The 57258-nt window shown below is 57.0% G+C and carries 50 protein-coding genes and 7 pseudogenes (2 of these 57 cut by a window edge); 34 read left to right on the forward strand and 23 right to left on the reverse strand.

From position 1 onward, the window contains the following. Window positions 1-2017, reverse strand: the 5' portion of a protein-coding gene (locus tag AB4N82_RS25570; protein ID WP_205898241.1) for a PAS domain S-box protein. 518 nt of this gene lie to the left of the window's left edge; the window shows 2017 of its 2535 coding nt (coding positions 1-2017); the start codon lies at window positions 2015-2017; its stop codon lies beyond the left edge, outside the window. Window positions 2018-3562: 1545 nt separating this feature from the next. On the opposite strand from AB4N82_RS25570, the pseudogene AB4N82_RS25575 reads away from it, so the two are divergent. Next, window positions 3563-3685 (forward strand): annotated as a pseudogene (locus AB4N82_RS25575) (HAMP domain-containing protein); the annotation flags it as partial. Window positions 3686-3844: 159 nt separating this feature from the next. Further along, a complete protein-coding gene (locus AB4N82_RS25580; RefSeq protein ID WP_425417127.1) occupies window positions 3845-4549 on the forward strand; it encodes a methyl-accepting chemotaxis protein in 705 nt (234 codons plus the stop codon). 276 nt (window positions 4550-4825) lie between these two features. Here AB4N82_RS25580 and AB4N82_RS25585 read toward each other — a convergent pair whose 3' ends face one another. The 3 genes and pseudogenes from AB4N82_RS25585 to AB4N82_RS25595 form a co-directional block, all read right to left on the reverse strand. Then, on the reverse strand, window positions 4826-5074 hold the full coding sequence (locus AB4N82_RS25585; protein WP_068932058.1) for a CsbD family protein: 249 nt from the start codon (window positions 5072-5074) through the stop codon (window positions 4826-4828). Between the two features lie 265 nt (window positions 5075-5339). Continuing rightward, window positions 5340-6380, reverse strand: a pseudogene (locus AB4N82_RS25590) (diguanylate cyclase). A gap of 556 nt (window positions 6381-6936) precedes the next feature. Beyond that, a pseudogene (locus AB4N82_RS25595) lies at window positions 6937-7511 on the reverse strand (transposase); the annotation flags it as partial. A gap of 399 nt (window positions 7512-7910) precedes the next feature. On the opposite strand from AB4N82_RS25595, the gene AB4N82_RS25600 reads away from it, so the two are divergent. The 5 genes from AB4N82_RS25600 (at window position 7911) to kefC (ending at window position 12097) form a co-directional block, all read left to right on the forward strand. Next, entirely contained in the window at window positions 7911-8243 is a 333-nt protein-coding gene (locus tag AB4N82_RS25600; protein WP_053481123.1) for a carboxymuconolactone decarboxylase family protein, read from the forward strand. Window positions 8244-8284: 41 nt separating this feature from the next. Next, on the forward strand, window positions 8285-9391 hold the full coding sequence (locus AB4N82_RS25605) for an alkene reductase (RefSeq protein ID WP_099584282.1): 1107 nt from the start codon (window positions 8285-8287) through the stop codon (window positions 9389-9391). 30 nt (window positions 9392-9421) lie between these two features. Next, window positions 9422-9640 (forward strand): tautomerase family protein, encoded by a 219-nt coding sequence (locus AB4N82_RS25610; RefSeq protein WP_029290791.1) that lies wholly within the window; start codon window positions 9422-9424, stop codon window positions 9638-9640. Between the two features lie 108 nt (window positions 9641-9748). Beyond that, on the forward strand, window positions 9749-10270 hold the full coding sequence (gene kefF, locus AB4N82_RS25615) for a glutathione-regulated potassium-efflux system oxidoreductase KefF (protein ID WP_029290789.1): 522 nt from the start codon (window positions 9749-9751) through the stop codon (window positions 10268-10270). Further along, entirely contained in the window at window positions 10271-12097 is a 1827-nt protein-coding gene (kefC, locus tag AB4N82_RS25620; protein WP_460103712.1) for a glutathione-regulated potassium-efflux system protein KefC, read from the forward strand. A gap of 29 nt (window positions 12098-12126) precedes the next feature. On the opposite strand, the gene AB4N82_RS25625 is transcribed toward kefC, so the two are convergent. The 6 genes from AB4N82_RS25625 to AB4N82_RS25650 form a co-directional block, all read right to left on the reverse strand. Next, a complete protein-coding gene (locus tag AB4N82_RS25625; protein ID WP_029290787.1) occupies window positions 12127-12456 on the reverse strand; it encodes a thioredoxin family protein in 330 nt (109 codons plus the stop codon). 64 nt (window positions 12457-12520) lie between these two features. Continuing rightward, a complete protein-coding gene (locus AB4N82_RS25630; RefSeq protein WP_029290786.1) occupies window positions 12521-13219 on the reverse strand; it encodes a DsbA family oxidoreductase in 699 nt (232 codons plus the stop codon). Between the two features lie 3 nt (window positions 13220-13222). Then, window positions 13223-13813, reverse strand: coding sequence for a TetR/AcrR family transcriptional regulator (locus tag AB4N82_RS25635; protein WP_029290784.1), 591 nt, complete (start codon window positions 13811-13813; stop codon window positions 13223-13225). A gap of 92 nt (window positions 13814-13905) precedes the next feature. Beyond that, window positions 13906-14679 carry an SDR family NAD(P)-dependent oxidoreductase gene (locus AB4N82_RS25640; protein WP_460103716.1) on the reverse strand — a complete coding sequence of 258 codons (774 nt, stop codon included), beginning with the start codon at window positions 14677-14679 and terminating at the stop codon, window positions 13906-13908. A 72-nt stretch (window positions 14680-14751) separates the two neighbouring features. Next, on the reverse strand, window positions 14752-15306 hold the full coding sequence (locus AB4N82_RS25645; RefSeq protein ID WP_029290780.1) for an OsmC family protein: 555 nt from the start codon (window positions 15304-15306) through the stop codon (window positions 14752-14754). A 702-nt stretch (window positions 15307-16008) separates the two neighbouring features. After that, complete coding sequence (locus AB4N82_RS25650) at window positions 16009-16569, reverse strand: TetR/AcrR family transcriptional regulator (RefSeq protein ID WP_029290777.1); 561 nt, start codon at window positions 16567-16569, stop codon at window positions 16009-16011. Between the two features lie 449 nt (window positions 16570-17018). On the opposite strand from AB4N82_RS25650, the gene AB4N82_RS25655 reads away from it, so the two are divergent. Both AB4N82_RS25655 and AB4N82_RS25660 read left to right on the forward strand, forming a co-directional pair. After that, the gene (locus tag AB4N82_RS25655) at window positions 17019-17309 is read left to right on the forward strand and encodes a type II toxin-antitoxin system ParD family antitoxin (RefSeq protein ID WP_029290775.1); all 291 of its coding nucleotides are present in this window, start codon (window positions 17019-17021) and stop codon (window positions 17307-17309) included. Between the two features lie 2 nt (window positions 17310-17311). Then, window positions 17312-17668, forward strand: coding sequence for a type II toxin-antitoxin system RelE/ParE family toxin (locus tag AB4N82_RS25660; RefSeq protein ID WP_029290773.1), 357 nt, complete (start codon window positions 17312-17314; stop codon window positions 17666-17668). 750 nt (window positions 17669-18418) lie between these two features. On the opposite strand, the gene AB4N82_RS25665 is transcribed toward AB4N82_RS25660, so the two are convergent. The 7 genes from AB4N82_RS25665 to AB4N82_RS25695 all read right to left on the reverse strand — a co-directional run bounded on the left by AB4N82_RS25665 (window position 18419) and on the right by AB4N82_RS25695 (window position 26546). Beyond that, the gene (locus AB4N82_RS25665) at window positions 18419-19753 is read right to left on the reverse strand and encodes an MFS transporter (RefSeq protein WP_122765119.1); all 1335 of its coding nucleotides are present in this window, start codon (window positions 19751-19753) and stop codon (window positions 18419-18421) included. A 54-nt stretch (window positions 19754-19807) separates the two neighbouring features. Beyond that, complete coding sequence (locus AB4N82_RS25670) at window positions 19808-20569, reverse strand: 1,6-dihydroxycyclohexa-2,4-diene-1-carboxylate dehydrogenase (protein ID WP_122765118.1); 762 nt, start codon at window positions 20567-20569, stop codon at window positions 19808-19810. Window positions 20570-20579: 10 nt separating this feature from the next. Continuing rightward, on the reverse strand, window positions 20580-21602 hold the full coding sequence (gene benC, locus AB4N82_RS25675) for a benzoate 1,2-dioxygenase electron transfer component BenC (protein WP_032891463.1): 1023 nt from the start codon (window positions 21600-21602) through the stop codon (window positions 20580-20582). Between the two features lie 10 nt (window positions 21603-21612). Beyond that, a complete protein-coding gene (gene benB, locus AB4N82_RS25680) occupies window positions 21613-22101 on the reverse strand; it encodes a benzoate 1,2-dioxygenase small subunit (protein WP_122765117.1) in 489 nt (162 codons plus the stop codon). Continuing rightward, complete coding sequence (locus AB4N82_RS25685) at window positions 22098-23474, reverse strand: Rieske 2Fe-2S domain-containing protein (protein ID WP_122765116.1); 1377 nt, start codon at window positions 23472-23474, stop codon at window positions 22098-22100. Before AB4N82_RS25685 ends, benB begins: the two co-directional genes overlap by 4 nt. A gap of 107 nt (window positions 23475-23581) precedes the next feature. After that, window positions 23582-24529 (reverse strand): AraC family transcriptional regulator, encoded by a 948-nt coding sequence (locus tag AB4N82_RS25690; protein ID WP_122765115.1) that lies wholly within the window; start codon window positions 24527-24529, stop codon window positions 23582-23584. 208 nt (window positions 24530-24737) lie between these two features. Next, complete coding sequence (locus tag AB4N82_RS25695) at window positions 24738-26546, reverse strand: ABC transporter ATP-binding protein (RefSeq protein WP_122765245.1); 1809 nt, start codon at window positions 26544-26546, stop codon at window positions 24738-24740. Window positions 26547-26794: 248 nt separating this feature from the next. On the opposite strand from AB4N82_RS25695, the gene AB4N82_RS25700 reads away from it, so the two are divergent. Beyond that, a complete protein-coding gene (locus AB4N82_RS25700) occupies window positions 26795-27004 on the forward strand; it encodes an ATP-binding cassette domain-containing protein (RefSeq protein WP_241089566.1) in 210 nt (69 codons plus the stop codon). Between the two features lie 37 nt (window positions 27005-27041). Here the strand turns inward: AB4N82_RS25700 and AB4N82_RS25705 are convergent, their stop codons facing one another. Beyond that, window positions 27042-27977, reverse strand: coding sequence for an AraC-like ligand-binding domain-containing protein (locus AB4N82_RS25705; protein WP_122753278.1), 936 nt, complete (start codon window positions 27975-27977; stop codon window positions 27042-27044). A 568-nt stretch (window positions 27978-28545) separates the two neighbouring features. Here AB4N82_RS25705 and oxdA point away from each other — a divergent pair. From oxdA to AB4N82_RS25755, 10 genes and pseudogenes are all read left to right on the forward strand, one after another. Next, window positions 28546-29604 carry an aliphatic aldoxime dehydratase gene (gene oxdA / locus AB4N82_RS25710; protein ID WP_032891457.1) on the forward strand — a complete coding sequence of 353 codons (1059 nt, stop codon included), beginning with the start codon at window positions 28546-28548 and terminating at the stop codon, window positions 29602-29604. 83 nt (window positions 29605-29687) lie between these two features. Then, the gene (locus AB4N82_RS25715) at window positions 29688-30554 is read left to right on the forward strand and encodes a transporter (protein WP_032891456.1); all 867 of its coding nucleotides are present in this window, start codon (window positions 29688-29690) and stop codon (window positions 30552-30554) included. Between the two features lie 180 nt (window positions 30555-30734). After that, complete coding sequence (locus tag AB4N82_RS25720; RefSeq protein WP_122765114.1) at window positions 30735-32252, forward strand: amidase; 1518 nt, start codon at window positions 30735-30737, stop codon at window positions 32250-32252. A 75-nt stretch (window positions 32253-32327) separates the two neighbouring features. Then, on the forward strand, window positions 32328-32921 hold the full coding sequence (gene nthA / locus AB4N82_RS25725) for a nitrile hydratase subunit alpha (protein ID WP_032891454.1): 594 nt from the start codon (window positions 32328-32330) through the stop codon (window positions 32919-32921). Window positions 32922-32984: 63 nt separating this feature from the next. After that, window positions 32985-33647: a nitrile hydratase subunit beta gene (gene nthB / locus AB4N82_RS25730; RefSeq protein ID WP_122765113.1), complete on the forward strand. Its 663-nt coding sequence runs from the start codon at window positions 32985-32987 to the stop codon at window positions 33645-33647. Beyond that, complete coding sequence (locus AB4N82_RS25735) at window positions 33644-34900, forward strand: GTP-binding protein (protein WP_099602443.1); 1257 nt, start codon at window positions 33644-33646, stop codon at window positions 34898-34900. The genes nthB and AB4N82_RS25735 overlap by 4 nt, the downstream gene beginning before the upstream one ends. Window positions 34901-35293: 393 nt before the next feature. Next, window positions 35294-35917: pseudogene (locus AB4N82_RS25740) on the forward strand (PAS domain-containing protein); the annotation flags it as partial. A 30-nt stretch (window positions 35918-35947) separates the two neighbouring features. Beyond that, window positions 35948-36202: pseudogene (locus tag AB4N82_RS25745) on the forward strand (methyl-accepting chemotaxis protein); the annotation flags it as partial. A 78-nt stretch (window positions 36203-36280) separates the two neighbouring features. Beyond that, window positions 36281-37921 (forward strand): AMP-binding protein, encoded by a 1641-nt coding sequence (locus AB4N82_RS25750; RefSeq protein ID WP_122765111.1) that lies wholly within the window; start codon window positions 36281-36283, stop codon window positions 37919-37921. Between the two features lie 11 nt (window positions 37922-37932). Further along, window positions 37933-38508 (forward strand): TetR/AcrR family transcriptional regulator, encoded by a 576-nt coding sequence (locus tag AB4N82_RS25755; RefSeq protein WP_099602630.1) that lies wholly within the window; start codon window positions 37933-37935, stop codon window positions 38506-38508. A gap of 57 nt (window positions 38509-38565) precedes the next feature. Here AB4N82_RS25755 and AB4N82_RS25760 read toward each other — a convergent pair. Beyond that, a pseudogene (locus AB4N82_RS25760) lies at window positions 38566-38733 on the reverse strand (DDE-type integrase/transposase/recombinase); the annotation flags it as partial. A 23-nt stretch (window positions 38734-38756) separates the two neighbouring features. Here AB4N82_RS25760 and AB4N82_RS25765 point away from each other — a divergent pair. Further along, a pseudogene (locus AB4N82_RS25765) lies at window positions 38757-39146 on the forward strand (LLM class flavin-dependent oxidoreductase); the annotation flags it as partial. A gap of 112 nt (window positions 39147-39258) precedes the next feature. Here AB4N82_RS25765 and AB4N82_RS25770 read toward each other — a convergent pair. Both AB4N82_RS25770 and AB4N82_RS25775 read right to left on the reverse strand, forming a co-directional pair. Further along, on the reverse strand, window positions 39259-41499 hold the full coding sequence (locus AB4N82_RS25770; RefSeq protein WP_460103731.1) for a putative bifunctional diguanylate cyclase/phosphodiesterase: 2241 nt from the start codon (window positions 41497-41499) through the stop codon (window positions 39259-39261). Window positions 41500-41791: 292 nt separating this feature from the next. After that, the gene (locus AB4N82_RS25775) at window positions 41792-42685 is read right to left on the reverse strand and encodes a LysR family transcriptional regulator (protein WP_032891444.1); all 894 of its coding nucleotides are present in this window, start codon (window positions 42683-42685) and stop codon (window positions 41792-41794) included. Between the two features lie 275 nt (window positions 42686-42960). On the opposite strand from AB4N82_RS25775, the gene AB4N82_RS25780 reads away from it, so the two are divergent. From AB4N82_RS25780 to AB4N82_RS25800, 5 genes are all read left to right on the forward strand, one after another. Beyond that, on the forward strand, window positions 42961-44397 hold the full coding sequence (locus tag AB4N82_RS25780; RefSeq protein ID WP_122765109.1) for a purine-cytosine permease family protein: 1437 nt from the start codon (window positions 42961-42963) through the stop codon (window positions 44395-44397). A gap of 39 nt (window positions 44398-44436) precedes the next feature. Then, window positions 44437-45414, forward strand: a complete 978-nt coding sequence (locus AB4N82_RS25785; protein WP_032891439.1) for a carbon-nitrogen hydrolase family protein — start codon at window positions 44437-44439, stop codon at window positions 45412-45414. A gap of 68 nt (window positions 45415-45482) precedes the next feature. After that, entirely contained in the window at window positions 45483-45635 is a 153-nt protein-coding gene (locus tag AB4N82_RS25790; RefSeq protein WP_177326467.1) for a hypothetical protein, read from the forward strand. Window positions 45636-45641: 6 nt separating this feature from the next. After that, window positions 45642-45935, forward strand: coding sequence for a hypothetical protein (locus AB4N82_RS25795; RefSeq protein WP_241089567.1), 294 nt, complete (start codon window positions 45642-45644; stop codon window positions 45933-45935). Window positions 45936-46240: 305 nt separating this feature from the next. Beyond that, entirely contained in the window at window positions 46241-46624 is a 384-nt protein-coding gene (locus tag AB4N82_RS25800; protein WP_122765107.1) for a VOC family protein, read from the forward strand. Between the two features lie 43 nt (window positions 46625-46667). Here AB4N82_RS25800 and AB4N82_RS25805 read toward each other — a convergent pair whose 3' ends face one another. Beyond that, the gene (locus AB4N82_RS25805; RefSeq protein WP_122765106.1) at window positions 46668-47891 is read right to left on the reverse strand and encodes a LysR family transcriptional regulator; all 1224 of its coding nucleotides are present in this window, start codon (window positions 47889-47891) and stop codon (window positions 46668-46670) included. Between the two features lie 155 nt (window positions 47892-48046). Here AB4N82_RS25805 and galB point away from each other — a divergent pair, with 155 nt between their 5' ends. The 8 genes from galB (at window position 48047) to AB4N82_RS25845 (ending at window position 56088) form a co-directional block, all read left to right on the forward strand. Further along, the gene (gene galB / locus AB4N82_RS25810) at window positions 48047-48781 is read left to right on the forward strand and encodes a 4-oxalmesaconate hydratase (RefSeq protein ID WP_032891429.1); all 735 of its coding nucleotides are present in this window, start codon (window positions 48047-48049) and stop codon (window positions 48779-48781) included. Then, window positions 48778-49494 (forward strand): 4-carboxy-4-hydroxy-2-oxoadipate aldolase/oxaloacetate decarboxylase, encoded by a 717-nt coding sequence (locus AB4N82_RS25815; protein ID WP_032891427.1) that lies wholly within the window; start codon window positions 48778-48780, stop codon window positions 49492-49494. Before galB ends, AB4N82_RS25815 begins: the two co-directional genes overlap by 4 nt. A 5-nt stretch (window positions 49495-49499) precedes the next feature. Further along, a complete protein-coding gene (locus AB4N82_RS25820) occupies window positions 49500-50588 on the forward strand; it encodes a 4-oxalomesaconate tautomerase (RefSeq protein WP_122765105.1) in 1089 nt (362 codons plus the stop codon). Continuing rightward, a complete protein-coding gene (locus AB4N82_RS25825) occupies window positions 50588-51511 on the forward strand; it encodes an NAD(P)-dependent oxidoreductase (protein ID WP_122765104.1) in 924 nt (307 codons plus the stop codon). The genes AB4N82_RS25820 and AB4N82_RS25825 overlap by 1 nt, the downstream gene beginning before the upstream one ends. 27 nt (window positions 51512-51538) lie before the next feature. After that, window positions 51539-52423 (forward strand): LysR family transcriptional regulator, encoded by an 885-nt coding sequence (locus tag AB4N82_RS25830; RefSeq protein ID WP_032891421.1) that lies wholly within the window; start codon window positions 51539-51541, stop codon window positions 52421-52423. 112 nt (window positions 52424-52535) lie between these two features. After that, window positions 52536-53399 (forward strand): amidohydrolase family protein, encoded by an 864-nt coding sequence (locus AB4N82_RS25835; protein ID WP_095184829.1) that lies wholly within the window; start codon window positions 52536-52538, stop codon window positions 53397-53399. A gap of 54 nt (window positions 53400-53453) precedes the next feature. After that, a complete protein-coding gene (locus AB4N82_RS25840) occupies window positions 53454-54767 on the forward strand; it encodes a dicarboxylate/amino acid:cation symporter (RefSeq protein WP_050442880.1) in 1314 nt (437 codons plus the stop codon). 91 nt (window positions 54768-54858) lie between these two features. Then, entirely contained in the window at window positions 54859-56088 is a 1230-nt protein-coding gene (locus AB4N82_RS25845) for an OprD family porin (RefSeq protein ID WP_032891418.1), read from the forward strand. 386 nt (window positions 56089-56474) lie between these two features. On the opposite strand, the gene AB4N82_RS25850 is transcribed toward AB4N82_RS25845, so the two are convergent. Next, window positions 56475-57258, reverse strand: the 3' portion of a protein-coding gene (locus tag AB4N82_RS25850; RefSeq protein WP_122765102.1) for an amino acid ABC transporter permease/ATP-binding protein. The gene runs 761 nt beyond the window's last position; the window shows 784 of its 1545 coding nt (coding positions 762-1545); the start codon falls outside the window, past its right edge; its stop codon occupies window positions 56475-56477.

A 57258-nucleotide genomic window follows, 5' to 3' on the forward strand; every position in this document is an offset into this window, starting at 1 on the left:
AGATCATCGAAAGGCCCAATCCGGTGCCTTCGCCAAGGGGTTTGGTCGTGAAGAAAGGTTCGAATACCCGCTCAAGCACGTCGCGTGACATTCCGGTGCCGGTATCGGTTACGCAAACCGATAGATACTGACCTTCCACCATATCGAGTTGGCGTGCGGCCTGCGCACTCAACCATCGATTCGCGGTCTCGATAGTAATACGCCCGCCGTCCGGCATCGCATCGCGTGCATTGATCGAAAGATTCAGCAGTGCATTTTCAAGCTGCGGTGGATCAACCAACGCCATCCAGAGGTCCAGGACGGCGACGAGCTCAAGTTGGATGGATGGCCCTACAGTGCGGCGAATCAAGTCCTCCATCCCTGAGACTAATCGATTCACATTGGTTGGCTTGGGATCGAGTGTCTGTCGGCGCGAGAATGCCAGAAGCCTGTGGGTTAAAGCGGCGGCTCGTTTTGCCGAGCTCTGCGCAGCATCAATATAGCGATCCACCTCGTTGAACCGCCCTTGACGTATACGAGACTGCAGCAACTCAAGGCTACCGGAGATGCCAGCCAACAAGTTGTTGAAGTCGTGAGCAAGACCGCCGGTCAACTGGCCTACAGCCTCCATCTTCTGCGCTTGGCGAAGGGCTTCCTGCGTTAGGAACAGGTCCGCGGTACGCTCTTGAACTCTGGCCTCAAGCGTGTCGTTCAACTCCTGCAAGCGCACTTGCGCAAGCTTGGTTGCGGTCACGTCACGTGAGGTAGACAGCAGTTTTTCCGGGAACCCATCGGGTCCCATCACGGGGGTGACGATCACGTCCCACCACCGCGGAGTGCCCTTCATGGTCTTAGCAAAACCTTGGAAGCGGCCGATACGGCCTTCTTTAGCCTCGGCCACGGCGTGCAAAACTTTTCCATGTTCCTCGCCTTGCCATAAGTCAGGCCAGCAAGCGCCTTGGATGGCACCGAAGTCATCGACTTCCATGACACACATGCCGCCCTCAGTCATGAACTCCAGACGGGCATCCAGGTCGAGCACTTTGATACAGTCAGCGGAGCTTGCAAGGACACGACGGTTGAATTCCTCACTGGCTCGCAGGGCCTCCTCCGCGTCTTTGCGCTGAGTCAAATCCACCGTGACCACCAAAAGATTTCCAAGCAAACCCTGGGCGTCAACAATGCGCTGGATGCTGCTGTTGGCCCAGACCAACGAGCCATCAAGGCGGCTATAACGCTTATCAAGGGCAGTAATGCTGCCCGTACGAAGCGCTTGCTCTACTGCTGCCAGGGTGGGAGGCAAATCCTCGACATAGGTGACGTCTGCGACGCCTAGTTGGAGTACCTCTGCCTCAGAACGCCCAAGAATACGGCATAGTTCGCTGTTCACTCGAATGAAGCGGCCTGCGGCATCCACCTCAGACATGCCCACCGTAGCGCTTGTAAATATGACTCGTAGCCGCTCCTCGCTTTCGCGCAATCTTGCTTCGGCGCTCGTACTTTCGAGCACCGACCACTGGCGCTCGGCCGTACGTAACCTGTCGCATCGGGCAGCCTCCAGATGCAACGCAATGAGATCCGCGAAGCCTTTGCCCATGCCAAGAATTCGTGGGTTATCCAGTGAGACCGGGTGTTGATGCATCGCGCACAGACCGCCCCATAGGCGGCCATCTTTCAAGACGATCGGTATGAACAGATAGCTCTGAAATCCATGCACCTGATGAATTGGATAACAAGGGTGTGAAGGGTGCGCTGCAAGATTGCCAATGACTACCGCTTGGTGAAATGTGCCAGCCTGATGGTTAAGGGCAGACAGACATTTCAGCTCATCGCCCGGATGCAAATTCAAACCGATGTCATCGCGTACCGCGCAGATCAGTGAAAGATCGTGGGTAACACGAGCAACGGCTGCAAAGCCCATCCCGGTCATAGCGCACGTGGTTTCCAGCAACGCAGAAATTGCGCACATGCACGCGATGTCCGCTTGGTCGATTGCGAATTCAGACGGACCCACAAAAACGACCGACATATCTGGCATGGCAGGTTTACTCGAAAAGTGAATGTTCAGCGTTCATAAGATTTTTCGCCAGAATGCACCTGACCTTTCCCACCGCACGATTGGGTGCGGGGGCTGAGCCGTGATTTGTTCTGGCTCAAGCCAAGCCTAACCGACGACCTCAACCCTCAGACATCCGGATGGAGTAAACGTCCACCTGAGAAATGAGAAGTTCATACCTTTTAGCGACGTGGATAAGGGTTCTGTACAAATCGTTACCACAGCCCCATCCCTTAAAAAACGTGACAGAAAAAGTGATGGCCAAGCGACATCAATGATCTCAAAGCGCTCCAAAATTGTACAAAAATAAATATCTGTACAACTTTCAATAAAGTTCTCAATCTCGGCGCCGACACCATGAGTGAAATGTTTAATTACATAAAGACGTGATTAGCCGACTGAGCCGAATAGAGCCAGGCACTCGAGAAAATGGAACGTTCTCAACTACACCTATCCACAAACTGTCCCATTCCGGGCTGTGAGAACTCCATGAATATCCTTGCTCCTGCCGTACACCTGGCTAACCAATTACGCTTTCGCACGAAATTCGCTGTGCTTGCAGCAATCGTTCTGATCCCTCTGGTTCTGCTGGGTACGAGCGTCATCCATCAGATCAATGAAAGCATTGAGGTCATTCGCTCGGAACAATTGTGCCAGCGCTATCTGTTGGACGTAACGCCTGTACTGCGCTTATCAATGTTGCAACGCGCGCTCACCAACCGCTTTCTCAGCGGTGATAGAGCCGCTCAGTCCGATCTATCTGCCAACCAGGAGAAGCTGGAGGCCGCGTTTTCGAAACTGGCCGCCACCGACAGGCAATTCAACACGCAACTGGAAACCGGTGATCGCGTGCAGCGCCTGCACACGGGAGCGCAGAGGTTGATCGAGCAAGCAAAAGCCGATGCCAACCAAAACGAGATGTTCGACAACTGGAACGATCAACTGACCGAGACACTGAACTTCGTTTACTACGTATCGGCCACGTCGGGCATGGTGTTGGATGAAGATTACGCATCGCTGTTCATGATCGACCAGAGCACCTTGAGGCTGCCACGGCAAATCAACATCGTCGGGCAATTGCGCGGGCTTGCCAGCGGACTGCATGACGGGCAAACGTTGAGTGCGGGTTCGCGCGGCGTGATCAAGTCGATGCTTAAAAATGAGTTACTCATCCACAAAGAACTTCAGCAAAGCCTGGCCCTATTGCGCCGCAGGGAACCTGCCCTCGCCGATAGTATCCAGGCACCGATCACCAGTGCTTTTGCGAGCCTGGACAGCTTCCGCGCCGACCTCGAAGTCTTGATTGGCGCACCGAGCGACACCATCACCGGCGTTCAGAATCTGCCAGCCAAAGGCAATGCTGTGGTGGCTGAGTTGTACAAGGCGCAAGACACGCTGCAAGACGCACTGCTGAATACGCTTGAACGCCGAGCTCAGGAGAAAACCTCGGAACGTCTGTTCATCCTGGGCATGTTTGCAGTTCTTGGGCTGTTGCTGGTGTATGTGTTCAGCGGCATCTACAGCGCTATGCGCCGCACCCTCAACGATGCTTTGGTAGCTACCCAACTCATTGCGCAGGGTGACCTGAGCGTGCGCATTCAAGTACGGGGCAAAGATGAAATGGCCGACGTGGGCAACGGCCTTAACCATATGGTGCAAGCCTTTAGCTCGTCGCTTGCTCAGGTCGAGCGCAGTTCACAATCGGTCTCCGACGCGGCTGAGCGAATAGGTGTGTCGATTGACCGGGCTAAGCGGTCCATGAGCGCCCAGCAAAGCGAAACCGAACAAGTCGCCACGGCCATCAATGAGATGACCACCAGCGTTGCGGACGTGGCGCAAAACACCGAGGGTGCCGCCCACGCCGCCGAGCACGCCAGCCAATCCTCCAACGCCGGCCTGGCAAAGATGCAGGAAACCCGCGTGACCATTGAAGCCCTGGCGGATGAGGTGGAGCGCAGCGCGCAAAAGGTCTCGGCGCTTGCGCAACACAGCCAGCAGATCGGTGGCGTGATAGAGGTGATCCGTAACATCGCTGATCAAACGAATCTGCTGGCGTTGAACGCCGCCATTGAGGCCGCCCGCGCCGGCGAGCAAGGCAGGGGCTTTGCGGTGGTCGCGGACGAGGTCCGAACTCTCGCCTCGCGCACGCAAAACTCAACAGAAGAGATCCGCCGGATTATCCAAGAGCTGCAACTGGCGACGGACGCTGCCGTCGAGCAAATGAAAGCGGGCAAACTGCGCGCCAAGGAATGTATTGATTCCGCCGACCAAGCCTCCACCAGCCTGGACGCAATCAACGATGGCGTTGAGCAAATCGTCGGCATGAACACCCAGATAGCCAGCGCGGCGGTTCAGCAGCACGCCGTCTCGGAAGATATCAATCGCAACGTGACCGAGATTCGCAACGGCAGTGTTGCGCTGATGGAGGGCATAGAAGACAACGCTGTGACGGCCGAAGAGCTTTCGCTGCTGGCAGGGGAACTGCGTACTGTGGTTTCGCGCTTCAAACTTTAAAGCGACACACGGGGAACTCCAATTTATGGAGATCCCCGGACTTTGTTTGCGAGCCTACCCAACCCCACTGGCGGTTTCTGGATCGCCGTTGACTAGAGCGCCCGCCGTCACTCCAAAACCTTGGGGTGCAGCCACTCAATTTAAACGCGGTGCTTGAATGGAAGTGAGTCGTGCATACCGCCCAGGCCCCCGAAGCCCACTGATGGAAAGTTCTAGGGACGCAGGGCGATAAACGCAAAAGGGAGCGCCTCTGTCGAAACGTCCTTTTTTCTCAACTCAGCGGCGAAAGAGACGGTCTAGAACCAGCAGAGCAACTGCACCAATCGCGATTGCAGCAACTGGTTTTTCTTTAACAAACGTAGATACGCTATCCAGTGCATCACCATAGGTCTGGGTCAACTGACCAGCAGCTTGGCGACCAGTACCTTCAGCCTCCAACTTCGAATCACCAAACAGTTTCCCGACTGCGCTCTGCGCTTTGCCGGCAACCTTTTCTACGACGCCTTCTACCTGTTCGCTCTTCATGATTCACCAAACCTTCGTGTGTGATTGAGTAACCCAGGATAAACCTGGGCTTGAGGCAACCTTCACGGAATTAGGGCGGCTCTGGTAATGATTAGTTCAAAGTTGATGAGGCTCAAAGGCAACCCACTGTCATTAACCCGAAAACGTCAAGAAACGGCCCCCGCTGACGATATGCAGACGCCCCCAGCCATACCCCATGTACTTGCTGATGAAACCGTTGAATCGCCATGAACCGCACAACGCTCGCTGTTAGTGAAATTGCTACTCAACTCGCAAAAATTACCTGGTTACGCTCCTGATGTTTGCCTCGATACAACGCCTGATCCGCGCGATTGAGGGCGCTTCCAAAGCTTTCTCCATAGTGAATTTCGCTCACGGCCAGGGTGGCGGTGACGATAAGTGGAGAGTCATTCAATTCCCCAACCCATTCGCGGATCCGCAGCAGGATTCGATCCGCCACGGCCTTTGCCGCATGTGCAGATGTGGAAGGCATCAGCACCAGAAATTCTTCGCCACCCCAGCGTGAAGCCACATCTGTGGCTCGCAAATTACTGCTGATGGCTTCAGCCACTCGCTGGAGGATCAAGTCGCCCCGCTCATGGCCCAGACGGTCATTGATCTGTTTGAAATGATCGATATCCAGCAGGATGATCGTTGACGATCCCGAATCGGTTAACTGCAGCACCTCATGCATTACCAGGCGCCGCGTATAGAGATTGGTCAGGCTATCGCGATTGGCGGTCTAAAACAGTTTTGCTTGCATTGAACGCGTGAAGCGTACTGACAAGGCTGTGCAATCCAGCAGCACGCCAAGTGCAGCCAACACATTTACGACGCCAAATATCTCAAGCCACTGTGTCGCCACGCCGGAGTTGATACCAAGGTGTTTACGCAAGGCGAAACCACCCACCGACACGGCCAGGATAGCCAGGTAGAGCAACAATCGTGGTAAGAGCGCATCTTGAAAACTGAACGCGATGATGGGGATTAAGCAGTAAAGGTAAAAATAAAAATTGCTGTCCCAACCCAGCACCCAAGTTGCCAATAAAGCGTGCAGAATAATTTCTACACTCATCAATACGCCGGTGAGGCTGTAGCGTCCTGCGCGAATAGCCTTCACGCAAGCTGCATAACCGAGGACGCTCAATACATTACTCACCGCAAGGGAAGGTAAGTGCATCACGCTAAAGATGAAAATGAATATGAAGTGAATGCAGAAGCCGAGCTTCACAATGGGCACGATATGCTTCCAGAACTGCGCGGTGGTTTCACGGAACAGTTGCGCATGGTCACTCGGCGATAAAATCCGTCCAAAATCTGGTTCATTGAGGAGCCTCTTATGTGCCTTGGCGAGCAGACACGGCAAGACCTCAGCGGGGTTTAACGAGGGCGCCCCAATTCGAACCAACTGATCTGCAATCTCGTACCGGTTCAAGTCACTCATGAGTGAAAGCTCTATCAGCTCGTAGGCGAGTGAATCGCTCTTGGTTTCGTAGACACCTCCAAGCCCAGCAAACCAATCACGCGGATGCAAATATTAGGTCGAACACAGCCGATCGAATTTGCTGTTCTCGACCAAGAGCGGATTAGCTGGTCCTTGATGAGCCCTGCCCCCTCCCGCCAGATCCGATGAGGAGTCACCCTGAAAGCCATCGACGACCACCCTGCTCCGCCTCAGAGATCGCCAATCTCGATCGCCCGCATATCCCGCGCTACTGGGGGCAAAACTGGGGGCATATTTTAGTTTTTCCGACCTGAAAATACTGCGCTAGAGCCCAGTAAAAATGTTTTTTGGCTTGCCTGAGAGTCTCTAACCCTCTCTGGACGGTCGAATTGGTTGTTTGATCACTTCGAAGCAATAAACGGGCGCAGCGATTCGACGTGCATCGCGGTTTCATTGCGCAGCCCCTGCATTTCGAACTCCAGTAATGGTGCAGCGTCAGGCCTTTTTCAACGTTGGTATAACGCCAAATCAGTGCTTCTGCGTCCGGGTAAATATATTCTTTTTTTGCCGCGTCATAGATGAAGGCATCGTTATTGAAACACCCATCCGCTTTGGCTCCAGAGGTCATCTGGATTGGGCACATAGGCATTGATGCCTGCATCGTGACAAGCAAGAATCTCCTCGCTTTTCAAGTAACCTCGATCAGCCACTACCGACAGAAATTTTTCTGAAGCTACAACCTCGCGGGCCTGCATGGCCATCGAGCTGAGTAGATCGCAGTCGGGACCGACGTTAGTGACCTCATGTGCAACGATCAAATGGTGTTGGGTATCGACGGCTGTCTGGATCGGTCAGTGAAACCTGTGTGACCGGAGAGTCGTTGAGCTGGACTTCGTGCGCCCGAAGCTCCTTAATTTGAGTTTCGAGCTTGCCGATTTTCTCTTCCAGCCGCACGGCACTTGGCTCAGGGGCTGTCGATTCTTGCAGATCAGCATACCTTCATCTGTTGCGCCTCAAGTGCTCGCGTAGCTAGCAGGTGGGCTGCTGCCGGATGGGATGTTTTCTAAAAGCAAAGACTTAGAGTCTTAGCTCCCTTGGAAGCTGGGAGCGCGGTAGCAAATTAATAAGCAGTCGCACCGCGAATCAACCAGACGCCTCAGCTACATTCATGTAGGCCTGTACTTCAGAAAACATACATGAGCATGAGAGTTGATACAGCCGCTCTTCCAACGTGCCGCTCGCAACCTCTTTCATAAAACAAACAATAAACCGTTTATTCGATTGCGTTGATAGTGAAAATCACCACAGAACCGTTGAAAACCTACCAACTGGATGGTAGCTTTGTTTAGTGTTTTAAATCACTACAAACAACGCCATCCCTGTGAGAATCCCATGCAAGATTGGAAGCAAACCCGCAAAGACATCAATACTCGTTTGGTAGAGCTCAACGGCCTGTCGCCGGAAACGATGAAAGGCATGGCCGCACTCGGCGCCGCCGGTGGGAAAACCAACCATCTAGACGCCAAGACTCGCGAGCTCATCTCCCTTGCAGTGGCCGTGACGACCCGCTGCGATGGTTGTATTGCCTTCCATGCTGCTGAAGCCAAGAAGCTCGGTATAACCAGCGAAGAGGTAGCTGAAGCTTTGGGTGTGGCCATCAACATGAACGCCGGGGCTGCAATGGTCTATAGCACCCACGTACTCGACGCGTTCGACAAGTCCTAATCAAACGCCGAATCCCCCCTTCAACGACGTCGAGATAAATCATGAATAAGCTGTTCACTCCTTACGATCTAGCCGGTACTCCTTTGAAAAACCGCGTTGTCATGGCCCCTATGACTCGCACCCGAACCTTGAACAACATTCCGAATGAATCCAACGCGCTTTACTACGCACAACGAGCTTCTGCCGGCTTGCTGATCACCGAAGGCCTGCCTATTTCCGATGAGGCTCGCGGCTATCTGTACACCCCTGGCATTTACGAAGATGTGCACTTACCAGGCTGGCGCAAAGTGACTGACGCGGTGCACGCCAAGGGCGGGAAGATTTTTGCGCAGCTCTGGCACGTAGGCCGTATGTCCCACACCTCGGTACACGGCATGGCGCCAGTCTCCTCGGGCACGGTGCCTGCGGTAGATACCACGGTGTATGCCTGGATCGAGCCCGGCAAATCTGGCCCTGTACAGCCAAGCTCTCCACGTGCACTGGAAACTGAAGAAGTGAAACGCGTCATCGCTGACTTCGTGAAGTCTGCACGAATGGCCATGGACGCCGGCTTTGACGGTATCGAAATCATGGCAGCCAACGGCTTTCTGTTCGACCAATTCCTGAGCAGCGCCCTGAACACTCGTACTGATCAGTACGGTGGCTCCATTGCCAACCGTCAGCGCTTCCTTCTGGAAACCATTGATGCGATTGCTGCTGAAATCGGCGGATCGAAGATCGGTGTGCGCTTCTCTCCTTTTGGTCGCCTCTACGACTTCGGTGTGTACGAAGGCGAAGAAGAAACCTGGATGAGCATGGCAGCTGCCCTCAACGAAAGAGAGCTGGCATTTGTTCACCTGAACTACCAACCGACCATCCTCGCCGCGCAAACGCCACCAGGTTTCGGCGCTGCATTCCGTGAAGCGTACAAGGGCACCTTGATGGCTGCGGGCGGCTTCACTAAAGAGATCGCAGAGTCTGAGCTGGTTAAAGGCGAGCTAGATCTGATTGCTTTTGGCACAGCCTACATTGCCAACCCTGATCTGGTAGAGCGTATGCAGAACGATTGGCCATTGGCCGAAGGTGATCGCGCGACCTACTACGGCGTAAGCGGTTCGATTGATAAGGGCTACACCGACTATCCGGAATACGCAGCCGCCAAAGCCTGATATTCCTTCACAAACATTTAGGAGAACACCATGCCACTCGTAACTATCAAAGGGATTGAAGGCGTTTTTTCCGACGAACAAAAGGCTGAAGTGATTCGCAAAGTGACTGACGCTATGGTGTCGGTTGAAGGCGAAAACATGCGCGCCCTCACGTGGGTCATCTTCGAAGAGGTGAAAAGTGGAGACTGGGGTATTGGTGGCAAACCTGTGACCGCGCAGGAAGTATTGAAGCTGCAAGCCGGTCAGTAAGGCTTCTCCTTCAGGTCATTAGCTCCCTGTTCGTTGAGTGCGGTTATGCTCAACGAACAGGGAGCTTTTTCCGTTCTTAAAGAACGCCAGGTTTGTGGGAACTACTCCGTGATTCTGATCATCTACGCCCATCCTTACCCTGATAAATCTAACGTCAACATGTTGATGCTCAAGCTGGCAGCCAACAATCCCGATGTCGCAATCCGTTCGCTGTACGACATGTACCCCGATTTCAATATCGACGTTGAAGCTGAGCAGAGGGCGGTGGAACAGGCAGATCTCCTCGTTCTGCAACACCCTCTGTACTGGTATAGCTACCCACCTCTCTTGAAGCTGTGGATCGATAAGGTTTTCACACAGGGCTGGGCCTACGGCGCGGGCGCTACTGCCTTGAAAAACAAAAAAATGCTGTGGGCCGTGACTACTGGCGGTGAGCATGATCATTTTGAAGGGGGCGACCACCCAGGTTTTGCGGTGCTGTCCCAGCCCATTCAGGCGACGGCGAATTACTGCGGGATGCGTTGGTTGAGTCCAGTCGCAGTCCATGGTGCTTACAGAGCAGATCAAACCGCATTGCTTAAACAGATCCGGAATTATGGCGAGCGCCTGACGTCATGGAGGGAAGATTGAATGGACACTCACAGTCTGATTGAAATGCTTATCTACCTGGGCTCGGCTGCCTTGATAGTCCCAATTGCCGTCCGGTTAGGGCTCGGCCCGGTTTTAGGCTACCTGATAGCCGGCTGCCTGATCGGCCCATGGGGTTTAAAGCTTGTGACCGATGTCGAGTCCATCCTGCACTTTGCTGAAATTGGCGTGGTGTTGATGCTGTTCATCATTGGTCTCGAGCTCGACCCCAAGCGTCTTTGGGCTATGCGCCGCATGGTTTTCGGCGGCGGCGCTTTACAGATGCTGGCATGCGGTGCGGCCATCGCAGTTTTCTGCGCTGCACTTGGGTTGAATTGGACGGCTGCGCTGTTGGTCGGGCTGACGTTGAGCCTGTCTTCGACTGCTATCGCCATGCAGGCCATGAACGAACGAAATATGACCTCGACCGCTGTGGGTCGCAGCAGCTTTGCCGTGTTGCTTTTCCAGGACATCGCAGCCATTCCCTTAGTAGCAATGATCCCACTGCTGGCCGCAAATGGTGGTACGCCTTCCGGTGCAGAGTTGGCCCTGTCCATTGCCAAAATCGTAGGTGCAATTGTCGCAGTGGTTCTCTTGGGTCAGTACGTCTCTCGGCCCGTCCTTCGCTTTGTAGCGCGCTCAGGCCTGAGAGAAATCTTTAGTGCCGTCGCACTGTTCTTGGTGTTCGGGTTCGGCCTCTTGTTGGAAGAGGCCGGCTTATCCATGGCCATGGGCGCTTTCTTAGCCGGCGTTCTCTTGGCCAGCTCGGAGTATCGCCATGCTCTGGAAAGCGATATAGAACCCTTCAAAGGCCTGTTGTTGGGTCTGTTCTTTATCGGTGTAGGGATGTCGATTGACTTCGGCACGCTGATCGATTCGCCGCTGAAAGTCATCACACTGACCTTGGGCTTCATCCTGATCAAGCTGCTCGTGATCAAGCTCTTGGGGCGCTTCCTGAATGTCCCAAGTGACCAGCGTTCATGGCAGGCGGTATTCCTTGGACAAGGCAGTGAGTTTGCCTTCGTAGTATTTGGCGCAGCGACCGTCGCCGGCATCCTGGTCGACCCTTGGGGTAAGAGCCTGACGCTAGCGGTGGCGTTGTCCATGTGCGTGACGCCTTTGTTGATCCTTTTACTCAATCACCTGGAGTCGTCGAGCAAACAGGGCAGTAATGAAGCTGACACCATTGATCAGAGCAATCCTCGGGTCATCATTGCTGGCTTCGGTCGATTCGGTCAGATCGCTGGGCGTCTGTTGATGTCCTGTGGTTTTGAGGTAGTGGTCTTGGATCATGATCCAGACCATATCGAGACGCTGCGTAAGTTCGGGGTCAAGGTGTTCTATGGGGATGCCACCCGCCTCGATTTACTGCACGCTGCGGGTGCTGCCCAAGCCGTGGTGCTGATCAACGCCATCGATAATCAAGACGATAACCTGGCACTGACCAAGTTGGCCCAGGAGCATTTTCCATCCCTAAAACTGGTGGTGCGCGCTCGAGATATGGGGCACATCATTACCCTACGTCAGATGGGTGTGGAAGAAGTCGAGCGAGAGACATTTGAAAGCGCATTGTCCCTGGGGCGCAGGGCTTTGGAGCAACTCGGGATAGGACGCTACGAAGCTCGTGAGCGTGCGGATCGATTCCGTCGCCTTAACTTGGAAATGCTAGAAGAGATGGCCGCTCAGCCCGAGGACGATACCGAATTCAAGTACGACGCTTACAAACGAGCCAACGCTTTACTAACGGAAATATTCAATGAAGATCGCGCTCATACAATTGACGCAGGCCCAGGAAAGGTGAGCCTTCCACGCAGCGAGTCAGATAGCTGACTGACTTACCGGTCGAGGAGGATGCTTGTTTAGCTAGCGTCCTCCAGCTCAGTGACGATTGCTTTTTTCAAGGCTGAAACTGATTTAGACCCGGCGAAGACTTTCAACAATCGGCCTTCGTGGAACACTGCCAAGGACGGCACAGTACGAATGCCATACATCTGCGCAATCGTCGGTGATACCGCAATATCAATTTTTCCAAACACTGCCAGAGCATGGAGCTTTGCTTCCAAGTCCACGAAGACTGGCTTCATTTCTTTACAAGGTTTGCACCAAGATGCTGAGAACAGTACGACACTGCTGCCTTTGGCAACAAAGCGGGCAAATTGGGGAGCGCTCAACTCAACGATACGGCTCATTTGGGTCTCACGTGTTGTGTTAAGGAAAAGGGGGCACCTTGTGAGTGCCACGTTCCGTTGCCGATCAAACTTTGCAGCCATCGACGCCGCAGACTTGGCCTATCAATGAGCTATCGTCGACTTTCGCGCTTTCTACCATTTGATTGAGCGCGTCAAGAAAAGCAGCTTCAGGTTGTGCACCGGAAACAGAGAATTCTTCGTTGAAGACAAAGAGAGGCACGCCAGAACCCAACTGGGCGGCGAAATGCTCATCCGCTTCCATCTCTACGCGCAGTTCTACAGATGACCACGCCAATTGAATTGCCGCATCCGACACACCTGCATCTTTCGCAATCACCGCCAAGCTGGCGCGATCAAAAAGTGACTTACCGTGGCTGGTGCTTTTTTCGTACAGCGCTTCCACAAGGCGCTTTTTCACTGCCCCGTCTTCAACCGCTTTCACCAAGACATGAGCATCAGCAGTATCGCCGAACATCATAGTGTCGAAGCGGTAATCCAGCCCGTCGGCCTGGCCATATTTACTCACAGTGTTCATCATCGCTGCTGCGGAATCTGGGTTGCCGAGCTTACGTTTCAGTGCTGCGACCATCGGTTCAGGGGCGTGATTTGCAGCCAGTCGATAGGCCCGAACGTTGACCTGTACATCGTCTTTCTGCGGGAAGTTTTCGAGCGCTTTTTCAAAACGACGCTTGGCAATCCAGCACCAAGGACACACATAATCAGACCAGATATCGACTACATATTTTTTCGAAGGGGTTTGCATAATTTATCCTGCACGGAGAAGTGAAGATTGCATTGCGGCTATTTCAAGCAGATGGTTAAAGCCAGCCAACGGGTCGGCTGAGCGACCCAGTGTCCAATCAATGAGGCTTGCTCCCTCCAGCATGCTCAGCAGCATGAAAGCGAAGTGCTCAACAGATGTTCCCAGCAACCAGCTGTGCTGCCGGACTGCGTCATTGAGGGTGCTTTGGAGCCAGGTGAGCTGCGAATTGAAGAAGTCCCTTGTGAGGCCTTGGAGCGACAAAGGCAACGCAGCCATTTCTGCCGCCAAGGCGCCGCATAACGGCAGCAGCCCCTCATTCGCGCTTATCACGAAAAGTCGGGAAAAAGCCTGTAAGCGCTGCTGTGGCTCGGGATGCATGATCTCGATTGACACCAACGTCTCGTTGAACCGAGCGATGTAGTCGTTGATAAGCTCCGCGCCTAAGCACTCCTTGGTAGGAAAGTGATGGTGAATACTGGCTTTTCTAATACCGACTTTCGCTGCGAGATCCGCGTAACTGAACGCTGAGTAACCCTTTGAGCGCATCTGGGTTTCCGCGTAGCTCAGCAGCGCGGCTTTTGTCGTGATAGACATTTGAAACTCCTACAGCCAGCACCCTTGTCACCGAAGCAACTGCTGGAACGCGCCCCAATGAGAGGCGCTTCACGCAGCGCTTGCCTCGGTGTTTAGGCACGTACCGCCATCACCCCTGCATCAACATCCCAGATAGCACCGGTCACCCAGGAGGTTTTATCGGATAGTAAGAAGAGGATGGTATTGGCGACGTCTTCAGGAACACCGACTCGACCCAGTGGGTGGAAATCGTTTAGCGACTTCATCGCATCCGGGATCGCTTCCTTGTCCATGAAGCCTTCATAGATCGAGGTGTGAACGATGCCAGGCGAAACGGCATTGACTCGGATACCTGAGTGAGCCAATTCAATTGCCAGGTTTCGAGTGACTGCGTGCAGGCCCGCCTTGGCCATCGAATAAGCAGTTGCTGGAGAGCCGGCCAGCGCAGCTTGCGCGCCAATCGAACCGACGTTGACAATGGAGCCTTCGCGCTTGGCAGCAAGCATATTTTTGACCACTGCCTGCGTGATAAAGAATGTGGCGCGGCTCAGATCCAGGTACATGTCGTAGTCAGCCTCATCGTGCTCGATGAAAGGCTTCGGAATGAATATGCCTGCAGAGTTCACCATAAAGCCGATGTCACTGTGGTTGGCATTGATTTCGCTGCGTACATGATTCATCCCTTCCTCGGTCATGAGGTTGGCAACGATCACTGATACGTTCCCCAGCGGGCTCAGCTCGGCGCGCACAGCATCGGCTTTATCCTGTTTACTGCCGGTGAGAACCACGCTGCCACCCGCCTTTAAAAACTGGCGCGCTGTTTCCAGACCCATGCCGCTCGTGCCGCCGACGACCAACAGTTTTTTGCCTTTAAAAAAATCGTCCATTACAGACTCCGGTATCAGATAAGTGAGAGGTGGTCAGCGGCCAGGTGCCGTGCTGACCTGTGACCAGGACAGTTAGCCTTCGATGACTTCGAGCTTAGGGAGCATGCGGATGGCTTTAGAGAAGTTGGCGTAGTTGACCGAAGTCTTGAGCACCACGTTGTGCAGCTCCTCAACACGCTCACGCGAAGCATCTGTGTGCAGGCGAATCACGACACTCACCTCGTCGTAGCCTGGGTTAACGCTTTCGTCGATCCCCAGGAAGCCACGCAGGTCGAGAGTGCCGTCGGTCTCAATTTCCAGGCTGTGAATCTTGATGCCCATCATTGCGGCATTGGCGGCATAGCCGACCGACATGCAGGCGTTTAGAGCAGCCATCAGCAGCTCCTGAGGGTTGGGCGCGGTGTTCTCGCCCAGCAATTCATTCGGCTCATCGGCTGCAATTTCAAAATCGCGGGAATAGGTCTCACCGGCCAAGCTGTAACGGCTGACTTTGGCTACAGAACGGGTCTGACCCTTCCAAGCGGTTTTAACGTTGAAGCTTGCGTGGCGCTTGGTCGCATCACCAGCAACGCCTTCGGCGAAATTCTGGAGTGCGGCGACATCGATACCATTCAGGTTGCTGCTCATGTGGACGTTCCTCTTCAGATAAGCCGGACGATTAGACCGGAAGAGAAACAAGACTACCAAGTAGTAGGTTGGTTTACAAGAGAGGTGACGATACCAATAGTTTTGAAAAGCTAGGCTGCATAGAGGAATTGGGAGTATTGATGACAACACAGTGAGTGTCGTGACCAACAGAGTCACTTCGAAAGCGACGCCATGAAACGATCTTTCACACCTCTATGCATCGGGTGAAATTTGTGTGATCGTACGAATTGATGGCATAAGGCCGTCACCACATGGATAAAAATCAGGGAGGTTTTATGGCTGCTTATGCACCAGGGCACGTGTTGGGGCGAGATGGAGGTTCGTTTCAAGAAGTCACTTTGAACGCAGCCAAGAGCGCGGTCGTCGCTAAGCATGGACGGTACTGTACAATTCGCGATCACGAAAAAGCGCCGCCTACAAGCAAGCCTTCGCGTCATTGGCTGCAAATCTACCGCACACCAGATAATACCGAGTGATCTATTCGGTGGATTTTAGTCTGCACTAATTGATACAAGCGTAGATCGGCACGCGGCCCTGAATCAAATAACTCAAGGCCGCCTGCTCTTGGCAGGCGACCAAATCGAGAAGCTTTTGAAAGATGTACTAAAGATACAGCGATGAAAGATGCCCCCTGGAAAGGGAATGCAGCGATAGAGTCGATAAGTGTGCTTGCTAGAGTTTTCAGTGACGAAGGGTAGATAAAATCAAATCAAATCCCGAAGATTTCTCGTAATCATCGCTCATCGCCCAAGAAACAAAGCTCGCACCTTCCAAAGTATTCAATATGAACCTTGAAACTCTGATTACATCCAGGTCGGCTTTAAGCTCTCCTCGATCTTGACCCTGCTTAATGTTTGCTTGGAGCCAAGTGAGATGGATCTCAAAGAAATCCTTTGTCATTTCTTTGAGGCTTTCAGGCAGGGCCAGAAGCTCTGCGGCGAGGGCTCCACAGAGTGGGAGCATCCCGTTTAGACTGCTGTGTGCGAACATCAAGGCGAACGCATTCAGCCGGTCGACAACACTGACGTGTTCATCATTGATAGCGTCCAGCTGCTTTTTAAACCGGAACAGGTAGCTCTCGACGATGGCAATTGCCAAGCCTTCCTTGGTCGGGAAGTGATGGTGAATACTCGCTTTTTTAATGCCGATGTCGTCCGCAAGGTCGGCATAGCTGAAGGCCGCATAGCCTTTCGTGCGCAGCAGAACCTCGGCGCTGGTCAAAAGGTCTGAACGTGTACTCATGATCGTGTATCCAAATTTATCATCTAGACATCATAAATTAGTCACACCTCATAAGACAGCGTTCGCCTTGCAAAGTACTGAGCTGCCTATACTTTGTGCCTCCTGCGGAATGCTTCTTCCATCTTGAGGCCTGTACGGAAACGCGGCATAGGACAAACGTCCGCGGCGCGTTCAAACGATCGGTGAGTACGCCGGACACATCAAGCAGGGCTTGTCCAGGCTGAGGCCTCAAGGCCCACACGAATCAAACGGCCCTCAACGCCCCGCCTGCTACATCCTTTGAACTCTGTGCGCATGCAGTCCGGAGCCAGCACGCGCTGTTCGGCGCGAAGGATGACCCCGCACGACACAGTTCGTCAGATACAAGTCCCAAACTATGTGCTGGCAGGTAAAATGGCATAATATGCCAATAGTCGAAAGGACCTGTATGTCCAGAGCTGGAGCTAATCATGGCGACGCGAAACGTTGTACTCACCCCTCACCAGGAACAGGTTATCCATGACCTGGTGCAGTCCGGCCGTTATCAGAATGCCAGCGAAGTGATGCGAGAAGGTTTGCGGCTATTGGAACAGCGCGTCGCCGAAGACACCGCCAAAATTGAGGCCCTGCGTCAGGCGACCTCTATCGGCATCATGGACCTTGAGCAAGGGCGCTTTACTAAGTTGAACGAAGGGGATCTGGAGCACTACCTCGAGGGCTTGAGCCTGGAGGCAACCCTACCCGCGCGCGAGAAACACTGAGCATGTCGCAGTATCGGATTTCCAACGCGGCGCGCGCCGACATTGTCGACATCCTCAGGCTCTCCCAGACGCAGTTCGGCGATCAAGCACGCCAGCGGTATCAGGCGCTAATCCTCGCCGCGCTGCAAGCGATTGCCGACACGCCTTATCGCATTGGCAGCTACGAACGCGGTGAGCTGGCACCGGGCCTTCGCAGCTATCACCTCATCTATTCACGCCAGCAGGCCAAACAGCCCCATGGGGCGGTCAAAAGCCCACGCCATATCGTGTTTTATCGTGTAGCAAGCGACGACGTGATCGAGGTCGTCCGACTCCTTCATGACGCCATGGAAGTGCAATTGCACTTGCCTAATGACTGATCCTGGCCCAAAGGCTTAGCTGTCCATGAACAGCGAAGGTAAGGCGCCCGCCTCAACATGCAACCTGAGCGCCTTCGCTGCCCGCCGACTCAGTGGCCAATTGAAGCGGGAAGTTATGGGCCCGACCGGATTATCGAGACCCACCACCAGAAGCACGATGCGCAACGTTGCCTGCCACTTTCAATACCGAACAACCGCTTCTTAAGCGCTTTCCGTGGCCAGGCGCCTGGCATTACGCTCCGGTTGTCGATGGACACGCGGATCGATCTCTCTGGCGACCGGCGCCATTGCAACATCTCGCAGAGCATGAGCATTTCACGCTGCCAATTTCAGGACAGGTGCTGAAAGGCGGCCCGGACAACTCCGATTAAGGATATCGACTCATCTAACGACCAAGAATTTTCCAGATTCGGGTTGGTCATCCAGTACACAAAGGCGCACTGAATGCCAGTCACGGCCACCCCGCTCCGGGTCAGAAATAGCCATTCGCGATCGCTCGCCCACCCTGTGCAATTGGGGGCAAAACTGGGGGCAAAATTTGTTTTTTTCAGGCTGTAAATACCGATCTAGAGCCTAGTCAAAATGTTTTTTGGCGACCCTGAGAGTCTTTAGGGTTCGCCTGACAGGCTGTCCGGCCGATCAACCCCACCTCCATGCTCACGTCCTTTCAGTGCATGTGGCCAAAGTACGACACCACACTCCACCGAGTTCGCGCTGCGCACTGGACCATTGCCCATGAGCATTTGGCAGTCACAGCGCCACGGCGTCGGGCATGGCGATACGGGTGCGCCGCTCATTCAGGGCAAATACCGTCATTGCCAGCGCCGCAATCGCGCCGGGGATGGCGAAGGCCATGAAATTCAGTTGCAGAGGCAGTTCGATCGCCATCAGCGCGCCGCCTAACAGCGGGCCGACAATCGCGCCATTGCGACCGATGCCGGACGCCCAGCCCAGGCCTGTGGCGCGAATCGACAAGCCGTAGAGCTGCGCAGCCCCCGCGTACAGCAGGATCTGCGTACCAATGGTGGTGGCACCCGCGACGAAGATCAGCAGGTACAGGACCGGCATCGGGCTGTTGATGCCCAGCAGGCTGATCGAGACCATGGCGGCGGCGAAGAAGCAGATCATAACTTTCACCAGGTTCAGGCGGTCGCCCAAACGGCCGCCGAGCAGCGCCCCGGCCATGCCGCCCAGGTTCAGCGCGACCAGGAACGACAGGCTCGACCCCAGGCTGTAACCGGCGCCGGCCATCAGCTTGGGCAGCCACGAACTCAATGCATAGACCATCAGCAGGCAACAGAAAAACGCGACCCAGATCATCGCCGTACGCACCGCCAGGCCATGGCGGAACAGCTCCACCACCGTGGCGCCTTTACCTTTGCTGTCGGCGATCACCAGCGCATCTTCGACCTCGATCCTGGTGCCTGGCGACAACCGATTAAGCAGCGCGCGAGCCTTGTCTTGTTGGCCCTGGCGGATCAGGAAGCCGATGGATTCAGGCAGCCAGTAAACAATCAGTGGCAACAGCAGCAGCGGAATCACCGCCACAAAAAACATCGACTGCCAACCATAGGCCGGCAGCATGAAAATCCCAACGCTGGCGGCGAGCATGCCGCCCAGGGAATAGCCGCTGAACATGAAGGCCATCAGGGTGCTGCGGAATTTCTTCGGCGCGTATTCGTTGATCAGCGCCGCCGCGTTGGGCATCAACCCGCCGCAGCCGAGCCCGGCGATAAAACGGCAAATACCGAACTCGGTTGGGCTGCTGGCAAAGCCATTGGTCACGGTGGCCAGACTGAACAGGGTGAAACAGAACACGATGCCTTTCTTGCGCCCGAAACGGTCCGCCAGGGTGCCGAAAATCAGCGCACCGAACATCATGCCGAACAGCGCATAGCTGCCCAGGGCGCCAGCCTGTAACGGCGTCAGCCCCCACTCGCGCATGATTGACGGCAGGACCACGCCGTAAATAAACAAGTCATAGCCGTCAAAGATCAACAGCAAGGCACACAGGCTCACGATCAACCAGTGGAAGCGGTTGAACGGGGCATTATCGATAATCGAATGGACATCATGGCTACGCATGGCAGTGCTCTCTTTATTGTTGTTGTGAGTCAGTGTCAGCAGATGGAAATAGCCTTAGCCGAGGTCGCCGCCGCCCACCGGCAAGGTCACTCCGGTGATGTAGGAAGCCTCGTCGCAGGCCAGGAACAGAATCGCGCCAGCTTGTTCGTCGATGCTGCCGTAGCGTTTCATCGGGCTGCTGTCGAGGGTCTGGTCGACGATCTGCTGGTACCACACGCGCTCCTGCTCGCTCTGCGGCTGGCTGTTGCGCGGGATGCGCCGTGGCGGTGCCTCGGTCCCGCCGGGCGCGGTGGCGTTGACCCGAATCCCGCTGCCGGCAGTCTCCAGGGCCAGGCAGGCCGTCAAGGCATTCACGCCGCCCTTGGCCGCGCCGTACGGCACGCGATTGACCCCACGCGTAGCCACGGAAGACACGTTGACGATGGCGCCTTCGCCCTGCTCCAGCATGTAGGGCAGCACGCAATGGCAGCACCACAACGTAGGGAACAGCGAGCGGCGCACTTCGGCCTCGATTTCGGCCTCGGCGTAATGCTCGAAAGGCTTGGCCCAGATGGTCCCGCCGACGTTATTGACCAGCACGTCGATTCGCCCGAAACGGGCCGTGGCGGCGGCCATCACCCGCGCGCACTCGCTGTATTGTTCCAGGTCGGCGGTCAGCAGCAGCGCTCGCTCATGCTGCAATTCATGCACAAGCTCGGAGCGATCCACCGCGACCAGCCAGGCGCCCTCCTCCAGCAAGCGCTCGGCGACACGCCGACCGATCCCTTGGGCAGCGCCGGTGACCAGCGCGACCTTGTTGTTAAACCATTGAGTCATGGGGCAGTCCTCAGGCGGCATCGCACGTGGCGACGGCGTTAGGGGTGAATTTCTCGTAATGGAAGCTGGCCGGGGTCACGCCCTGCTGCTTGAAGTGCTCGCGCACCGCATCGACCATCGGCGGCGGGCCGCACAGGTACACGTCGACATCGCCGCCATTGAGGGCTTCGTCAGCCATGTGCTGAGTCACATAGCCCTGGCGCGGGTGAGTGGTGTGCGGATCAGCCACGCAGGTCACCAGGTTGAAGTCAGGCAAACGCGCGGTAAAAGCCTGCAACGCCTCGACCATCACCAAGTCCTGATCCCGCGTTACGCCGTAGATCAACCGGATCGGGCGGGTTTCCTGGCGCTGCGCGAGCACTTCAAGCATCGACAGGAACGGCGCCAGGCCGGTACCACCGGCCAGTAACAGCAGCGGCCGCACCACCTCACGCAGGTAGAAACTCCCCAGCGGGCCGGTGATCGCCACGCTGTCGCCCGGCTGGGCGCGCTCGAGCCAGCTGCTCATCAACCCGCCGGGCACGTGCTTGATCAGGAAGCTGGCGCGCGTGTCGCCCGGGCGACTGCTGAAGGAGTAAGCGCGTGTCTGCCCACTGTCGGGCACGCTGATATTCACGTACTGGCCGGGCAGGAATACCGGCGCCTGGTCCAGCTCGAAACTCGCCTCGAGCGCGGCATCGGCATGTCGGGTGATGCCGGCCAGCGTCGCGGTAAAGTGCGTAGTGCCGGTCTTGCAGGCGCTGGACGGCACCGGCACGGCGATCACGCAGTCGGACTGCGGCACCATCTGGCAGGTCAGTACCTGCCGCGCCTGCGCTTCGTCGGCGCTCAGGGCGTCGTCGATATAGTCGTCGCCCAAGTCGTAGGCGCCGGTTTCACAGCGGCATTTGCAAGTGCCGCACACACCGTCCGAGCAGTCCATGGGCAGATTGATACGTTGGCGGAAGGCGGCATCGAGCACCTTTTCCCCCACCTTGCAGTCGATGAAGCGGGTCACCCCATCCTCGAAGTTCAGGGCGATGGCATACGTCATGGCGGTGTCCTCAGATGTGGTAGATGTCGATGACCTGGTGGATGTAGTCGTTTTTCAGCACTACCTTCTTGCGCGTGATCAGCGGCTGCTCGGCACGGATGTCGAGGCGATAGAAGGAGGTACCGAAATAACTGTCGGTGGTTTTGTAGCGGTGGCTGAGGGTGTGCCAGTTGAAACGCAGGTCCACCTGCACGCCGTCGTCGGTCAGCACTTCGAGGTTGCACAGCATGTGCACGGTGCGCGGCTCGGGCGTGCTGGCGCTGGAGCGCTCGGTCTTGATGCGGAAGATACGGTCTTCCAGGCCGTCACGGTTGGGGTAGTAGATCAGCGAGATTTCGCGCTGCGGGTCTTCGGTGAGGGTGTCGTGATCGTCCCAGGCGGGCATCCAGAACTCGGCCTTGGGCGAATAGCAGGCCAGCCAGTCATCCCATTGTCGGTCGTCGAGCAGGCGCGCTTCACGGTAGAGAAAATCCAGCAGGTGGTCACGGGCAAGGCTCATGGCTGCACCTCGCGGTCGCTGGCAATCAGCCCTTGCTGTTCGCGCTCGATCGCACGTTGCAGGCTTTGGGCCCAGTGCGCATGCTGGCGCACAAACAAGCCCTCGTCCTCGGTCTTGACCCCGCTGAGCTGCGGTTGCATGCCCATGGCCAAGGCATTTTCGTCCGCGCCTTCGACCCACTGCCTGGCGCCACGGCTCAAGTCATTCCACAGGGTGCTCGCGCCCTGGTAACCGGTCTGGCAGGCGCGGAATTCTTCGAGGTCATCCGGGGTGCCCATGCCGCTGACGTTGAAGAAGTCTTCGTACTGGCGAATCCGCGTGGCGCGCTCCTGGGCGTTTTCGCCGATGGGCGCCATGCAATAGATTGTCACTTCGGTTTTATCCACGGCGAGGGGGCGCACCACGCGGATCTGGGTCGAGAACTGGTCCATCAGGTACACATTGGGGTAGAGACAGAGGTTGCGGGTCTGGTCGACGATAAAGTCGGCGCGCGCCTGGCCCAGGCGTTCGGCCAAGGCCTCGCGGTGAGCGTGCACCGGGCGCACTTCGGGGTTGAGCAGGCGCGTCCACAGCAGGATATGCCCGTGGTCGAAGGCGTAGACGCCGCCCAGGCTTTTCGACCAGCCATTGGCGTCGACGGTGCGCGTGCCTTCGGCTTCGTAGTTGCGCCGGCCCATGGTCGCCGAGTAGTTCCAGTGCACGGAGCTGACGTGGTAACCGTCGGCGCCATTTTCGATTTGCAGCTTCCAGTTGCCGTCATAGACATATGATGAGCTGCCGCGCAGCACCTCCAGGCCCAAAGGAGCCTGGTCGACCATCTGGTCGATGATGACGCGGGTTTCGCCCAGGTAATCGCTGAGTTCCGGCACCGCACCGCTGAGGCTGCCGAACAGGAAACCGCGGTAGTTTTCAAAGCGCGCCAGGCGCTTGAGGTCATGGGAGCCGTCGCAGTCGAAACTGTCCGGGTAGGCGCCGGTCTTCGCGTCCTTTACCTTGAGCAGCTTGCCGGCGTTGCTGAACGTCCAGCCATGGAAGGGGCAAGTGAATGAGCCCTTATTGCCTTGTTTGCGCCGGCACAGCATGGCGCCGCGATGCGCGCAGGCGTTGACCAGACCATGCAGCGCGCCGTGTTTGTCACGGGTGATGACCACCGGCTGGCGGCCGATCCAGGTGGTGAAGTAATCGTTGATCTCCGGCGCCTGGCTTTCATGGGCCAGGTAGATCCAGCCGCCTTCGAAGATGTGTTTCATCTCCAGGGCAAACAGGTCGGGGTCGGTAAAGATGTCGCGGCGGCAGCGGAATACCCCAGTGGCGGGGTCTTCCTGTACGGACTCGCGCAATTGGCAGGCGAGTCGGTCGAGTGTACTGATCATGGGGCGGGCCCTCCGTTGTTCTTGTATCAGGCACCCTCACCGTACGTGTTCGCCCTGCGCGTCAATATCCGCTGCCTGCACATCGCTATCCGCCAGGCGCACGTCGCTTAACGATGGCGTTTCCAGGTCTGCGACGGCAGTTCGCCGAAGCGTTTGCGATAGGCCTCGGAAAACCGCCCCAGGTGCATGAAGCCATGGTCCAAAGCCACCTCGGTCACGCTGCGCGTGCTGCTCAGTTGCAAGCGTGCGTGCACCCGTTCGAGCTTGCAGCGGCGTATATAGTCGCGCGGTGACAGCCCCACCTGGCGCGCAAACAGGCTGTACAGCGAACGTTCGCTGACGTTGGCCACGGCCATTAACTGCTCGACGCTGATGTCATCGCACAGGTGCTGCTGGATAAATTCGCGCACCGCTTCAAACCCACCGCCGTGGGCAGCCTGGGGGATCACCCGCAACACGTTGCTGCCCAGCAATGCCAGCAGCTTGTTGGCCAAGATGCGTTCGTACAGGCCCTGCATGTGGGGCTCGGCAGCGTTTTCCGCCTCATGACAGATCAGCCCGAGCAACGGCAGGAAGCCGCCCATTTCACTGAGCGCGTGGCGGGCCGTCGCGAAGCGGATACCCACCTGCGGCAGGCTCCAGTGCTGCTCCAGGCAGGCGTTTTCCAGCAGGCGCACCGGCAGTTTGATGATGAATTTCTCGCAGTCGGCGGAATAGGTCAGGTCTACCGGGTCGTCCGGGTTGATCAGCAGGATTTCCCCCGGCCCGAACACGTCATTCTCGCCACGGGAGCTGGAGCGGCAATGCCCGCTCAACAGGATCTGCAGGTGATAGATGGTCTCCAGCGCCACCGATGTGACCCGCACCGGTGCACCGTAGCTGATGCGGCACAGGTCCAGGCTGGCGAAGGTGCGATGGCTGATACTCGCCCGGGGCCGGCCCTTGGGAGGCAGGCGAATGCAGTGGCTGCCCACGTGCTGGTTGACGTAGTCCGACACCGCGTAGGCATCGGCGCCCTGGAAAATCTGGCTGCGCTCACTCAATAGCACGGTCATGGTTGCGGCTCTTTTATAGTTATTGGGCTCAGGCTGACGCCTGGGTAGGGGGGCGTCCAATATGGATAAAGTCTGAAGGGATACCCTGGAGGTATTGTCGGGCGTTCTGCGCCAGGCTTTCAGCGCTGCGTCGGGGCGCGCAGGGCTTGAGGTGAGAATGTTGGCCTAAAACTTTGAAACAATACGCTTGGCCGGATTGGACGGGGACCTAGCGATACCCCCGCGCCTGAACATCGAACAACTCGGCATAGCGCCCACCCGCCACCATCAGCTGTTGATGGCTGCCCTCCTCCAGGATTCGCCCGCCGTCCAGCACGATGATGTGGTCGGCATTGCGCACGCTGGAGAATCGATGGGAAATCAACAACGTCATGCGGCCCTTGGCGTGTTCGCGAAAGTGCTCGAACACCGCCGCCTCGGCGCCGGCGTCCAGCGCAGCCGTCGGCTCGTCAAGAATCAGCAGATCCGCCTCCTGGCGCATATACGCGCGTGACAAGGCGACTTTCTGCCATTGCCCACCCGACAACTCCTGGCCACCAAGCCAGCGCCCTAACTGTGTGCCGTAGGCCCTGCTCAGGCGCTCGATGAATTCGGCGGCCACCCCCTGGGTGGCGGCCGTGCGCCAGCGCGCCTCATCGTTCAGCGCATCGACGTCACCCACTCCAAGGTTCTCGCCGACGGTCATCTGGTAGCGGATGTAATCCTGGAAAATCACCCCAATGCGCTGGCGCAGTGTCTGTTCATCCCAGTCTTGCAAGTCGCTGCCATCCAGCAGAATGCGCCCTTCGTGCGGGGTATACAGGCGCGTGAGCAGTTTGATCAGGCTGGTTTTGCCCGAGCCATTCTCGCCCACCAGGGCCAGGCTTTGCCCAGGCGCCAAATGCAGGTTGATGTCAGTCAATGCCTGCCGCTCAGCGCCGGGGTAACTGAACCCTACGTGCTCGCAGCGCAGACCGTCGCCGGGACGCGCGCCCTGGGTAAGCCGGCCACTCGGCACGACCACAGGGGTTAGCAGGTACTCATAAAGGTCCGACAGAAACAGACTGTCGTCATACAGGCCGGCAATCGCGCTGAGGCTGGCGGTGATCGCGCTTTGCCCCTGCTTGAACAGCACGATGTACATGGTCATCTGTCCCAGGCTGGTCTGGCCGCGCACGGTGTCCAGCACCACCCAGGCGTAAGCCACATAAAACGCCGCGGTACCGAGCAGGCCCAGGGCAAAGCCCCAGGCATCCCGACGCACCGTCAACTGGCGGTCTTCGGTGTACAAGCGCCGGGCGTTGTCGCGGTAGCGCTTGAGGAACAGCGGCGCCAGGCCGAACAGCTTGACCTCTTTGGCATGAGTCTCGTGGGACAGCAGCGATTCCAGGTAATTCTGCTGACGGGTCTCGGGCGCGCGCCGGTGGAACAGGCGAAACGCATTGCCCGAGAAATGCGTCTCGGCGAAGAACACCGGTAAGGCGCCGACCACCAGAATCACCAGCGCCCACGGCGAAAAGTGCACTAACAGCACGGCAAAGCTGATCAGCGCGATCAGGTTCTGCACGAGCCCCAGGCCCTTGGTGACCAGGCTCAGCGGCCGTGTCGACGCGCCCTGACGCACGCGCACCAGCTTGTCGTGGAACTCGGCGTCTTCAAACTGCAGGAGTGAGAGGGTCTGGGCTTTCTCCAGAATCATCAGGTTGACCTTCACCCCCAACTGCACCCGCAGCAACGATTGCTGCATTGACAGCGCGCGCTGAGCGGCGGCCAGCAGCGCCAACACGCCCGCCTCGGCCAGCACGTACTGCATCACTGGCCACACGGGCGCCTGGCTGCCGGCTGCATGAATCTGCATCGCGTGCACCACGCCATCGACAATACGCTGGCCGATCCAGGCAGCCAGCGCAGGCAACAGACCGGCAACGATGGTGGCCAGCAGCAGGCCTATGAATAAGGGACGCGACGTCTCCCACACCAGCTTCAGTGCCCTGCGCGCTTGGATGGAAAACGCGCTCAATCGATTGAACAGCACCATGAATGGCATGGACTCCGTGTGGGGGCTGGGGTGAGATGGGCGGATTATGACAGGCGATGACGTTGCGCACATCCAACGGCGAGGCGACAGAGGCAAGTGGTGGAGCAAGGGGCAACCACGGCAGATTCTCGGCGCGCCGCAGCATGACTACCCCCGCGCCTTGATCGCCGCCGCGCCGGCGCTCGCCAAGCGCCAGCCACTGGCCCGACCGGACCCGACGCAGCCGCCGATCCGGCAACTGCAAAACGTTGGCAAGACGTTCGCGCGGCCCAAGGTCAGGGCGAAAACGCGACCTTTGTGGCGCTGGAGGACTGAACCTGCAGGTCTACCCCGGGCGGACCCTGGCGATTGTCGGCGAGTCAGGCTCAGGCAAAAACACCGGGCTGCGCATCGACCTCGGCCTGGAAAACCCCAGTCGCGGGCGGGGGTGGTTCGAGCAACAGGACGTCACCGAGTAAGCACCCCTTTTCTCAACGATTTGCTACCCCGGCAATTTCAATTGCGGCGTAACAGCGTATTCGGCGCCACACCAAATGCCTTGCGAAACGCATGGCTGAAATGGGAAAAGTCAGAAAACCCGAAGTCCAGCGCCGCCTCGGACACGCTGCGTACCTGGCCGCGCTCAATCGCTTCTCGACTGGCATTCAGGCGCTCTTTCCAAATCTCTGCAACGGGGGTTTTCTGGTAGCGTGCGAAGGCCCGTGTAACGGTTCGGGTGGACACATTGTGGGCTTTGGCGATGGCTTCAATCGACAGGTCCGGCTCGGTCAAGTGTCGTTGGATGTACTTCATGATGCGGCCGTAGAGGTCCATCTCCTGGTGGCTTGTTTTCAGGTCCTGGAGTTCCAGGCTGATCACAAGCAGATCAAGCAACGTACTTGAGTAACGATTCGAGATGCGCTCATCCTGCAGCGACGCAGGCGTGCTCGCGGCCTGATGCAGCATTTCGCGTAAGGGAACTACGCCGGGACGCCGGTCGTCGAGGACCATCGCGGTGTACTCGGCAATACGCGGCAGGCGCTCGGTGAGCAACGCTCTGGGAATACGGATCAAGTGGTTTTCGGTACCACCCAGGCTGAAGCGAAACGCCTGAGTTGCGTCATAAAGAAACAAATTGCCAGTTGCCAGGCTGGCTTTTCTTGAGCCTTGTTCTATTTGCCCATGACCATTTCGAGCGAAACCCAACCATAAATCTTCGGCCGGACCGCTGCGCAAGTGCTGCTCGGAACGCTCCCAGTAGTGCAGCGGCGAAGACAGCGAGCAGATGTCCAATTCGCCGACTGTATTAACGGTGAGCGAGCCATCAAAGCTGCTCTGGGACAAGGGTTTGCTATCGGCGGCCAGGCAGTGGCGACAGACCACTTCTTTCCAATAATCAAACCGACGTGGTGCCGGAACAGCAAGGGTCGAATACTGAGAGCTTGGGTTCATGACACTGACCTCGACAACGATGCAAGAGGCGCTGGAGACGTTGTAACGTGCGACCATTTTTCAGCTATGAAAGGCAATTAACAGGCCAAGCGCAGTAGCAGGCCTGCTTGAGTACGCTGCCATGTGATGTCCCTCGCGACTTTCGGCAGCCTTCGGAGGCTGTCGCACGGTGCAGCCATCACCATTTAAGGGCATCGCACGTCACTCGGTCGGCTCACGCGCACCAGCGCGGATCACGGGTGAACGTCAGCCTCAGCCTTGTCTTTTCCAACCAAATGGTTGTCTCGCCGAACAAAGCGCCCCCTCCTCGCCCAGCCTAATTTCCACCTCACAGCAGCTCATTCATCCGCTGATGAGGCACGCCATGCATCGACACGACTCAAAACGATTGGCTGATTCCTCCTGGCTTCTGCAGAGGCGCGACCTTGCGCCTGAAGAGTCGGCTTATTGGTTGATTGAATGGAGTGCCATGCAGCTGCTGCAGCGACGGCAGATCGCCAAGCGCGACCCGCCAGCGACGCGCTGACGCCCAACCGTAGGCCTGAACGAAAATAACGAGGAGCTCAAGATGGAATCTGCAATCGACACACATCTCAAATGCCCGCGCACCCTGTCCCGCCGTGTACCGGACGAGTATCAACCGCCGTTCCCTATGTGGGTCGCGCGCGCTGACGAGCAACTGGAACAAGTGGTGATGGCCTATCTTGGCGTGCAATATCGCGGCGATGCCCAGCGCGAGCCTGCATTGCAGGCAATGCGTCACATCGTCAGCAGTTTCAGCCTGCCAGATGGCCCGCAGACTTACGATTTGACCCACCACACCGACAGCAGCGGATTTGATAATTTGATTGTGGTCGGGTACTGGAAAGACCCGGGCGCCCACTGTCGCTGGTTGCGTTCCCCCCCAGTGAATGACTGGTGGAGTTCGGCGGATCGGCTCGGTGAAAGCCTTGGTTATTTCCGCGAAATCACCGCGCCGCGCACCGAGCAGTTCGAGACGTTGTACGCGTTCCAGGAGAACCTGCCCGGTGTCGGCGCGGTAATGGATACGACCAGCGGAGAGATCGAAGAGCACGGTTACTGGGGTTCAATGCGCGACCGTTTCCCGATCTCCCAGACGGATTGGATGAATCCCACGAGCGAGCTACAGGTGATCGCGGGTGACCCGACCCAGGGCGGACGGGTCCTGGTCCTGGGGCATGACAACCTCACACTGATTCGCTCCGGCCAGGACTGGGCGGATGCCGAGGCAGAGGAGCGCTCACTCTACATCGACGAAATCTTGCCGACGTTGCAGGACGGCATGGACTTCCTGCGTGACAACGGCCAGGCGTTGGGCTGCTACAGCAACAGGTTCGTGCGCAATATCGACCTGGACGGCAACTTTCTCGACCTGAGCTACAACATCGGTCACTGGCGCTCGGTTGAGAAACTCGAACGCTGGGCTGAGTCTCACCCGACTCACCTGCGTATTTTCGTGACGTTTTTCCGCGTGGCCGCAGGTTTGAAGAAGTTAAGGCTGTACCACGAAGTATCCGTGTCGGACGCCAAGAGCCAGGTATTCGAGTACATCAACTGTCACTCGCAGACCGGTATGTTGCGCGACGCGCTGCCACCAACGACCTGAGCGCCATCGGCGTTTACCTCCCCAACTTCTGCCGCCTTGCCACCCTCCTCGGGTGGCCGGCCTCCCTGTGCGAGGAATAAATGATGAATAAGATCCGCCTGTTGACGCTCTCTACTCTCTTGCCCGTGCTTCACGCCAACGCCGGTGAAGTAGCGCCCGGCGATTATGAGCAATATCCGGTCGGCGCTACGATCGGGGCGATTTACTACCAGCACGCCACCACGGACTCGGCTTATAGCAACGGACACAAGGTCAGCTCTGACTTCAACGTGAGCTCTGACGTCGGCATCCTGCGTCTACTGCATGTCTACGCACTCTCTGACACCGTCACCATCGACCCGCAATTTCTTTTGCCTTTCGGACACGTCTCCAGCGCAGGTGACGCCTCAGCGCTGGGCAGTACTCGCGGCGTTGGCGACTTGATCCTCACCGCACCGGTCAAATGGCGGTTCAACGAAGCCCGCGACACCCTCAGCATCGCCCCCTACCTGTATGTGCCTACTGGTACGTATGACAAGGAGGACGCGCTCAATCTCGGAGAGAACCGCTGGAAATTCGAACTGCAGAGTGCGTACGTCAAACACTTCACAGAAAAATGGGCGATGGACCTGGTTGGCGGTGCTACCTGGTATGGCGACAACACTGATTACGGCGCAAATGCAGACCGTATGAAGCAGGACGTTTCCTACGCAGCACAGATCATGGGGCGTTACATGCCAGACGCCAGCACCGCATTTGGTATCGGCTTCGGGCGTACCTGGGGGGGCGAGACGAACATTGAGCACGTCAATCAGGATAACGAGTTGGGCACCACCAACTTTCGTCTCACCGCGACCAAATTCGTCACCCCCCAAGACCAGATTCAACTGCAGTTGGGCAAGGACCTTTCGGTGGACAACGGCACCAAGGAAGACTTCCGCATGAACCTGCGTTATGCGCGCATTTTTTAACCCAAGGATCTGCGACCGCGTGCGCTTTGCGCCTTTGCACAGCGGTGTCCGGCTCAGCCAAGTCGATGTCTTTCTCAACCAAGCCTGCGACTTGAGGCGCGGACTATCTTGAGCGCCAGGCCCACTGAATTTGATGAGCCACAGCGCTCTTCGGCCACTTACGATAAGGACAGCCCAACCATGCCAATTGTTCGCCCCACCCTTGAACAGCTATTGGATGTATCGACCAGCCTGCACATGCAGATAAGTGCGGAGCAAGCCCATGAATACCTGGCTCTTATGCAGTCAAGCTTCGACGCTTATGACCTGATTGACGAGCTGCCTGACTTCATTCCGCCGGTACGTTACGAACGCAGCTCGGGCTATCGACCCTCGACTGCACACAACCCACTCAACGCCTGGTACTACCGAACGGAAGTCAGCGGCGCCCGCGAAGGCAAGTTGGCGAATAAAACCGTCGCACTCAAGGACAATATTTCACTCGCTGGCGTACCGATGATGAATGGTGCAAAGCCCCTTGAAGGCTTCGTTCCCTCATTCGATGCCACCGTTGTCTCCCGCTTGCTGGATGCCGGCGCAACCATCCTCGGCAAGGCAACATGCGAGCATTACTGCCTATCCGGTGGTAGTCACACCTCCGATCCGGCGCCGGTGCACAACCCCTATCGCCACGGATTTGCCTCGGGTGGGTCGTCTTCCGGCAGCGCAGCACTGGTTGCCGCGGGCGAGGTCGACCTGGCAGTCGGCGGTGACCAGGGCGGGTCAATCCGGATTCCTTCCGCATTCTGCGGCACTTACGGAATGAAGCCGACCCACGGACTGGTGCCTTACACCGGGATCATGGCCATTGAGGCGACTATCGATCATGCCGGCCCCATCACGGCAAACGTACGGGACAACGCCTTGATGCTGGAGGTCATGGCGGGAGCGGATGGGCTCGACCCGCGACAAGCCGCGCCCCAGGTCGACGCTTACAGTGATTACCTGGAGCGCGGTGTAAGCGGGCTGAGGATCGGCGTCCTGCGCGAAGGCTTTGAACTGCCCAACCAGGATCCGCGTGTCGCCTCGTCTGTGCGCAATGCCATCGACGCATTTGCACGGATGGGCGCGCACGTCGAAGAGGTGTCAGTGCCTGAGCACAAGATTGCCGGTTCGCTGTGGCACCCCATCGGCTGTGAGGGCCTGATGATGCAGATGATGCACGGCAATGGGGCCGGCTTTAACTGGCAAGGGCTATATGACCTCGGGTTGCTGGACAAACAAGCCGGATGGCGCGATCAGGCGAATGACCTGTCCGCCTCTCTCAAGCTGTGCATGTTCGTCGGGCAATACGGTCTGGAGCGCTACAACGGTCGCTTCTACGCCAAGGCACAAAACCTCAGGCGCCTGGCACGCTCCGGGTATGACGCCTCATTGGCGCGCTATGACCTGCTGGTGATGCCCACCGTGCCGATCATTGCCCAACCCCACCCGGAGCCCGGTTGCTCGATCACCGAGTACGTGGCCCGAGCGCTGGAAATGATCGGCAATGCCTCCGCACAGGACATCACTGGCCATCCGGCCATGTCAATTCCCTGCGGCCTGGTAGACGGTTTACCTGTCGGGCTGATGCTAGTGGGCAAACACTATGCCGAAGGCACGATTTACCAGGCTGCAGCGGCTTTCGAGGCATCGGTTGACTGGAAAAACAGCCAGTAGCCGATGCGTCCCATGCAGCGCAAAAGAATAAGCCGCCGGGCGCTGCCTAGAAGCTCAACGATGAGGAACCAACTGATGACCACACCTGAAATAAAACCATCTACCCCGGGTGAGCGAGCACAGGCGTTACTGCAAGTGCTCAAACAAAAAGACCTGATCCCCGACGGTTACATCGAGCACATGACACAGCTCATGGCACACGAATGGAGCCCGCAGAACGGTGCTCGGGTAGTGGCCAAGGCATGGGTGGACCCACAGTTTCGCGAACTGCTGCTCAAGGACGGTACCGCTGCGTGCGCTCAATTTGGCTATACCGGCCCGCAGGGTGAATACATTGTTGCGCTGGAAGACACGCCCAGCGTGAAAAACGTGATTGTGTGCAGCCTGTGCTCCTGCACCAACTGGCCCGTCCTGGGCTTGCCGCCGGAGTGGTACAAGGGCTTCGAGTTCCGCGCCCGACTGGTTCGCGAAGGGCGCACCGTGCTGCGGGAGCTGGGCACGGAGCTGCCGGACGGGGTCTCCATCAAGGTGTGGGACACCAGCGCCGAAAGCCGCTATCTGGTGCTGCCTCTGCGGCCAAAGGGCAGCGAATCCATGGATGAAGAGGCGCTTCGAAAATTGATTACCAAGGATGTCCTTATTGGCGTGGCGCTACCGTACGTCGCGTAACCGGGGTGCTTTGTTTCTTTCAATTTTCATTCTCTATTCATTCCCTATTAAGAGGTATCCACGATGGATGGCTTTCACGATCTCGGCGGTTTCCAAGGCTTTGGCAAAGTCCCTCACACCATCAACAGCCTGAGCTACCAACCCGTGTTCAAGCAGGACTGGGAGCACCTGGCGTACAGCTTGATGTTTATCGGTGCCGATCACTTGAAGAAGTTCAGCGTGGACGAAGTGCGCCACGCCGTCGAGCGACTGGACGTGCGTCAGCATGTCGGCACCCAGTACTACGAACGCTATGTCATCGCTACCGCCACCTTGCTGGTCGAAACCGGCGTCATCACCCAGGCGGAGCTCGATCAGGCCCTGGGTTCTCACTTCAAGCTGGCGAATCCCGCGCATGCGCAGGGCCGCCCGGCGGTCACTGGCCGACCGCCTTTTGAAGTCGGCGACCGGGTAGTCGTGCGCAACGAGTATGTAGCCGGGCATACCCGCATGCCGGCCTATGTTCGCGGCAAGGAAGGTGTGGTCCTCCACCGGACTTCAGAAAAATGGCCTTTTCCGGACGCCATTGGTCATGGCGACTTGAACGCTGCGCATCAGCCAACCTACCACGTCGAGTTTCGCGTGAAAGACCTGTGGGGGGATGCGGCCGATGGAGGTTTTGTGGTGGTCGACCTGTTCGAAAGCTACTTGGACAAGGCCGCCAGCTCACATGCGGTGAACGTATGATTGACGGCGCCCAGGCGAGCCGACTGCCGGTGACCGTGCTTTCTGGTTTCCTCGGCGCCGGCAAAACCACCCTGCTCAATCATATCTTGCGCAATCGCGACGGCCTGAGAGTCGCAGTCATCGTCAATGATATGAGCGACGTCAACATTGATGCCGAAGAGGTGCAGCGCGACGTGGCGCTGCACCGTGGTCGAGATGAGTTGATCGAGATGAGCAATGGCTGTATCTGCTGCACGCTGCGCGCCGATTTGCTCGAACAGATCAGTGCCCTGGCACGCCAGCAACGTTTTGACTACCTGCTCATTGAGTCCACGGGAATCTCCGAACCGATGCCGGTTGCCGAGACGTTCGCATTTCTTGACGCAGAAGGCTTCAGCCTCAGCGAACTGGCGCGGCTCGATACCTTGGTGACGGTGGTCGATGGCAGTCGTTTTCAGACGTTGCTCGAATCGCCGGATATCGTAGCGCGCGACGACGCACAAGCGGACACACCCAAACGCCATCTGGCAGATCTGCTGATTGAGCAGGTGGAGTACGCCAACGTCATTCTCGTCAACAAACTGGACCTGATCGACGAGCCCGGTTATCAGGCCGTGCACGCGGTCCTCACCGGCCTTAACCCGACCGCGCGGATCATACCGATGACACACGGCAACGTTGAGCTATCAGGCATTCTCGGTACCCATCTGTTTGATTTACCCAGCCTGGCTGAATCACCCGGCTGGATGAAAAAAATGCAGGCCGACGACACACCGGCCTCCGAGTCGGACACCTATGGCGTGACGTCATGGGTGTACCGCGAGCGTGCCCCCTTTCACCCACAGCGATTACTCGATTTTCTGCAACGCCCCTGGCGCAACGGGCGGCTGTTGCGTAGCAAGGGTTACTTCTGGCTCGCCAGCCGGCACCTGGAAACCGGCCTGCTGGTGCACAGCGGCAGGCAGTTCCAGTGGGACTATGTCGGGCACTGGTGGAACTTCATCGAGCAGTCGCAATGGCCGCGGGATGAATATCGGTTGCGAAGCATCATGACCAAGTGGGACAGCATTGTCGGTGATTGCCGGCAGGAGTTGGTCTTTATCGGCCAGGATCTGGATACCCACGTGTTACAGCGCGCCCTCGACGACTGCCTGCTGAGTGCCCAGGAAATAGCCGCCGGCCCATCAGCCTGGCAAACGCTGCCGGGAGCGAAAGTCTTTGACGCCCAGGCCTTATCGGCCCCGATGCAGTCCTTGCAGGCTGTTCCCATTTGACCGAGGTAGAGGTGCCCCATGCTCTTTTTCAGCCGAACCACACGCCGGGTATTGGCGCAGCTCGCCGACCGACTGGAGCAGCCTGATCAGGCGAGCACGCCATTGTCGTCGAACAACCGGTTGGTGCGCCGCATCCTGGCAAGCGTCGAGCGACTGCTGCAAGAGCGGCAAGCCGTTAAGGAGCAGGCCTGCGCACTGACGTTTCGCGTCAGCCAACTGGAACAGCACCTGGCCTGCCGTGACACGCTGTTGCGGCAATGGGAGGCGCGCTGGGTACTGATCACACAGGGCGCAGATGAACTGTTCTGGGAACTGGAGCTGGATGGAACCGCTGCACCTGGGCCGGAATGTTCAATGACGTGGACGGGGCCAGCGTCGAACCAGGCCCAGGCTATGAATCAGCTCGGCGCGTGGAGTGAACAGTTGCACCCGGATGACCGGCAAGTGCATCTGGCAGCGCTCGCCAGGCACCTTGCTGATCGCAGCGGGCGGACGGCATTTGCGCTCCAGGTGCGGATGAAACCTGCACCCGGCTACGACTATCGCTGGTGCAGCATAAGCGGTGCCTCGCGTCGCGATGCGCAAGGCGCAGCGCTCTGCATCGCTGGGACCGTTCGTGACATTCATGGCCAGTACCTGCACAACGAGGCGCTCGAACTGGCGGCCACACGTTTCGACATTTCCCGGGAAATGCTGCATGACGGGCTTTGGGATATCGAGGTGGTAGCAGGCGACCCAGCGAACCCGAAAAATACCATTTGGTGGTCTTCGCAAATGCGCCGACTGCTGGGATGCAACACCGTTGAGGAGTTCCCCAACACCCTGGAAAGCTGGACCTCGCGCTTGCATCCCGACGATAGCGCGCGGGCCATCGGCGCATTCGTCGCCCATGTGGACGACCGCAGCGGCAAGACGCCGTTCGATGTGGATTATCGACTCAAACATAAAAACGGTACTTACCGCTGGTTTCGCGGTCGTGGGCAAACGCGCCGCGCGCAGGACGGCTCCCCGCAACGGGTGGTGGGTGCCATCACCGACATACATGCCCACCATGAAGAAAGCACGATGCGCGAGGCGCAGGCGCAACAACATCGGGTGATGCAGGAAACCCTCACCAAGCTGACGCAGATTGTTGCCACCATTCAGGGCATTGCCAGCCAGACCAACCTGCTGGCGTTGAATGCCGCCATTGAGGCGGCGCGAGCAGGCGAAGCCGGTCGCGGGTTTGCAGTGGTCGCCGATGAAGTGCGCAAGCTAGCCACGCGGACCAGCCAGGCGACCCAGCAAGCGGCAGAGATGATGGACAACTAGCAACATCCCTGCGCCTGCGCGGCTTGCGTGGGCGTAGGGCAAATCCCAACAATAATAATCAGGTACGTTATGCGCGATTACGACTCAGCAGTGTCAACCTTCGACTATCTACAACTGGCTGCTCAAGACTTGCACGGCGAACCGGGAGCCTTGAACGCCTGCATCGAGTGCTGCGACCGGCACGCTCATGGCAATGCCGTGGCGCTGTACTGCGAAACGCGGGATGGTCGCGCCACGCACTACACGTTCAGCGAACTGCAGGTGCACGCTGCGCGCTTTGCCAACTTTCTGCGAGCGCAAGGGGTACAACCGGGAGATCGTGTCGCCGGACTCATGCCACGCACGGTTGAACTGGTGATTACTATCCTCGGGACCTGGCGCATCGGTGCGGTCTACCAACCTCTCTTTACCGCATTCGGGCCCAAGGCGATCGAGCAGCGATTGGATTGCTCCGGGGCACGCTGGATCGTGACCGATGCCCACAATCGTCCCAAACTGGATGACATCCCCGACTGCCCTCGCGTCATCGTGACAGACGGCACCCCACAGCACCCGAGCGATTACGGTTTCTGGGACGCCCTCGGGCGCCAACAGGCCGACTGCACGCCTGAGCTGCTGGACGCGAGTGCGCCTTTCCTGCTGATGTGTACCTCGGGCACTACAGGACCTGCCAAGCCGCTTGAGGTGCCTTTGAGCGCCATTCTGGCCTTCAAAAGTTATATGCGCGATTCAATCGACTTGCGCGAAGACGACCATTTCTGGAACCTCGCCGACCCCGGCTGGGCCTATGGCTTGTATTACGCAGTGACCGGGCCACTGGCGTGCGGCCGAGCCACGCTGTTCCATGACGGCCCTTTCACCGTGGAAAGCACCTGCCGGATTATCGCCAAGTATGCGATCAGCAACCTGGCCGGCTCGCCCACGGCCTATCGCCTGCTGATTGCTGCCGGGGCCGAGTTCGCCGACGCCGTGCGTGGCCAGTTGCGTATCGTCAGCAGCGCCGGGGAACCGCTCAACCCGCAAGTCATCCGTTGGTTCGCCGAACAGCTCGGGGTGGTCATTCACGACCACTACGGCCAAACCGAAATTGGCATGGTGCTGTGCAATCACCATGGGCTACGCCATCCGGTACGTGAGGGTTCTGCCGGTTATGCGGTGCCCGGGTACCGGATTGTCGTGCTGGATGATGCGCATCGGGAACTACCGACGGCTCAGCCGGGCGTACTGGCGGTGGATCGCGCGCGCTCGCCCCTGTGCTGGTTCAATGGCTACTTTCACATGCCCACCAAGTCGTTTGTCGACCGTTACTACTTGAGCGGCGATATCGTTGAGCTCAATGAGGACGGCAGTATCAGCTTTGTAGGCCGTAACGACGATGTGATCACCACGTCCGGCTACCGCGTGGGGCCTTTCGATGTCGAGAGCGCGCTGATCGAGCATCCGGCAGTCGTCGAAGCCGCGGTGATCGGCAAGCCCGACCCGCAACGCACCGAGCTGATCAAGGCGTTTGTGGTGCTGAACCGTCAGTACCTGCCCAGTGCCGAGTTGGCGGAAGCCCTGCGTCTGCATGTCAAACAGCGCTTGGCCGCGCATGCGTACCCACGGGAAATCGAGTTCGTCGAACAACTGCCCAAGACCCCGAGTGGCAAGTTGCAGCGGTTCATTCTGCGCAACCAGGAAATTGCCAAACAGCAGGCACTCGACACATGACCCACGGGCGTATGGTTCCCACGCTGAGCCGCTCGGAGTTTCAGCGCAGAGCCCTGGAGCTGTTCAAGGAACGTAGTTTCAGCCAGGTCAGCATGCGGGAATTGGCGGCGCATGTTGGAATCAGCCCGGGAGCGATTTATCACCATGTGGAGAGCAAGGAAGCAATGCTGTTTGAATGGCTGACAGAGCTCTATCAGGCGCTGTTGTCGCACGTCGACCTGATCAAAACCCGAAGATTGACGCCCGCGCAGCGCCTGACAAAACTGATCGAAGGCCATCTTAAATTGCATGAACAGATGACCGGGCACTTCAAGTTAGCGGTCATGGATGCCAATTGCCTGGGCGCTCCGATGCAGGCACGCGTTGAGCGATTGAGGCTAGCCTATGAGTCAGAAATCATGAAGTTGGTCGGCCAGTTGGGCCATCAACCCGGCGGCCCGTTGCGCGAGGGGGCGCTTACTGCGATTTTGCCCATGCTCAACAGCCTACCCATATGGCTGAGCCCGAAGGTTGATAACAGCCAGCGTCGGCTTATTACAAAGACCATCGCCGATGCGGTAATTCACGCAATAAACGCCCTACCTTGAGTGCCCCTGCCCTGCTCTGGATTTCAAACCTGATGCCCATCATGGCGTGGAAAGCCGCTTCTGCATCGGCGCATTGTCCCAACAGTTTCCACGACGACTCATGCTTTGGCGCATGCGGTAACGCCAAAGCCGTTGACGAAACTGGCGATTGCCCTATTGCGAGCCTTGATCCGAGTGCAATAACAATCCTTGAGGCCTGCCCCGCTGCTTGTAAGCTCGGCCGAGCACGATTCCTTAGCAGCGGCATCGAGGGTTCAGCAAGCGTCGATCAGTTGAGCTCAGGTCGCATGATTCTGGGGGAGGCTTCCGGCGATCGTCCGATAGAGTTTTCGGCTTTTGGCGTCGATCCCGAAAGACGCGGAGAAATCTTTCGAGAGCACTACGAGGTGATTTGCCGACCCCACAGCACAAGTTTTGAGCCCATCCACTGGAGCGCTGTTGAAATGCGCGGCGCAGACCTGATTCCTAAACCCACCACCTAACGCCTTCCAATGCTCGTGACCGGCGATAGTCGCCAGTCACTGGATTGGATCGCGCGCGCGAGCACCGGATGGGTCAATTACCCACGCATACCGAACATGCAGCGGCTGGTCGTGGAAGTTTGGCGGCTGGACGTCATGAAGCAATGTAGTTCCGTCTAGAGGCCCTTCACTCAGTCGCATTACACTGACCTCGATCAGAATCCGTTGAAGTGTAGTTCAGGACAACCGGCGTCGTCTGAATCTGAAAATTCGCTTTGGCGTTTGATTTTCATGCCTGGGACAAGACAGGATCGGGCGTCAGGGTCCGGCACGCGCGATGACTCAGGAAAGCTTCGAGGTCTGCAAAGGGCATCGGTTTGGCAAAGTAATACCCCTGAAAAATATCGCAGCGACTGCCTTTAAGGAAATCCACTTGAGACGTGGTTTCCACACCTTCGGCGACCACCGTCAGGCTAAGGTGATGGGCCATGGAAATAATGCCTTGGGTGATCGCCGCATCGTGACGATCGGTAGCAATTTCCTGGATGAACGAGCGGTCGATCTTGATCTTGTCGATCGGCAAACGCTTTAGGTAACTGAGGCTGGAAAAGCCAGTGCCGAAATCATCCAACGCAATGCGCACCCCCAACGCCTTGAGCCGATGCAACGTGTCGATCGCCTGTTCAACGTTATGCAGCAGAAGCGACTCGGTAATCTCCAGTTCCAACTGTCCGGTGCTGAGGCCGTATTTGCTCAGCACTGCCTGGATAGACTCGACGAACTGGCCACGCTGGAAATGCATCGGCGAAATATTCACGGCCATCGAAATGTCCTTTATGCCCTGCTCACCCAGCAGGCGTAATTGCGCGCAGGCCGTATCGAGCACCCAGAGGCTCAGCGGGATGATCTGCCCACTGTCCTCTGCCACCGGCACAAACACTGCAGGTGAAATAAATCCTTTTTCAGGGTGCTCCCAGCGCAGCAACGCTTCGATCCCGACCACCCGCCCAGTGCGCGCGTCTATCTGCGGTTGGTAATGAAGCTGGAATGACTGAGTTTCGATAGCCTTTTGCAGGTCATTGCGCAGGCTCGCGTGCTCGCAAACACGCTGATTGAGGTCGCTGGTGTACCACTGAAAGTTATTGCGCCCTTGCTGCTTGGCTTTGTACATAGCCATGTCAGCTTGCTGGATCAGTTGCATCGGCTGCTCGATGTGACCATCGCTCAGGGTGATTCCGACACTTGCAGTCACATGCAGGTCAATACCCTGGATGCAGTAGGGTCTGGCAATGCCGGCCATCAGCCGCTCGGCCACCGGTACAACGTCCTCATCACGAAGCAGGTCGGGCAGCAGCACGATGAATTCGTCACCGCCCATACGCAAGATGGTGTCACCGGGACGAACTTGCTGGGTCATACGTTGCGCCACTTCGATCAGTACCTGATCGCCGAAGTAATGCCCGATCGAATCGTTGATGGATTTGAATCCATCCAGATCAATGCACATCACCGCCAGACAACGCTTATGCCGACGACTGATGTGGCAATCCAGAGCAAGCCGTTCTTCAAGCGAAACACGGTTAAGCAAACCGGTTAGCCGGTCATGGCTGGCATTGAAGCGCAATTGGCGCTCGAAATGTTTCTGTTCGCTGATATCTCGGGCAATGCCGAATACTCCGACGATCTCTCCGTTGACCATGATGGGCAGGTTGGAGATATCCATGGTCAACAGTCGCTCACTTTCGTCGCGAAGCTGTGCCTCGAAGCGCTGAGGCACTCCGGCACGGGCAGCGCAAAAATGCTGACTAACCCGTTGCAGATCCTCATCGAGCACCAGCTGGGAAAAATGATGGCCAATGAAATTGATTGCAGTGTGCGGTTTCAGCTTCAGGCCTGCAGGATTCACGCTCTGGATGTTGCCGGCCAGATCGAGGGCGAACACTGGGTTGGGGTTATAGGTGAACAATGAACGAAAATGTTGTTCGCTTTCCTCCAGTCGCCGTCCGTCACGCTCGTGGCGGATTGCAATGACTGCAAGTTGGGCGGCAAAGACCAATTGTTGAATCTGCGCCTCGTCCGGCGCATGGGTACGCTTTTGGTACAGGGCAAATGTACCCAACACGGTACCTTGATGGGAAAGCAAAGGGACTGACCAGCAGGAACGCAGGTTATGTCCCAGAGCCAGGCTGCGGAAGCGCTCCCAGTTCGGGTCATGGGCGATGTCTTCGGTGACCACAAGCTCGCGCCGAAACGCTGCGGTGCCGCATGTCCCTTCTTGTGGACCAATGACCATACCATCAATCGCCTCGGTGTACTCGGCCGGTAGGCCGGGTGCCGCGCCGTTGAGCAAGTGCTTACCCTCAGCATCCGTCAGCAGGATAGAGCAGAGGCTTTCGGGGGACTGTGTGTCGAGCATCTGGCAGATGGCACAGAGTACGTCGCCCAGATGCTGATCGGTCGCGATCATGCCAAGAATGTCACGTTGCGACTCGGGGAAGGTCTTGCAGTGAACGCTCGGACGGATATTCATGGTAATTCCTGAAGACTCTCGAGGTCGTCCGGTCTTCAGAGAGCCAGAAATAGTGGCGGCCGATCACTGTCCACTTGTGCGTCGGATATACACTCTATAGAGCGTAGCCAAGTTAAATACAGACTCAGATCCAACATAAAAAACAGTATCAGATGGCCGCCATTTGGCTAACTTCGCTTTCTCGACTCGTAGCAATTTCAACCTCCTCCTATCCGGCATCGCGCTTGCCGTACGAACGGGTTTGTTTGTCTGATTTTCGAACTTGCGTGCTCGGCTTCAATGTCACCAATGACTATGCCGTCTGCAACGCCTGCAGCAGCTTGGCCAGTGACTCCGTCGGCACTTGCCCTTGCCGGGTGATGCAGTGAAATGATGCGCTATACCTTAACCGCTGCGGTGCAATTACACGCAGCATCCCACGCGCGACCCAGATATCGGCATAGTGGGTTGGCAGGAAGCCGATGCAGGTACCGGATGCAATCAGCGTGGCGATGGCTTCCATGGAAAAAGCGCTTACCGAGTTACCGAAACGCAATTTGTGTGGCCGGCGGCTTTCGAGCATATAGCCACGGTCGACGTAATCTGCAGCACCGATTTCCTCGTCCGTAAAGTGCTCGTCGGGACGCTCGAAGAAAGGGTGTCCGCGCCCGCAATACAGATTTTGTTCTTCCTCGAATAGCTCTTGGTAGTGCAGGCCCGAAAGCTGGTGGTTAAAACAACCAATCGCGAGGTGCAGACGTCCTTCGAGCACGGCTTGCTCAAGCTCGTCGGCGCGCATTACCTGCAGGTCGATGCGTGTACGAGGCGAGACTAGTCGAAAGGAAGCGAGGGCCCGCGGTAGCGGTGCCTGGTCGAGCGAAAGCAGGTTATCGACGCTGCCTATCTGCAAGAACTCTGGATACTTCTGGTTAAGCATGACTACCCGCTGATGAAAGCGGTCGATATCAGCATACAGCTCCTGCGCCGCAGCATAAGTTTGGGCGCCTTGCTCAGTAAGTTGAAAACCGCTCTTGCCGCGACGGCAGAGGGTGAAGCCAAGGCGAACTTCCAGATCTCGCACCAATGTGCTCAAGCGGGGCAGGCTGGTATTTAGGCGTACCTGCGCGGAGGTGAAGCCTCCAGCCTCGACGATAGTGCAAAAGATGCGCAGTTTGCGCAGATCCACGTCTGAGAAATTGGTAAGCATCAAGACCTCCGGTGCAGATTCACAAATGCCATAGGCACAGCCCTTATACCAGTAAATTTGCCTTGCGAATCAATGCGCCTGAACGGTACCGAAAGAGGCCGTGCTTTAGTTGCGATTTCAAGCAAGTCAGGTTCTGTACTGGAGGATTTACCGGCCATTTCTTTCTTTCGATACTCGCAGTGCTGCTGGGCAGAAGTCCTGCAGGAAGGGGAGCAACTGCGGCCCACGCGAGCACGACTTCCCCCAGAAGAAAAATAATGTTTACGGAGTGCGGTATGACAACTCAACGACGTAGAGGGTCGGGCAGACCCACCATTGAAACTCGCTCAATCGATTATGTGCCTAGTACAGAGCGACACGGTAAGGTCTGGCACCAAGGCCCGTTCTGGTTTACCGGAAACTTTGTGTTTCTCACCATGATGGTAGGTTTCGTTGGGCCGAGCATGGGGCTCAGCATTCTGTGGAGTGTACTGGCGGTTATCATAGGTGCTGGCTTCGGCACCGTGTTCATGGCCTTGCACGCCAACCAGGGCCCGAAGATGGGCATGCCGCAGATGATCCAGTCACGCGCGCAATTCGGCAGCCGTGGGGCCATTGTGCCGTTTGCGGCGACCATCTTTGTTTACATCGGTTTTATAGTGTTCGGCGTCATTTTGGTAACCCAAGCCATACAGTTGGTTCTACCGGGCTCTACGTGGTTTTGGTACCCCACGTTGATTACGATCAGCATTGTGATTGCAGTGGTGGGCTATGACCTATTGCACTTTGTGCAGCGTTGGCTCACATACCTGCTAATTGCGGTGTTTGGCATCGTGACATTGATGGCTGTTACTGCACTGCCAGCGGCGGCCCCAACACCGGTTGGCTCGGGCTGGAACACCACTGCGTTTCTAGTGCAGTTGTCACTCGCAGCGGGCTATAACATCAGCTACTCGGTTTATGTCTCAGATTATTCGCGCTACCTGCCCCAAGACTCGTCCAGCTCCAGGCTGATCTTCTGGACGTACCTGGGCGCGGCTGCTTCGGCGGCCTGGCTGATGTCTCTGGGGGCGGTGTTGTCCAGCTATATACCGGGCGCCGATGGCATCGTTTCGCTGGTGCAAACCGGCAATTATTTATTCCCTGGCTTTGGCATATTCGTCGCGCTGGTGGGCGCCGTCGCACAGTTATCGGTCACCGGCATCAACTGCTATGGCGCCATGCTAACCGGCATCAGCGCAGTGGACGGTTTCCGACCAGTGCGCCCAGGTGTCCGCGTGAGAGTGATCGGCCTGAGCACAGTTGGCCTGTTGTCGCTGGTGATCGCGTTGACGTTACCGGATGCCTATATGGCCAGCTTCAACGGATTTGTGCTGCTTATGCTGTACTTCTTGATCCCATGGACGGCGGTCAACCTTGTCGACTTTTATGCGATTCGCAAAGGTGAATACGCCATCGCCGAAATATTCAATCCGCACGGCGTATATGGCCGTTGGGCCTGGCGCGGCGTGCTTGCCTATCTGGTCGGGTTTGTCGCGATGGTGCCGTTCTTCTCTATCCCGTTTTTCGTTGGCCCGGTAGCTGAAGTAATGGGCGGTGCGGATATCGCATTCATCCCCGGCCTGCTGATTTCCGGTGGCCTGTATTTCGTGCTGACGCGCAACCTCGAACGTCCCTCGGAGATTGCCGCGCAACGCAAAAGTCAACTGGCGCTTGAAGGTATTGCCGGCTGAGCACTCACCGATAAACGACCAAAAGAAAAAGGTTTTTAAATGACCAGCAAACGCGAAAAAACAGTCGCCATTGTGCAAATGCCTGCGGCTCTCCTTGATCGAGCCGAGTCGATGCGTCGGGCAGCCGAACATATCAAAAAGGCAGCACTCCAGGAGGCTCAACTTGTGATATTTCCGGAAACCTGGCTGAGCTGCTACCCAGCATGGGTATTTGGAATGGCGGGCTGGGACGATGCGCAAGCAAAGTCCTGGTACGCCAAGCTACTAGCAGACAGCCCGGTCATTGGCCAGCCTGAAGACATGCACGATGACCTGGCGGAGCTTCGCGAGGCTGCGCGCGTTAACGCAGTCACCGTGGTTATGGGGATGAACGAGCGCTCCCGACACCATGGCGGCTCGCTGTACAACTCACTGGTCACTATTGGCCCCGATGGCGCCATTTTGAATGTGCACCGCAAACTGACGCCCACCCACACCGAACGGACGGTATGGGCCAATGGTGATGCCGCAGGGCTAAGGGTGGTCGACACCGTGGTTGGTCGCGTAGGCGGATTGGTGTGCTGGGAACACTGGCACCCGCTGGCGCGCCAGGCTCTGCATGCACAGGACGAACAGATTCATGTGGCGGCCTGGCCGGACATGCCGGAAATGCACCATGTCGCTGCCCGTTCCTACGCGTTCGAAGGGCGCTGCTTTGTGCTCTGCGCCGGCCAGTACCTGGCCGCTGGGGATGTGCCGGCCGAGTTGTTGGCGGCTTACCGGCGTGGGGTTGGCGGCAAGGCACTGGAGGAAGACGTACTGTTCAATGGCGGATCTGGTGTGATCGCCCCTGATGGTTCCTGGGTGACGGCACCGCTCTTCGGAGAGCCTGGAATTATACTGGCAACCATCGACCTAGCGCAGATCGACGCCCAGCACCATGACCTCGATGTGGCCGGGCATTACTTGCGTCCGGATGTTTTCGAGCTCTCGATTGATCGACGCGTACGCACCGGGTTAACGCTGCGCGACGCCTGAACTCTCGCCTCAACCATATGTTCCGGGCGGCCGTGCATAGGTCGACCCGGAATCAGTAAGGCTAATTGATGGTTCATGCGCTTCTGGCTACCGCTCTGTTATCCATCGCGCCGGGGGCGCTGTGCGGTTTCGCCGTTCTGGCTTCTGTCGACTACCCGGCCCAGCTTCGCGCCCTGGGCATGGCCAATCCGATACGCGTGCGGCAGGCGCATCTGGACTGAATCATCATGGGGACGGCGGTGGCGGTCACTGCGTTTTCCAATCCGCAGCTTCCCGACTGGGTCGCTGCACTGGTGATGTTCGGTGGAGTGGTAAATCCGCTGACGTTTGTGCCAATGGTGTTCTCCACCACCATGGAGACCACCAAGGCGTTTCAATGGGTGTCGTTTGTTTCGCTGAGTTTGGGCCTGGACGCGCAACTTCACGACTTAGATTTGGCAGGCAACTATTCAAGACCTGACATCTTTGAACTTTCAATTGATCGGCGCGTGCGCACTGGTATCACCATTAGTGACAAGTAACGCTGTTGAGACTACGAAGGGACCAAAACTGCATGGACGCGTAATTTGCGGTCACGAAGCTTTCAGCTTCCATGCATCTCGACTGGATTGCTGGCCTCTTGCTCTTTCACAGCGCTGGCGTCGATAACCCCGTTTACATTCGTGCCGATGCCAAGACAACTTCCTTCACCACATTTTTTGCAAAGGCTCGGATTGTGCGAAAAAATCTCGGACCCAACAGGCTTGTCGACGGAGGCCAGGGCTCATCTCGCAACGGGACAAACAGCAATATCCACCTGCCGCTTTTCACCAAAAAGGATACTTAAATGTCTATCTTCACGCACATCACCGTCGGCACCAATAATATGCAAAAAGCCCGCGATTTTTACGACCATGTATTGGGTGAGCTGGGACAAAAACGCATCATCGATTTAGAAGATGATGGCTCGGCCTGGGGGGAGAGCACCCCATCGTTCTACGTTCTGAAACCAGCCAACGGTGCTCCTGCAACCGTGGGTAACGGTGTCACTATTAGCTTCGCAGCACCCGACCGCGCAGCCATCGACTCCTTCCACGCCGCAGCGCTGGCCAGTGGGGGAACTGACGAAGGTACGCCGGGGCCACGAGACTGGGCACCCAACGCGTACGCTGCTTACGCGCGTGACCTCGACGGCAACAAGCTGGCTGCCTACTGTTTCACGCCAGCGTAGGGGTCAAGACACCTTGCTGACGAATAACTACGTTGAACCTGTGTCAGGATACCTCTGCCATTTTCATCGCCGCCTCCCCTACCACCTCCCGAATCTTATCCATCAACGCCTGCGCCGCAGGCGATTGAAGCGCCCCCGCTCTGGAGATCAGGCCAATAGGTCGCGTGGTGTGGCTAAGGGAAAGCGGCAGTCGCACCAGCTCACCGCTGACCATTTCGTGTTCCAGTTGATGCGCCGAAACGGCAGCGAGCATGTCTGAGCGCAGCAACACACCGCGCAAAATCGCCAGGTCGCCCGTTTCAATCACTGGGCTGGGTGCGGCGATGCCGATGTGGGCAAAAAACGCGTCTAGCAGTTGCCGTGCCGGAGAGCCGGCGCGAGGCAAGATCCAGCGGGCGGCACTCAAGTCCTCATAGGAAGGCGTCCGCTCCAGCCAAGGGTGGTCGCGGCGTACCAGGATCACCATTTCCTCCCGCAGCAAGGCTTCGCTATGCAGATCCCTGGCGTAGGCCGACGGGCGCAGAGCGCCGAGTACAAAATCCACATCGCCAGCGCGCATTTCACTGGCTAGCAGGTCAAACGGGCTTTCGTTTGTGACGACTCGTACGTGGGGGTGTTCCAGGGTCAGGCGCACGATGGCTTCTGGCAGTATTCCCGTGCGCCCGAGCGGCAAGGCCCCTACGTGCACGGCACCTTGAAGAGAACCACTCAACGCAGCGATATCCGCATCGATGTGACGCAGTTCATTCAGTGCTCGCCGAACTCGCAGCAACATTGCAAGGCACGCGCGGGTCGGCAGCAAACCGTGAGGCGTGCGTTCAAACAAGCCAGCACCACTGCCCTGCTCCAGCACTTTGATGGCGGCACTGATCGCGGGCTGCGAAACGCCAAGCGCACTCGCCGTGGTTTGCATATGGTGGGTTTCACAGAGTTTCGCGAACATTTCCAGGCGGCGGGTCTGGAACAGGTAAAGCGGCTCGGCGGAGTGGCCCAATACCTGCCCCAGCAAAGACGGAACGGCCAGCAATTCCTCCAAGGCCCGGCGAGCCCGAGGAATGACACGGTCTCCGTAATCGGTCAGACGCATACCATTGACGGTGCGTTCGAACAGCGAGGCGCCGAGGCGCTTCTCCAGCGCCAGGATGGCGCGTGTCACGACAGGCTGCGCACGAAATAGCACGGCAGATGCCTTGGATACGCTGCCGTATTCGACAACGCGAAGGAACGCGCGAACCTGCATCAAATTGGGCAACTCAGGACTGTGCATGCCTACCTGCCGAGTTTTTGAGAAAGCGGGTGCACAGCATGCATAACTCATCCCGATAAGTAAAACGCATACCTATTGCCGCCGAACGCATTATTCAACCTCCCCCTCAAATGCGACTGTGGGTGCTATCAAACAGCCGCAAGAAGAGCACTTCGATGATCAATAAAACAAAAACTGCATTAGTCGTCAGCGCCCACTCTGCCGATTTCGTTTGGCGCGCAGGTGGCGCCATCGCTCTGCACGCCCAACAAGGTTATGCCGTACACATCGTGTGCTTGTCCTATGGCGAAAGAGGTGAGTCGGCCAAGCTCTGGCGCAAAGGGGAGATGTCTGAAGACAAGGTCAAAACCGCGCGTCGCAGCGAGGCTGAAGCCGCAGCGGAGATACTTGGCGCGAGCGTGGAATTCTTCGACATCGGCGACTACCCGATGCGCGCCGATAAAGAGACGCTGTTTCGTTTGGCCGATGTGTTTCGTCGCGTGCAACCGGAGTTCGTCCTCAGTCACTCGATCAAAGACCCCTACAACTACGATCACCCGCTGGCGATGAACCTGACGCAGGAAGCGCGCATCATCGCTCAGGCCGAAGGCTACAAGCCTGGCGAAAAAATTGTGGGTGCCCCACCCGTTTACAGCTTCGAACCCCACCAGCCGGAGCAATGCGAATGGCGCCCGGATGTGCTGTTGGACATCACCGAAGTCTGGGACAAGAAATACGCCGCCATCCAGTGCATGGCTGGTCAGGAACATCTCTGGGAGTACTACACCCGTGTCGCCCTGCAACGCGGTGTGCAGGCCAAACGCAACGTGGGTATCGCCTCTACCCGTAACATCGTTTACGCCGAGGGCTATCAAAGCATCTTCCCAAGGGTGACGGAGAACCTGGCATGAGCACACTGATCGGAAAAACTGGAGTTGTCGTGCGCAACATTCCCCGTGGCGATTCGGCGCTGATCGACGAACTGGATCGCTTTGGTGTTGCTACCGTGCATGAAGCCCAAGGACGTAAAGGTTTGTTGGAATCGGCCATTCGTCCCATCCAGCAGAACCAGAGCATCAGCGGAACGGCGGTGACCGTGTTGGTTGCGCCGGGTGACAACTGGATGTTTCACGTGGCGGTCGAACAATGCCAACCCGACGATATCCTGGTGGTCGCGACATCGTCTCCCTGCACCGATGGATACTTCGGCGACTTGCTCGCCACCTCGTTGATGGCCCGAGGGGTACGTGCCCTGATTATTGACGCCGGGGTGCGCGATACCCGAACGCTTCGGGAAATGGGCTTCAAGGTATGGTCGCGGGCTGTGCATGCCCAAGGCACGGTCAAGGAAACCCTGGGTTCGGTCAACGTGCCCATCATCTGCGCCGGCCAATTGGTCGAGCCCGGGGACGTCGTAGTGGCAGACGATGACGGCGTGGTCATTGTGCGCCGCGAAGAATTGCCAGACGTGTTTGAAACCAGCCGAAAACGCGCCCAAATCGAAGAGCAGAAACGCGTGCGCCTGGCGGCTGGCGAGTTGGGCCTGGATATTTACGCGATGCGTCAGAAGCTCATCGATCGGGGCCTGACTTATTACGACAGCCTCACTGACGTACAAGGATGACCTTCATGCGCCAGACCCGAATTCCATGCCTCATGATGCGTGGAGGCACCTCCAAGGGCGCTTACTTCCTGGCTGACGATCTACCGCCGGAAGGTAAGCTGCGTGATCAAGTATTGCTGGCCGTCATGGGCTCACCCGATGCACGCCAGATAGATGGCATCGGCGGCGCAAATTCGCTGACCAGCAAGGTCGCCATCATCCGCCGCTCGGATCGCCCGGATGCTGATGTCGATTATCTGTTTGCTCAGGTTTCAGTCGAACAGGCTCAAGTTGATTACGGTCAGAACTGCGGAAACATCCTTGCCGGCGTCGGCCCCTTTTCAATCGAGCGTGAGCTGATCAGCGCAGACGAGTTGTTGACGACCGTGCGGATTTTCATGGTGAACACCGGGCAGATCGCGGTGGCTAAAGTCCCCACTCCAGGCCGCATCGTCGAGTACGCAGGTGATACCCGCATCGATGGTGTTCCTGGCACCAGTGCTTCTCTGATTGTCGAGTTCGAAGACATTGCCGGCTCCAGTTGCGGAGCGCTCTTGCCTACCGGAAATGCCATTGACCGCTTCGATGGCATTGAAGTGACGTGTATCGACAATGGAATGCCTGTTGTGCTGATCAGGGCGACTGATGTGGGGTGCACGGGCGATGAAAACCCCGAGCAACTGGACGCCGACATGGCGCTCAAAGCGTTGCTGGAATCGATCCGGCTGCAGGCGGGCCCGTTGATGAATCTGGGAGATGTGCGCGAGCGCACAGTACCGAAAATGTCCCTGATAGCAGCCCCCCGCAACGGAGGCGCTATTGGCAGCCGTACCTTCATTCCTCACCGCTGTCACACATCAATAGGGGTGTTCGGCGCTGTCAGTGTCGCCTCTGCCTGCCTGATTCAAGGGACAGTCGCGAGCAGTTTGGCCCAAGTAGAAACAGGTGATCGAGTCCAATTGTCTGTCGAGCATCCAACCGGCGAGTTCACGGTGGAGCTGCGTGTAATTGACGGTCAGTTAGCCGGTTGCGGGTTGGTACGCACGGCACGGCTGTTGTTCGAAGGCAACGTGCTCATTCCTGGCGACGTCTGGCAAAAACCGGTAAAATCGTAATGACCACGACCGTATCTATGATCGGCTTCGGCGAAGCCGGTGCCATTCTGGGCGAGGATCTTGCAGCACAGGGCGTGAAGATCTACGCCTATGATCGACTCCTTGAAGACCCGGCCAAACGAGCCGCGCTGCATGAAAAAGCCCAGCGGTGTGGCGTTCAACTGTTCGAGGGTGCGGCTCAAGCGATAGCGCTTGGCGAGTGGATCATTTCAGCCGTCACAGCGGATAACGCACTCGAAGTCGCACTGAACGCGGCGCCACTGATGAAGCCCGGACAACTGTTTATCGACATCAACTCGGTGGCGCCCTCTACGAAGCGGGCAGCAGCCAAAGCGATGGAGCTGCATGGCGTCGATTACATTGATGCCGCAGTCATGGCGCCGGTACCGCCACAACGCTTGAAAACACCCATCCTGTTAGGCGGCCAACACGCCACCCTGGTCGCTGAACGATTAAGCGGGCTAGGCATGAACGTGCGGGTAGTGGCAGATGTGATTGGCGTAGCTTCAGCGATAAAGATGTGTCGAAGCATCATGATCAAAGGCCTGGAAGCGCTCACCACCGAATGCCTGAGTACCGCTCGCCAGTACCATGCCGAGGGTGAGGTGCTGGCGTCATTGCACCAGAGTTTTCCGCAGATGGGTTGGGACAGCGCCCTACCCCACTACTTGATCAGTCGCGTGGCCGAGCACGGTCGGCGTCGCGCAGAGGAAATGAAAGAGGTCGCAAAAACCGCTCGCGACGTCGACGTGGTTCCGAACATGAGCCAAGCCATCGTCAGCGCTCAGCTCGGGCTCGTCGATGCCATGCTTGATGCCGATATTGATTACTCACACCTTGAGCCATTCGACTGGATAAACCTGATCGACACGGTGTATGGCAGCCCAATCGCTCATGAAAGCACTGTCCGGGAAAAGCGGTAACATAGCTTTTTTCCCAGAGTCGCACTCATGGATCTAAAACAGCTCGAATGTTTCGTACGGGTGGCCGAGTTCGGCAGCTTCACCAAGGCCGCCGCCGTACTGAACATTTCTCAGTCGGTCGTTAGCCGTCAGGTCAGGCAGCTTGAAGTCGAGCTGCAGGAGCATCTGCTCTTGCGAAATGGTCGAGGCGTCTTACTGACCGCTTCCGGGCAACGCTTGTTCGATCACGGCAAAGGCATCTTGCGGCAGGTGCAGGTGGCGCGTGAAGACCTGCGCGAACAACGCGATACGTTGTCTGGCAAGGTCGTCGTCGGGCTTCCTCCCAGTATTTCCCGACGCCACACTGTGGCAGTGGTCTCTGCCTTCCGAGAGCGCTTTCCTGACTGCATATTGGGGATCAAAGAAGGCCTGACTCATTCGATGCGCGAGTGGCTGCTCCTGGGTCGCCTCGATTTCGCACTGCTCTTCAATCCTGGCCACAGTGCACAACTGCAGTATGAGCACATACACTCAGAACCATTGATGCTCATAGGTAGCCAGCACTCGAACCTCCCCTCCCAGGTAGCGATGAAAGACTTGGGCCAATACCCTTTAATCACTCCCAGCGAACCTCACTCCATACGCCGCCTCATCGAGAATGAAGCGTCGAGGCATGAGGTGCATCTGAACGTTTGCCTGGAGGTCGATAGCATCCCGTCGCTATTGGAATTGATCAATCTCAACATGGGCTACGGCGTACTGTTTCGCTCGGCCTTGGCCAACGGCGACGGAAAACTCGAAGGACTCAAAGCTGCACAGATCGTTGATCCATCAATCCAGACGCACTTATTTATCGCAACGTTTGAGCAGCGCCCGCTGTCTCGCCTGGCACAACAGACCATGTCATTGGTTCGTGAGATCTGCATAGACTGAATAGACGCATGCAAAATCCGCATAACTGCTAGAGCCTGTGTCTTGTTGTTGTAAGGCGTCGAGGCGGCCACCATCGGCTATCGCTTCCGCTAACGATAATAAAGGACACGAGATGAAAAGCTGCCTCGCCCCTGACGCCAACCCAACAAAACCAAAGCAGCCGCTTCCTGTCGGTGCGTGGGATGCGCACTGCCATGTATTCGGTCCTGCGGCTGATTTCCCTTATGCCGATGATCGTAGCTATACCCCACCAGACGCCCCATTTGAAACATTGCAGGCATTGCACAACCATTTGGGATTCACGCGCGGTGTAATTGTCCAGGCCAGCTGTCACGGCAGTGACAATCGCGCAATGCTCGACGCTATTGCACGGAGTGAAGGACGGTATCGAGGCGTAGCAATCGTTGACGGCAGCGAAACCGATGAACAGCTTGCCGAGATGGACGCCGGCGGTGTTCGTGGCGTGCGGTTCAACTTCGTTGCACATCTGGGTGGCGCGCCAGACCTGGACGTCTTTGATAGCACTGTGGATCGCCTTGCGGATTTGGGGTGGCATGTCGTCCTGCACCTGGATGCACAAGACATCCTGACTTATGCCGAAAGATTGGCGCGGATACCCGTACCTTTCATCATCGACCACATGGGTCGCGTCAAAGCGCAGGATGGTATTGAGCAGCAGTCCTTCCTGGCATTGCAGCAACTGATGGAAAATCCGCTTGCGTGGGTCAAGGTATGTGGCGCAGAGCGTGTATCGGTCGGGCGGCGACCATTCGAAGATGCCGTTCCGTTCGCGCAGAAGCTGATTGAGCTAGCGCCGGAACGCGTCCTGTGGGGCACTGATTGGCCGCATCCAAACATCAGTAAAGACATGCCCAACGACGGCGGGTTGGTGGATCTGATGTTCAATTTCTGTGCCGATCCTCTGCTGCGTCAAAAACTGCTGATCGATAACCCGATGAAGCTCTACGGCCGTTAAGTGCACCCAGCTTTGCTGCACCTCCAAAAATAAGACTTACAGTGAGTGAAAGCCATGAACCCCAGCCCCGCATCTGCTGAGGCAGAAGTAACCCTTCCCGCCAAGGTGAAAACCAAGCCGCCGTTCTATCGCGCGATGTACTTTCAAGTCCTGCTGGGTATTCTCGCGGGAGTCGCCGTCGGCCATTTCTGGCCAACCTTTGCGGCCGATCTCAAGCCGCTGGGCGATGCGTTCATCAAGCTGATCAAGATGATCATCGGCCCTGTAGTTTTCTGCACAGTCGTCACCGGCATCGCCGGTATGCGCGACCTGAAAAAGGTCGGTCGGGTCGGAGGGAAAGCACTGCTCTACTTCGAGGTCATTTCGACGGTATCGCTGCTGATAGGCCTTATCGGTGGGCACCTTTTCAATCCAGGGGCAGGCTTCAATGTCGATGTGAATACCCTGGACGCGTCGGCAGTCACCGGGTTCGCCGAGAAAGCTCAGCACATGCACATGGTCGAATTTCTGATGGGGATCATTCCCTCGACGTTTGTGCAGGCCTTTGCCGAAGGTAACGTGCTTTGCATATTGCTGGTCTCCGTGCTCTTCGGGTGCGCGCTGTCAGCCATGGGTGAGAAAGGCAAACCGGTCTACGACATGATCGAAGGGCTGTCCGGCGTGTTCTTTCGCATTGTTCACGTCATCGCCAAGCTTTCCGCCATCGGCGCGTTCGGCGCCATCGCTTTCACCGTCGGTACTTACGGTGTCAGTGCGCTCCTGCCGCTGATGAAACTGGTCGGCAGCTTTTATATCCTGTGTGCATTGTTTGTCATCGTGGTGTTGGGTGGCGTGGCGAAAGTTTGCGGGTTCAGCATCCTGCGCTTTATCGCTTACATCAAAGAGGAGTTGCTGGTCGTGCTTGGCACCAGTTCATCGGAAGTGGTGCTGCCGCAGATCATGGAAAAGATGGAGCGACTCGGGTGCTCTAAGCCCGTCGTCGGGCTGGTCATTCCCACCGGCTACTCCTTCAACCTCGACGGTACCAACATCTATTTGACGATGTCGGTGCTCTTCATCGCTCAAGCGCTGAACATCGACCTGTCACTTTCTCAACAACTGACGTTAGTCATCGTGGCCATGCTCACTTCCAAGGGTGCCAGCGGTGTGTCAGGCGCCGCCTTTGTCATGCTGACCAGCACCTTGATGGTGGTGCCGCTTGTACCGGTGGCGGGCATGGTGTTGATTCTGGGTATCCACCGCTTCATGGGCACCGGACTCGCCATGACTAACCTGGTGGGAAACGGTGTCGCCGCGCTGGTTGTCTCAGCGTGGGAAAAAGAACTGGATCGCGACAAGCTCGCCCAGGAACTTGGCACCAAGCCGTAAACCTTCTGCTCTATCGATCACACCATTTCTAAACAGTCACTGTTCGGTCCAGCACCGAGCAGCGACTCCCTGCGTCAGGAAAATAATAAAAATGAACCGCGCCTTATATGTTGCTTTGCTCACACCTGCACTTATCTCCATCGACACCTCAATGGCCGATGATTTTATCGCGGACAGCAAGATTCGCCTGGAAGCACGAAACTTCTACTACAACGGGGATTTTCGTCAGGGAACGGGCGTATCCAAAAGAGAAGAATGGGCCCAAGGTTTTTTGCTCAACTATGAGTCGGGATACACACCGGGAATAATCGGCTTTGGCGCCGACGCACTGGTGTTTGCAGGTTACAAACTGGATTCGAGCCCAGACCGTTCCGGTAGCGGCCTGCTCCCCAAACGAGCTTCCGGTGAGGCCGTTGATGAATACTCAAAAGCAGGCTATGGCGTCAAACTCAAAGTATCTCAAACATCACTGCGCTACGGCATGTCATTGCCAAAGGTTCCAGTGCTTCAGTACAACAACAGCCGGCTGCTTCCTCAGACGTTCCAGGGCTGGCAGATCAACTCTACCGACGTAGATCGCCTGACCCTGAACCTGGCGCAATTCGATAAGACAATCACACCCGACTCTACCGACCTTCAGGACATAACCCTCGCAGTGAAAGATGGTCGCTATCGTGCAACCGGTATCGGCGACAACTATCGATATGGCGGCGGGACCTACAAGCTGACGCCAGAACTGAGTGCAACGTACTTTTATGGCGAACTTGATGACGTTTACCGTCAGCAGTTCGCTGGATTGATACACAACACGCGCCTCGGCAAAGGCATGTTGACCACTGACCTGCGTGCCTTCTCAAGTCGTGATGTTGGCGCAGCCAAAGCGGGAGAGGTTGATAACCGCGCATATGCTGCCGCGCTCGGCTACGCCTTAGACAATGGGCATAGCGTCATGGCGTCCTACCAAGTCATGGGCGGTGCTACGGGCTTTCCTTACATCAATAACCCCTACCTGCCCAACTACGTTCAATACCACGACTTCGGAAGCGCAGGCGAACGTAGCTGGCAGCTGCGCTATGGCTACGACTTCGCAGCCATGGGTATCCCAGGGTTGAGCTTTTTCACGGCCTATATCCGGGGAGACGGCCTGAAGACGGTCGGTGCCGAGAAAGAGTGGGAACGTGATGTGGACGTAAACTACGCCTTCCAGGGATCGTTAAAGGGGTTCTCTGTGCGATTACGGAATGCAACCTATCGAAGTGACGCTGCCAGAGATATTGACGAGACACGCTTGATCGCAAGCTACTTGTTCACATCCTTTTAAACTTGGATCGAGTATCGATGTAAAGAAGTCAGTTCGAACGGGTCAAGTGATCTTGTAAGCCGGCTAAGGTTTCACGCCGCAAGCTTTTCCCTAACGTCGGGTGACCGAGAGTCGTTGAAGCTTTGAGGCCTGGCGATTTGTAGCGCGATACGCAGCGCCACACATCCGCTCGGGCCTCATGCTCCGATCTGTAGCCAGTTTGGGGACCCACTCTGAATTCAAACGACCAAAGTAGTGCCTCATCGGAGCGTTGCACCCAACACTCCCCTTTATCGCTCATGCTCTGCCTGAGCCGATCTTGCCCAAGGTACGACGCACACAGACTTCGAAGCCCTGTGATGCTTGAACGCCAAAAACTCTGTCCCGCTGAACTTACCTGTGAGCGATTAGGCAATTGCATTCTTGGTTAAGACGGTCGGTTCGGGTATCCCCATGAACCTTCTGACTCTCTCAGCAGAGTCCGCTTCTCGAATCTCTTGGGGAGAAGCATCAAGCTGGATTTTTCCATTTTCCATGAAAATGACTCGGTGAGAAATTGACATCGCGAACTCCATTTCGTGGGTGACGATCAGCAATGTCATGCCGTCATCAGCCAATGCCTTGATCACCTCCAGCACTTCTCCAACCAGCTCTGGATCCAGTGCTGAAGTGGGCTCATCGAACAGCATGATGTCTGGCGACATCGCCAGCGCACGTGCAATTGCCACTCGTTGCTGCTGACCTCCTGAAAGCTGATGCGGGTACTTGTGGGCATGCTCAAGCAGTCCAATGCGATCAAGGAGGGAATAGGCGTTAAGCTGACATTCATTCTTCGAGCCGCCGTGATGCAACGGTGCGAGCGTTACGTTATCGACCAGCGTTCGATGGGGGAACAAGTTGAAGCTTTGGAAAACCATTCCTATGTGTTTTACGCGTCGCCGAAAGGCACGCAGGTTACCGCCATCCAGTGTGTCCTTTTCGATGAAGTCGGCGCCAAAGAGCTTGATGCTTCCCTTATCAATTTTTTCCAGCCCGTTAATGGTTCTGATAAGAGAGGTTTTGCCTGAACCAGATGGGCCAATGATGGAAAGAACCTCGCCCTTTCTGATCGACAAGTCGATTCCTTTCAGAACCTCATGACTCCCATAGCTCTTATGCAAATCCTGAAGATGCAGCACTGTATCGCCCTCG

The sequence above is a fragment of the Pseudomonas sp. H1_D04 genome (assembly GCF_054683855.1).

Excerpts from the sequence above, each read along its gene's own strand:
- AB4N82_RS25580 (WP_425417127.1), top strand. The coding sequence starts at position 3,845 with ATGACCACCAGCGTTGCGGACGTGGCGCAAAACACCGAGGGTGCCGCC.
- AB4N82_RS25585 (WP_068932058.1), bottom strand. The coding sequence starts at position 5,074 with ATGAAGAGCGAACAGGTAGAAGGCGTCGTAGAAAAGGTTGCCGGCAAA.
- AB4N82_RS25600 (WP_053481123.1), top strand. The coding sequence starts at position 7,911 with ATGCAAGATTGGAAGCAAACCCGCAAAGACATCAATACTCGTTTGGTA.
- AB4N82_RS25605 (WP_099584282.1), top strand. The coding sequence starts at position 8,285 with ATGAATAAGCTGTTCACTCCTTACGATCTAGCCGGTACTCCTTTGAAA.
- AB4N82_RS25610 (WP_029290791.1), top strand. The coding sequence starts at position 9,422 with ATGCCACTCGTAACTATCAAAGGGATTGAAGGCGTTTTTTCCGACGAA.
- kefC (WP_460103712.1), top strand. The coding sequence starts at position 10,271 with ATGGACACTCACAGTCTGATTGAAATGCTTATCTACCTGGGCTCGGCT.
- AB4N82_RS25625 (WP_029290787.1), bottom strand. The coding sequence starts at position 12,456 with ATGAGCCGTATCGTTGAGTTGAGCGCTCCCCAATTTGCCCGCTTTGTT.
- AB4N82_RS25630 (WP_029290786.1), bottom strand. The coding sequence starts at position 13,219 with ATGCAAACCCCTTCGAAAAAATATGTAGTCGATATCTGGTCTGATTAT.
- AB4N82_RS25635 (WP_029290784.1), bottom strand. The coding sequence starts at position 13,813 with ATGTCTATCACGACAAAAGCCGCGCTGCTGAGCTACGCGGAAACCCAG.
- AB4N82_RS25640 (WP_460103716.1), bottom strand. The coding sequence starts at position 14,679 with ATGGACGATTTTTTTAAAGGCAAAAAACTGTTGGTCGTCGGCGGCACG.
- AB4N82_RS25645 (WP_029290780.1), bottom strand. The coding sequence starts at position 15,306 with ATGAGCAGCAACCTGAATGGTATCGATGTCGCCGCACTCCAGAATTTC.
- AB4N82_RS25650 (WP_029290777.1), bottom strand. The coding sequence starts at position 16,569 with ATGAGTACACGTTCAGACCTTTTGACCAGCGCCGAGGTTCTGCTGCGC.
- AB4N82_RS25655 (WP_029290775.1), top strand. The coding sequence starts at position 17,019 with ATGGCGACGCGAAACGTTGTACTCACCCCTCACCAGGAACAGGTTATC.
- AB4N82_RS25660 (WP_029290773.1), top strand. The coding sequence starts at position 17,312 with ATGTCGCAGTATCGGATTTCCAACGCGGCGCGCGCCGACATTGTCGAC.
- AB4N82_RS25665 (WP_122765119.1), bottom strand. The coding sequence starts at position 19,753 with ATGCGTAGCCATGATGTCCATTCGATTATCGATAATGCCCCGTTCAAC.
- AB4N82_RS25670 (WP_122765118.1), bottom strand. The coding sequence starts at position 20,569 with ATGACTCAATGGTTTAACAACAAGGTCGCGCTGGTCACCGGCGCTGCC.
- benC (WP_032891463.1), bottom strand. The coding sequence starts at position 21,602 with ATGACGTATGCCATCGCCCTGAACTTCGAGGATGGGGTGACCCGCTTC.
- benB (WP_122765117.1), bottom strand. The coding sequence starts at position 22,101 with ATGAGCCTTGCCCGTGACCACCTGCTGGATTTTCTCTACCGTGAAGCG.
- AB4N82_RS25685 (WP_122765116.1), bottom strand. The coding sequence starts at position 23,474 with ATGATCAGTACACTCGACCGACTCGCCTGCCAATTGCGCGAGTCCGTA.
- AB4N82_RS25690 (WP_122765115.1), bottom strand. The coding sequence starts at position 24,529 with ATGACCGTGCTATTGAGTGAGCGCAGCCAGATTTTCCAGGGCGCCGAT.
- AB4N82_RS25695 (WP_122765245.1), bottom strand. The coding sequence starts at position 26,546 with ATGGTGCTGTTCAATCGATTGAGCGCGTTTTCCATCCAAGCGCGCAGG.
- AB4N82_RS25705 (WP_122753278.1), bottom strand. The coding sequence starts at position 27,977 with ATGAACCCAAGCTCTCAGTATTCGACCCTTGCTGTTCCGGCACCACGT.
- oxdA (WP_032891457.1), top strand. The coding sequence starts at position 28,546 with ATGGAATCTGCAATCGACACACATCTCAAATGCCCGCGCACCCTGTCC.
- AB4N82_RS25715 (WP_032891456.1), top strand. The coding sequence starts at position 29,688 with ATGAATAAGATCCGCCTGTTGACGCTCTCTACTCTCTTGCCCGTGCTT.
- AB4N82_RS25720 (WP_122765114.1), top strand. The coding sequence starts at position 30,735 with ATGCCAATTGTTCGCCCCACCCTTGAACAGCTATTGGATGTATCGACC.
- nthA (WP_032891454.1), top strand. The coding sequence starts at position 32,328 with ATGACCACACCTGAAATAAAACCATCTACCCCGGGTGAGCGAGCACAG.
- nthB (WP_122765113.1), top strand. The coding sequence starts at position 32,985 with ATGGATGGCTTTCACGATCTCGGCGGTTTCCAAGGCTTTGGCAAAGTC.
- AB4N82_RS25735 (WP_099602443.1), top strand. The coding sequence starts at position 33,644 with ATGATTGACGGCGCCCAGGCGAGCCGACTGCCGGTGACCGTGCTTTCT.
- AB4N82_RS25750 (WP_122765111.1), top strand. The coding sequence starts at position 36,281 with ATGCGCGATTACGACTCAGCAGTGTCAACCTTCGACTATCTACAACTG.
- AB4N82_RS25755 (WP_099602630.1), top strand. The coding sequence starts at position 37,933 with ATGGTTCCCACGCTGAGCCGCTCGGAGTTTCAGCGCAGAGCCCTGGAG.
- AB4N82_RS25770 (WP_460103731.1), bottom strand. The coding sequence starts at position 41,499 with ATGAATATCCGTCCGAGCGTTCACTGCAAGACCTTCCCCGAGTCGCAA.
- AB4N82_RS25775 (WP_032891444.1), bottom strand. The coding sequence starts at position 42,685 with ATGCTTACCAATTTCTCAGACGTGGATCTGCGCAAACTGCGCATCTTT.
- AB4N82_RS25780 (WP_122765109.1), top strand. The coding sequence starts at position 42,961 with ATGACAACTCAACGACGTAGAGGGTCGGGCAGACCCACCATTGAAACT.
- AB4N82_RS25785 (WP_032891439.1), top strand. The coding sequence starts at position 44,437 with ATGACCAGCAAACGCGAAAAAACAGTCGCCATTGTGCAAATGCCTGCG.
- AB4N82_RS25790 (WP_177326467.1), top strand. The coding sequence starts at position 45,483 with ATGGTTCATGCGCTTCTGGCTACCGCTCTGTTATCCATCGCGCCGGGG.
- AB4N82_RS25795 (WP_241089567.1), top strand. The coding sequence starts at position 45,642 with ATGGGGACGGCGGTGGCGGTCACTGCGTTTTCCAATCCGCAGCTTCCC.
- AB4N82_RS25800 (WP_122765107.1), top strand. The coding sequence starts at position 46,241 with ATGTCTATCTTCACGCACATCACCGTCGGCACCAATAATATGCAAAAA.
- AB4N82_RS25805 (WP_122765106.1), bottom strand. The coding sequence starts at position 47,891 with ATGCACAGTCCTGAGTTGCCCAATTTGATGCAGGTTCGCGCGTTCCTT.
- galB (WP_032891429.1), top strand. The coding sequence starts at position 48,047 with ATGATCAATAAAACAAAAACTGCATTAGTCGTCAGCGCCCACTCTGCC.
- AB4N82_RS25815 (WP_032891427.1), top strand. The coding sequence starts at position 48,778 with ATGAGCACACTGATCGGAAAAACTGGAGTTGTCGTGCGCAACATTCCC.
- AB4N82_RS25820 (WP_122765105.1), top strand. The coding sequence starts at position 49,500 with ATGCGCCAGACCCGAATTCCATGCCTCATGATGCGTGGAGGCACCTCC.
- AB4N82_RS25825 (WP_122765104.1), top strand. The coding sequence starts at position 50,588 with ATGACCACGACCGTATCTATGATCGGCTTCGGCGAAGCCGGTGCCATT.
- AB4N82_RS25830 (WP_032891421.1), top strand. The coding sequence starts at position 51,539 with ATGGATCTAAAACAGCTCGAATGTTTCGTACGGGTGGCCGAGTTCGGC.
- AB4N82_RS25835 (WP_095184829.1), top strand. The coding sequence starts at position 52,536 with ATGAAAAGCTGCCTCGCCCCTGACGCCAACCCAACAAAACCAAAGCAG.
- AB4N82_RS25840 (WP_050442880.1), top strand. The coding sequence starts at position 53,454 with ATGAACCCCAGCCCCGCATCTGCTGAGGCAGAAGTAACCCTTCCCGCC.
- AB4N82_RS25845 (WP_032891418.1), top strand. The coding sequence starts at position 54,859 with ATGAACCGCGCCTTATATGTTGCTTTGCTCACACCTGCACTTATCTCC.